The organism is Occallatibacter savannae, assembly GCF_003131205.1.
Lineage (GTDB): Bacteria > Acidobacteriota > Terriglobia > Terriglobales > Acidobacteriaceae > Telmatobacter > Telmatobacter savannae.
In genome coordinates this window covers 230,687-288,227 of the sequence record NZ_QFFY01000005.1, presented here as the reverse complement: position 1 = coordinate 288,227, position 57,541 = coordinate 230,687, and the positions used below count along the sequence as shown (strand labels likewise).

The following is a 57,541-nucleotide window of genomic DNA, read 5'->3' as shown; positions in this document are numbered from 1 at the left end:
CACCACCGGCATGCCCACCAGCCAGCACGTCGTACTCGTGATGGAAGAAAACCAGGCCTACCCCACCGTCGCAGCCAACCCTGCATGGCCGCACCTCAACGCCATGATCAAGGCCGGCGCTCTCGCCAATAACTACTTCGCCGACGCGCACCCCTCCATCCCCAACTACTTCATGCTGACCACCGGCCAGCCCGTCACCTTCGACGACAGCTCGCTTCAGGTACAGAACGTCGACAGCATCGCCCGTCGCATGCTCGCTCAAAAGATGAGCTTCAAGGTCTACGCCGAAGGCATCACCGCCGGCTACCTCGGCGGCAACACCGGTCTCTATGTGATCCGCCACAACCCGTTCGCGCTGCTGTCTGACGTCGCCTCCAACCAGCAGGTCGCCAACCAGGTCATCCAGCCGTTCACCCAGTTCACCTCGGACGTCAACAACAAAACCCTGCCTGCATTCTCCTTCGTCGTCCCCAACCTCAACGACGACGCGCACAACGGCACCCCCCAGGCCGCCGACACCTGGCTCCAGTCCAACATCATCGGTCCGCTCGCGGCCAATCCCGCCTTCCAGACCGGCGGCGACGGCCTGCTCATTGTCGTCTTCGACGAGTCTTCAGGCATCGACATCGCCAACGGCGGAGGCCACGTCGTCTGCGCCCTCTGGGGACCCATCGTTAAAGCCGGCTATACCCAGACCACAAAAAACGCATACCAGCACCAGAACCTCCTCCGCACCGTGATGGAAGTCCTCAGCCTCCCCAACCCACCCGCTACCGCAGCCATCTCCTCGGACATGGGCGAATTCTTCAACCTCAAGTGACCCGTGAGGGAACATAGTCCCCACTCCCTTTTCCCTAGTCCCTTAGTCCCTAGTCCCTTCTCCCCGTCCACTCATCCCAAATCACACAGCTTCTCTGCTGGCCTGATGTAGCATTCCGTTGGTTCACCTCATCGTGGAGTCCTCTTGAAAGCCATCCGTAGCGCAATCCAATTCCTCCTCTGCTCCGCCGCAATTCTTCTAGCCACCTCCGCCCTCCCCCAAGCGCCCCCCGCCCACGGCCCCGCCGTTGTTCCCTCCTATATGGACAAGTCCGTCCGCCCCGGCGATGAGTTTTACCTTTATGCCAACGGCGCCTGGGAAAAGAACGCGGAGATCCGTCCCGATCGCGCCGGCGAGAGCCCCGCTTCCGACATCTACGACCAGCACGAGCAAAGCCTTCAAGATTTGATCCTCGCCGCCGCCAAAGCGCAGGATTCCAACTCCCGCCGAATCGCCGATCTCTACCACTCCTACATGGACGAGACCGCCATCGAAGCTGTCGGCCTCAAGCCGCTCGAGCCGCGCCTCAAAGCCATCGCTGCTATCTCCGACAAGCGCCAGCTCGCCCGCTCCCTCGGCGAAACTCTTCGCGCCGACGTCGATGCGCTCAACATGACCAACTTCCACACCGACAATCTCTTCGGCATGTGGGTCGCCCCCGGCTTCGACGACTCCGACCACTACCACGCCTACCTCATGCAGGGCGGCATCGTCCTTCCCGACCGCGAATACTATCTATCCGACAGCGAGTCGATGCGCGAGATCCGCACCAAATACGAACAGCACATCGCCACTCTCCTCAAGCTCGCCGGCCTCGATAACCCTGAAGACCGCGCAAAGCGCATCGTAGCTCTCGAGCACGCCATCGCGCAGACCCACTGGACTCTCGCCGAAGACAATGACGTCCATAAGGCCAACAACATCTGGAAGGCCGCCGACTTCGCCTCCAAAGCCCCGGGCCTCGACTGGTCCGAGTACTTCCGCGGCGCTGGTCTCGACAAGCAGCCCGACTTCTACGTCTGGCAGCCCAGCGCCTTCACCGGAGAGTCCGCGCTCGTCGCCTCCACGCCGCTCCAGGACTGGAAAGACTGGCTCGCCTTCCATGCCATCGACGAGTTCGCGTCGGTTCTCCCCAAACCCTTCGCCGAAGAGCAATTCGCCTTCTGGGGCAAGACCCTGAACGGAGTTTCCGTGCAGCAGCCACGCTGGAAGCGCGCCGTCGCCGTCACCGACGCCCACCTTCCCAGCGAACTCGGCCGCCTCTACGTCCAGCGCTACTTCCCGCCCCAGACCAAGGCCCAGGTGCAGGCGATGGTTTCAAACCTCATCGCCGTGTACCGCCAGCGCCTCGAAGGAATCACCTGGATGGCGCCCGCAACCAAGGCCCAGGCCATCGCCAAGCTCGAAGCTCTCTACGTCGGCATCGGTTATCCGGATAAATGGGACGAGGAGAACTTCGAAGTAAAACCCGACGACATCATCGGCAACCTCTCGCGCAGCCGCATTGCACAGTACCAGCGCGAACGCGCCCTCATCGGCACCATGGTCGACCGCAAACGCTGGTGCATGGCGCCGCAAACCATCAACGCCGTGAACCTGCCTCTGCAGAACTCGCTCAACTTCCCCGCTGCCATCCTCCAAATCCCGTCCTTCGACGCGAAAGCCCCAGCAGCAGCGAACTACGGAGCCATTGGCGCAGTCATCGGGCACGAAATCAGCCACACCTTTGACAGCGAAGGCAGCGCGTTCGACTCCAAGGGCCGCCTCCGCAACTGGTGGACGAAGGACGATTTCGCGCACTTCAACGCGGTCACCGACCGCCTCGCGAAGCAGTACGACGCCTACAAGCCCTTCCCCGATCTCGCGCTCAACGGCAAACAGACCCTCGCCGAAAACATAGCCGACGATGCCGGCCTCGCCGCAGCCTACGACGCCTACAAAGCCTCATTGAAAGGTCAGACCGCTCCCGAAGAGAACGGCTTCACCGGCGATCAGCAGTTCTATCTCGCGTTCGCCCAGTCGTGGGCAGAGAAGCTGCGCCCCTCAGCGCTGCGCAACGAAGTCCTCACCGACACGCACTCCCCCGACCACTGGCGCGTCTTCGAAGTCCGCAATCAAAACGAGTGGTACAAAGCCTTCGACATCAAACCCGACGAAAAGCTCTACCTCGCCCCCAACGCCCGCGTCCAAATCTGGTGAGAGAGCCGGTAGCCTTTAGCTCGTAGCCGGTAGTTCCGGCTCTGCCACCTGAAGTCCGTCGGCTACAAGCTACCGGCTCCTGGCTACCGGCTGCCTTTCCTGACCACTGACCGCTGTGACATCAGATACAGCCCCCACGCCCCCACCGTCGACGCATCCCGAATCCGCCCGTCCACCATCATCTGCTCGAACTCCGCAACCGGAACCGTGTGGATGATCATGTCGTGTTCTTCTTCATCCGGATCGCGCTCCTGCATCGTCAATCCGGTCGCCAGAAACACATGCTGCTTCTGCTGGGCGAAGCCATACGCGATCCACAGAAACCCAAGGTAGGTCATCTCCGCCGCGTGCAGTCCCGTCTCTTCCTTCAGTTCGCCGCGCGCCAGTTCCTCAGGATCATGGATCTCCCGCTCCCATCCGCCCTGCGGAATCTCCAGCGCTCGCTCCTGAATGGTGTAGCGAAACTGCTCTACCAGCCACACCGTCCCATCCTGCAGTGGAATGATCGCCGCGCAGTCGTCCTTATCCACGACGCTGTAGATCCCTTCCTTCCCATTCGAGCGCAGAATCCGGTCCTCGCGCAGCCGCAGCCACTGGTTGCGATAGATCTCACGGCTTTCGAGCCTAGCGATCGAGTGGGTTTGATTCACCGGACTTCTCCTCGGATCCGAAAACGTCATTTCAGTTTCACCTTGCCCTTCAGCACGTCTGGAACGCTCGCAAGCACCGAAGCATTCCATGTGCCGAGCACAACCAAATCTTGATTCGGCAGGAAACAAATACTGCTTGGATAACGGCACGGCAGATCGGCAATCATCTCGAGTTCAGATGCTTGATAGAAAACAAAACGTTCCTTCTGAACTACGCCGATCAGGGTGCTGTCTGCCGACCATGCGATTTCGCTTCCAGTTCCGCCAGTTTCATAATCGGCCACGTGCGAGAGAAACGTGCCGTCGGAGATCTGCAGGATGCGGACCTTCTTTTTCTCTCCACGGCTCCAGCAGATCAGACAAATACGCGTTCCGTCTGGCGAGATGGTGGCAGATTCCATGTAAAGCTTCATTGCGAACAATTTTGGTTCGTGGCTGAACAGAGGCCATTTATATAGAGCCAAATAGTCCCAGTCCCGCAGCTCTTGTTCCGACCGGAGGATACTTCGATGTTCGATCAACCAGAGACGCTTGAGAGAATCCGTTGAGAGACGGTCAATCATCTCCCCTGGAAACTGCCGTGTGTCGACTCCTTTGCCCTGCACTTCCCTCTTCGCCACCAAACCTTTCCGGATACCATGAATAAGCTGCGTGCCATCAGGAGAGAAGAATATCTCCGTTCCTTCCCCTTCTTTCTGCTTCTTGAGATCACGCATGACGTTGCCTTCTGGAAGGTCGACGATCAGCACGCGCCCGTCAGTAAAGGCGAGCGCAAGTTCCCTGTTGGTGGGAGAGAAGGCCGCATATGAGGGATCTGGAAATGGGCGACTAGAAAGCACTCGCTCACCTGAGGCCGCGCTGAAGACGTTCACCCTCCGCCCGATGCACGCGAACATGCTGCCGTCATCAGAGCTGACGGTTTTGAAACTCATCGGAAGTCGGAGGCGCGATCCGGGCACGAAGCAAGCCTATCGCATGAAACCATCAGCCAAGTTAAGCACCAGCTTCCGCAGGTCCTACATCCCGCGTCCGATACTTCCGCAACCGCCCCACCAGCGACGCCGGCCCGCTCACCTTCAGCCACACTAAGTTCCCCTCGTACTTCCGCTCATGCACCACCATCCCCGCATCGATCGCCGCCAGCGCCGACCCATCGCTCTGCGGAACACGCATCTCCGTCTCAATCAGCGGATCGGAATACAGCACCTTGTCAATCGCCTCGAGCAGCGCATCCAGCCCCTCACCCGTCTGCGCAGACACCATCACCTCGGGATGCCGATTCTGCTCCCGTTCCGCTAATCCCTCGCGCTCATGCGCATCCAGCAAGTCCACTTTGTTCAGAACCTCGATGTGCGGCTTGCTCAGCGCCTCAAGCTCATCGAGAACCTTCTCCACCTGCGCCTTCTGCTCTTCGCCATAGCCTGACGAAGCATCGCGCACATGCAGCAGAATCTCTGCCTGCTCTACTTCTTCGAGAGTCGCCCGAAAACTCGTCACTAGCGTGTGCGGCAGATTGCGAATGAATCCCACCGTGTCGCTCAACAGCACTTTGCGCTTGCTCGGCAACTCTACAGCCCGCAACTTCGGATCGAGCGTCGCGAACATCCGCGACGACTGCAGTACGTGCGCCCCCGTCAGCCGGTTGAACAGCGTGCTCTTGCCCGCGTTCGTGTAACCCACCAGCGCCACCGTGGGCACCGGAACCGCCTCGCGCCGCTGCCGCTGCTGCCGCCTGACGCGCCGCACCGCCTCCAGATCCGACTTCAGCTGATCGATTCTTCGCTGAATTTTTCGCCGATCCGTCTCCAGCTGCGTTTCGCCCGGTCCGCGCGTTCCGATGCCGCCGCCAAGCTGCGACATGGCCTTGCCCCGCCCTGCGAGCCGCGGCAGCATGTACTCAAGCTGCGCCAGCTCCACCTGCAACTGGCCCTCGCGCGTTCGCGCATGCCGCGCAAAAATGTCGAGGATCAGCTGCGTCCTGTCCAGCACACGGCAAGGCAGCGCCGCCTCCAGATTTCGCAACTGCGTCGGGCTCAAATCATGATCGAACAGCACCAGGTCGGCATTCGTCGAAGCCGCAACACCCGCGATCTCCTCTACCTTGCCCTGCCCCACCAGGGTCGCCGGATCGAGCCGCGATCTCCGCTGCATCAGCTCGGCCGCAATCTCCCCGCCCGCGCTCCGCACCAGCTCCCGAAACTCCGCCAGCGACTCCTCGGCATCGAGCCCCGGAGACTCCACCGCTTCCCGGCGCTCGCCGTCCGCGCCGCTCAGCGCCTCAATATCTTCTTCCTTGGGACGCACTGCCGCCCGGCGCGCGCCATTAAGAGCCGGCCGGCTCTTGCGTCCGCTCGTCGTCAGGTCTACCCCGACCAGAACGGCGCGCTCCGCCCTTCCCTCCCAACGGCCCGTATCCGCCATCGAGGGGTTCCGGCCTTGAATACCGGTACCGCCTTCAACTGCCAAAACTACGGCGCTCCCTGTCTTATCGCTGCTCGGCGTTCGCTGCCGGCGGTGCGGGCGCCGGAACTGCGGCGGGGCCCATGCCGGTCATCGCAGGGCGATGCTCAGCGTGCATCACACTCCGATTGCTCACTACGGTCGAAATGGCGTGTTTGAAAATCAACTGCTCCTGACTGTTGTTCTCCAGCAGTACGGAGTACTTGTCGAAGGAGCGGATCTTTCCGGTTAGCTTCACGCCGCTGACCAGATAAATCGTGATGGGGGTCTTGTCCTTGCGAACTGTATTCAGGAAGGTGTCCTGAATGTTCTGTGCCGGCTTGTTATCCATATGCCGATCTCCTGCTTCTTTACTTAGATTTTGTTGGATGCAAACGCGCTGCGCCCTTTGTTAGAAGACAAAACGACGGGGACGGCATCGGAAGCCCCACTGCCGCCAATTCCCGCAATGTGACCACAATATAGAGGTTCCCTTCCCTTTTCAACCTCTCCCCGGCCAATCTTTCCCGCCAGTCACGCCTCTCGTCACAATCCGGCACGCGGCTGCCCCGGGTGCCCCAGGTCCCTCGCACTTGGGGACCTGGGAGAGATCGCCACGCCTGTCCCAATCCGACAGCCCTGCCTGACCGATCTGATACGGAACCTGCTGTTACCATGATCTGTGCCAGACCATCCGCAATCAGCACCATCCCACAACAAGACGGCCATTGCCGTCCCCATGCTCGACCTCAAACGGCAATACGAGCCCCTGCACAAGGAACTCCTCGCCGCCCTCGAGCATGTCCTAGAGACGCAGCAATTCATTCTTGGCGAGCAGGTTGCCTCCTTTGAACACGCCGCCGCCGCCCAGCTCGGCGTAAGTCACGCCATCGGCTGCTCTTCAGGCACGGACGCCCTCTGGCTCGCTCTCGCCGCTGCTCACATCGGACCCGGCGACTCCGTCATCACCACCCCCTTCAGCTTCTTCGCCTCCGTCAGCGCCATCCTCCGCGCCGGAGCCGAAGCCATCCTCGCCGACATCGATCCTGCCACCTTCAACCTCGATGCCGCTGCCATCCGCACCGCCCTCGACTCGCCCTCCGCCTCCAACGTCAAGGCCATCCTCCCCGTCCACCTCTACGGCCAGTGCGCCGACTGGGACGCCCTCACCAAAGCCGCCGACGACCACGGCCTCAAACTCATCGAAGACGCCGCTCAGGCCTGGGGCGCCCGCTGGAACAAGAAACCCGCCGGCACCCTCGGCGATGCCGCCGCCTTCAGCTTCTACCCCACGAAGAACCTCAGTGCTGCCGGAGACGCCGGCATGGTCACGACCAATAACGACGAGGTCGCCGAGCGCGCCCGCATGCTCCGCCAGCACGGAATGCGCCGCCGCTATCACCACGACGAACTCGGCTGGAACGCCCGCCTCGACGGCTTTCAGGGCGCCATTCTCGAAATCAAGCTCAAATACATCGCCGGCTGGAACGACGCCCGCCGCACCATAGCCCATCGCTACGACGATCTCTTCCGGAAAGCCGGCATCGCCAACCCCGGCCCCTATCCCGCCAGAGGACTCGTCCTGCCCACCGAGGTCCCCGGCGCTCACCACGTCTGGCATCAGTATGTGGTCCGCTGCGCTCGCCGCGACCAGCTCCGCGACTTCCTGTCCGCCCGCAACATCGGCTCAGAGATCTACTACCCCGTCCCGCTCCACCTGCAGACGGCACTCAAAAGCCTCGGCTATGCCGAAGGCGACTTCCCCGAAGCCGAACGCGCCGCCCGCGAAGTCCTCGCCCTCCCCATCTTCCCCGAACTCCGCGAAGACGAACAGCAAACGGTGGTCACCGCCATCGCCGACTTCCTCTCCTGAAACCAGCAGCTAACAGCTAATAGCTAATAGCTAACAGCTTTGATCTGACTCTCCCGTGAGCGGCTTCCGGCTGCTTGCTCCAACCCATTTAGAATCCCCTTAGCATGAAGTGCCCCTACTGCGGATTTCTTCAGGATCGCGTGGTCGACTCGCGCGAAAGCAAAGAAGCTGACTCCATTCGCCGACGCCGCGAGTGCGAGAAGTGCAATCGCCGCTTCACCACCTACGAACGCATCGACGAAATCCCCTACATGGTCGTCAAAAAAGACGGCCGCCGCGAGCGCTTCGATCGCCAGAAAATTCTCAGCGGCCTCCTCCGCGCCTGCGAAAAACGCCCCGTCTCCTCCACCCAACTCGAAAAAGTCGTCGACGCCACCGAGACCTACCTCATGGACGCTCCCGAGCGCGAGCGCACCACCTCCGAAATCGGCGAGCTCATCATGCAACACCTCAAAGGCCTCGACACCGTCGCCTACATCCGCTTCGCCTCCGTCTACCGCGACTTCAAAGACGTCCGCGAGTTCAAGGAAGAACTCGAAGGCCTCCTCGAAAGCCACCGCACCGGCAAAACAAAGAAGTAATGGTCGTACACAACCTCGACTACGTTCTCAAGTGACCTGTCATTCTGAGCGCACGGGGCCCCAAGCGTTTTATCCAGCTTGGGGGTGGTAAGCGAAGAATCTGCTTTGTTCCTCCGGTAGGTCTCAAAGCAGAGTGCTTGAAACAAGCAAGCCGCGCTAGAAGTGCCGCCGACGCTTGGCTTGGGCAAGAATTCGGGTGCAAAGTAACAGCATCAACTCCGCCCCCATCACTCCGCCAGCCTGACCACCATCTTCCCGATATTCCCCGCCCCCGGCCGCAGAAGCTCCAGAAACGCCTCCGGCGCCCGATCCAGCCCATCCACAAACGTCTCGCGGTTGATCAGCTTCCCGGCAGCCAGCGCCGGCACCGCCTCAGCCAGCAGCGCGGGCATCTCCTTGAAGTGATCCGAAACGATGAATCCCTCCAGCCGCAGACGCTTCCCCACCGCCTGAATCAAATTGCGCGGCCCCGGCACCGGCACGTTGTAGCCCGCAATCCCGCCGCACATCGCTACCCGCCCATAAGGCAGCAGCGCATACAGAGCAGCCTCCAGTTGCGTTCCCTGCGTGTTGTCGAAGTAAACGTGAATGCCATCCGGAGCAGCCTTGCTCAAATGCTCCCTTGCATCGCCATTGCGATAGTTGAACGCGTAGTCCACCTTCAGTTCATTGCGCAGAAAAAGGAGCTTGTCCTCTGAACCCGCGCTCGCAATCACCCGGCATCCGTGCATCTTTGCAAATTGGCATGCAGCGCTCCCCACAGCTCCCGCACCTGCGGAGATGAAAACCGTCTCCCCGTCCTTCAGCTTCGCAATCGTAAACAGCCCAACCCACGCCGTGAGCCCCGTAACACCCAGAATTCCCAGGTAAGCCGACGCGGGAGCCGCCGTCGCATCCACCACCCGCAAATGAGCCGCAGGCGCAACATACGCATCGCGCCATCCATACATGCTCAGCACCAGCGTGCCCACCGGTAGCTTCTCATCGCGCGACGCAATCACGCGCCCCACCGCCGTGCCTTCCAGCGGCTTGCCAATCTCAAACTGGGGCACATACGACTTGCCCTCATTCATTCGCCCCCGCATGTACGGATCCACCGACATGCAGAGATTTCGCACCAGCACCTCGCCCTGCCCCGGATCCGGAAGAGTCACGCTTGCGAATGAAAAACAGTCCAGCCCGGGTTCTCCCTGTGGACGCTTGGCGAGACGAACTTCACGACTTTCAGTAGCCACAACGCCAGCATACTGCCCCTTGCCTCCTGACCGTGCAGCCCCGGAACCACACCCGCTTCCCGCGCGGTATTTAAGCATTCGGTCGCCGCATCGATTTGTTTTGTATCAATGCACGACCTCCCCACCGCTTCGACTAGTTTTGTATCAACGCACGACTTCACAGCTTGCTGCAGAAGTCCGAAACGGCTTTGTTTTGAAAGGGCACAGATTTATCTGTGCCGATAAGGGGTACAAATAGAGCGCGGCTTTAGCCGCCGCGGGACGGCTTCGACGAGTCCCACCAAGACCGGTGTATTTTTCAGCAACCTGTTCAGTCGTGCCGCCAACCGCCCAAAAACACGTGGGCTTCAGCCCCTGAGGCCCACCTCAATGTGAGTATTCGATTTCCTGGTACCCGCTTAGGGAACCCAGTTCAGACGGAGGCGCACCTTTCAGGTAGACATCGAAGAAACTGCGCAGGCAATTTCGGCTGAGTTCTATCTGGCGCTTATTGCTCATCGGCACAATCTTCAAGACGTGAGCAATATCCATCAGCAAGACGGTCAAATCCGTGAAGCCAAAGTGCCCGGCGCCTCTCAGCCCGATCCACAGCCTTCGATCAGCCGGTAACCGGTCGTAAATTGAATGCAGATCCGTCAACACTGGAGCAGTTTCAGATTTCGCCTCGCGACTGTGATCGCTCAGCAGAAACAAGAACGGCTGCTTTACACCCTCATCTACTACGCTGCCCAGCGGAGCACCGTCCACGTCAGCACCGGCTTTGCATTGGCTGTCATCGTGACAGAATTGCAGTGCGGTAGCCCCACCGAGCGAGTGTCCGAAGACGCCAACTTTCGCCAGATCAAGCCGCCCCTTGAGACGGTTTGACGGATCAGACGCGTTCAGTTCCTTCAGCTCATCGAGCGCAAACCGCATATCAGAACTCCACGCCTGCACCAGCCTGATTCCCAATTGCTTCTGCTGTTCTCCACTCACCAGGTCCGCATTGTTCTGCGAAGTTCGAACAATGCTCCTTCCATCAGGAAAAACAACCATCGTGCTGCGATACGGAGCGTCGAATCCCACCACGATGTAACCATGGCTGGCCAGATCCTCCGCAAGACTCGAATAATTGGCAATCTCCGCCCCCGCGCCGGCACGCATGAGCACAACTGGATAGCTCTGCTGCGATGGCGCGATAGCCGGCGCATCCAGGCTGTGTGCGCGGACCCGCGAAAAGTCTCTCCACAAGAAGGTTGTCAAAAACCATCCGCGCTGCTGGTCGAGCGCATTCCGCCACGAACGCGGAAAGTAGTCTGCAGGCTTCGCCCCAGTTTGCGTCGACGCTGGATACCAGATCCACCCGAAAATCTCTCGATGGATCCCAGCGCGTGGCGCCAACAGTTCCTGCTGAGTGGCATCGCGCCAGTCGTAGGTGATGCGCCCCACGGCATACGGGCCCGTAGGCATGAGCAGGGTTGTTTCTTGCCGATGATCAGCCCACAACCCGCACAGCACAAAAGCGAGCGCGGCCAAAGCGCAAATTCCGATTACAGTCAGAATTTTCGCAACTCTTCTCAGTGGCCGCATCTTCTCTCCTGAACTACCACTTGAGAAGGAACACAGGAGCCATTGAAGCCCCGATGGCAGCGGCCTGCAAAGCAAGCACAACAAGCGCCAGCCTTGGCGCCTTGGGCAACCATTTGATTGCGAAAAAGAGAAGCACAGGAATCTGCCCGGCCATGAGCATCTGCCAGATGTGTGCGGCTGCGCCCTCGTCCGCCTGGCGAGCAATTCCCGAAGCTGCTAAATGCACGAGTACAACGATGAATGCCGACAACGACATCATCATCGGAATCGCTGCGCTCGGCATCCTCACAACTGAGCCAAAGCGTGGACATAGCTGATTCTCGGCGGCCACAGTTCCATGAGCGATGTGCTCTCGGAACGCAGACCACACCACATTGAAGATGTTGCGCAGCGAGCCAGGCTGGACAGTGAGGAGCTCTTCAAACTCCTCACCATATCGATCTCTCCACAGCCGCGGGTACAGACGCGTTATCCAGTGGGCGACTCGCTCTTTCACAAAGCCTCCAGGCGTTTCAGTCCCGTTTTCGCGAATCGTTGCAGGGTCGCGAGTTTTGTCTGCAATACCGCCACGCCTTCCGTCGTTATGCGATAAGGACGGCGGCGATCCTCTGGAGGAAGCGGCTCGATCCAGCCTTGCTCTTCAAGACGAGCGATGGCGCCATAAAGCGTTCCGGGGCCCAAGCGCGAGCCGCAAAGACTCTCGATGTCATCGATCATGGCGTGTCCATGCTTGGGTCCACTCGCCAGACTTGCCAGAACCAGAAGCGGAGGATCGGAATAATGGCCATGTTCCGGCCGTAATTTCGCGTCTACTACGTGTCGCGTACTACTTCGCATCACGTAGTTATAGCACAACTCAGCATGAGCGCAACGATCATTCCGCCCGCAATAAGTTTGTGCCGGTCACTGACAGGGACAGCCATCATCAGTTTTGTGCGATGCTGGACGCACAGGGCGCACTCCTCATTGAAAACGAAAAGCGTCAGGGCACGACTTCAGTCGTGCCGAAGGATATCCGAAGCCAGCTTTGCATTACCTCCATGTACGCGGTCATTTGCCCGCAATGGCGTTTCAGTCCTGCTTCGAATGTGTACCGGTTCGGTGTTTGTTCAAGGGCGGCGCATATTTCCTGTGGATTGCTCTCAGTCCCCGCGAATACCGCCACAAGCCGAACGACAGAGCAGCACTGAACATGAACACTGGAAGTAGCCCCATCGCGAGCATCACGAGATACCGCCCGATGTCCTCCCAACGACTATGAAGCGAGTGACCCGCAAGGAATGGAACTATGGTTACGATCGTCAGAATCAGCAGAACACCTGACACCACCGCAGCGATGTAGAACTTCTTCAACTTGGCTGCGGCTCGAGCTTCCGCCTCCTCGTTCATGCGAGATTCTTCGATGGCATCCTCGCGTACTTGCTTGCGCGTATAAGCGTCGAACAACGTGGTCCTCCGTTCGATCCATCGAAATCGATTCTATTTTTTGAAAAGGGCCTGATGTCGCTAATCCGGAAGTCTCTTCCGAATGGACTGTCAACCGCGGCTACTAGGCTCAGCTTCCCTTTTCGGTCTCGAGTTTCTTGATTTCGGATCTCTTCAGGCGAAGCAACCCACAATGTCGGCAACGACGACCAAACGGATTGTTGACAAAAGCCGAAGTGAAGAAACGATCTGCGCATCTCGGACAGGGCCAAGCTCTGAACTCCCAAACAAATTTGAACCACTGCAGGGGCAAGACGATTAGAAGCAAACCGAAGGGGAGAACGAGTAGGGCCTGCGCAATGCGCGGGTATTTGTCTACTCGAGTAGTCAAGAGCAAGAACACACAAGTGCCAAGCCCGCCAGCCATCAAGGTCAGGCGGGTTAAGAGCCGCCGCCTCTCTGCATAGTAAAAGGCCCACTCTTCACGGTAGTTCGTTTGGTCTCGTCCCCGAGAATCCGACAACCGCAACGTGTCCATGGCTCAAATGTTAGCTGGTCCGATCTCGATCATATTTCTGATCGCGGACGTGTGGTCCCCCACCTTCAATAACCAACCAGTAAAATACACGCGAGCGGTGGCTCGAGCATCATCGCCGCCCCTACCGCTCGCTCAGCATTCGCTGACGCAGAACTTCCAACTCCGCCCCATTCGCCCGAAGCAATCCCGCAGCCTGGCAGCCCGCCTCGCGCAAAATCCCGATGAGCAAATGCCCCGGCTGAACCGTTTTGAGACCTGTATCTGATTCCTCGATCGCGTACTCAAAAACGCGTTTCAGCTCCTGCGGAACAGGAACGTCCACACTCAGGGAGATTTGGTTTCCCCGCGGGATCTCCGCTTCAATCTGCTCTCGCATTCTGTCGAGACCATCTTCGTCCATCTCGTGGATGAGACGGATCAGTTCCAGCGCAGGCCGCTGCAGCATGCCCAGCAGAAGGAGTTCGGGCGTAATCTCCTCCGCGCCAAACGCGCTTGCTTGCGCCCTCGCGAAGAAGACTGCTCGCCGCGCATTTTCGCTGAATCTCTCGAACATGGCTCGTTCCAAACGCGATCGGTCAAGCTCGGTCCATTTTGAATGGTCCTAACCTCCTCATTCTAAACGGAAAAACCTTCAGCCCGTTTTGCAGTCTATTTCACCTTTTTCGTCATACTGGATATGTGAATCGCACACGCAGCACTCTCAGCCTCGCCTTCGCGCACCGTTCCACACGCCCGCTCAGGTCTGAGCACCCTGGTGCGCTCGTCCGCTTTCGCCGTCGCCTTGTCGTTCCAAGTCCTTTGTTATCACACAGCTTGCGAATAAGTCCTTCCGAATGACATAGTTACGGATATCTGCCGCATCGCAAGCTATTGAAAAGAGGATACTTGTTTACAAGGAGTACCGGGGGGGGGAGGGGGATGTCCCGTCGTCACGACGTGACCGGGCTCACATTGAAACGAAGTCCTTTCTGCATCCGACCGCTGGCTTCCCGCCTGGATTCTGATCCGAACACGAACTGGCCCCGTTCGACCTTGCTTATCCGATCGCAGGCTCCAAGCGGCATCTCCCGCATCTCTCCGGCATGCGCTCGGCGCCGCGAAGCTGAAACAGCAGCTGTTCGCCCGCAGTGAAAACGAAGCTTTCTCCACATCTTCTGCACGCCAGCAGCCGGTCAGCGAGCATGTTCGCGATAGGCTTCATCATCTCGTTCGAGTCGCTCAGTTGTTTCGCTCTCTCGATCTCCAGCCTCGTTTTTTCGATGACCCTTGCGGACGCCTCTCTGAGTTCCACGGATCTTGCAACGATTCTCTTCGTGGCGCGCCGAAGCCTGCGCCCGCGAGCCACCAGATCATCAAGTTCGCTGATCCAGATGCCCGCCGGTTCGTCCGGAAGAAACTCCATGTCGTAGTCAGAACCCCGCGAAGCACTTCCAGCTTCCGCGCCCTCGATGCTCGTGCGAAAGAGAATGGCTGGAACCAGCAAGCGCTCTCTGGCTTCCGTTGCCGCACCCAACAGCCGCTCGCTCGCAGCCTCTGCCAGCGACACCAGATCGTACTCAACCGCCGACTTCCGGATTGCGCGAAAGTCGATCGAGTGCTGGAAGAAGTCGATGGTATAGCCTCTGGACCTTAGAAAAGGGAAGCATTCCACCTCCCGTCCAAAGTGAAGAATCGCAGTCATTTCTATTCAATCGTTTTAAACATCAGGGACTGTTCCTCAAATAGGGCCTTTGGTAACAGAGTACTGACAAGCTAGATTCCGCATCGGCCGTTCTCCGTCGGATCAGCCCACCCGGATAAGCTAATAGCGAGGAGCTCGCACTTCACAAATGCCTGAAACCAAATCCCACAAAGTCACGCTCATCCCCGGCGACGGCATCGGCCCGGAAGTCACTCACGCTGTCGTTCGCATCCTCGAGGCCACCGGCATCAAGTGGGACTGGGAGCGCTTCGCCGCCGGCGCTGAAGCCTTCGAGATCTTCGGCGAATACATCCCTGCCGACCTCAGCGACTCCATCGCCCGCAACAAGGTCGCGCTCAAAGGCCCCGTGACCACGCCCATCGGTGGCGGATTCAAGAGCATCAACGTCACGCTCCGCAAGCAATTCGATCTCTTCGCCAACTTCCGCCCTATCCGTAACCTCCCCGGCCTTGAAACCAAATGGCCCGGCGTCGACCTCATCATCGTTCGTGAGAACACTGAAGGCGAGTACGTCGGCCTCGAGCATGAAGTCGTTCCCGGCGTCGTCGAAAGCATCAAGGTCATCACCGAAAAAGGCTCCACCCGCATCGCTAAGTTCGCCTTCGACTACGCGCGCAAGCACGGCCGCAAAAAGATCCACTCCATCCACAAGGCCAACATCATGAAGCTCTCTGACGGCCTGTTTCTTCGCTGCGCGCGCAAAATCTCCGAAAGCTACCCCGAGGTCTTCTACGGCGAGCACATCATCGACAACACCTGCATGCAACTCGTCATGAATCCATACCAGTACGACACCCTGTTGCTCGAGAATCTCTATGGCGACATTGTCAGCGATCTCTGCGCTGCCTTCGTCGGCGGACTCGGCCTCGTACCCGGTGCGAACCTCGGCCACGAGTGCGCCATCTTCGAGGCCGTCCACGGCTCCGCCCCCGACATCGCCGGCAAAGACCTCGCCAACCCCACCGCGCTGCTTCAGTCTGCGATTCTGATGCTTCATCACCTCGACGAATCCGCAGCCGCCGCCAAAGTTCAGAAAGCGCTCGAAACCGTCTACTCCGAGCGCAAATGCCTAACCCGCGACGTCGGCGGCACCTGCGGCACCACCCAGTTCGCCGACGCCATCCTCGCCGCCATGGAAACCGCCTGAGCCCCCGGACTCTCACCCAGGCAAAACCCCGGCACCCCCACAGTCCCGGTTTCCTCCGGCGGCACGCGGCAGTGTTTTGTTGCAGCTGTGTTACCTCAGAGTGACCAGCCTATCGCCTTGATCTGCCGAGAGTTCGGTACAGTTCTTGGCGTTTTCCGGCCTCAACCGCACAGGGTGTTGCAAAATTACCACACTATCATCTCGCTATTCCGCGTCTAATCTTGCGGTTACGACCCCAGGTTTGTTGTAGCCGGTTCTTTTGGAGTTATAGGCCTTGGTTCAATCCGACCATCTGGAGCAGACGATTGCCGCCCCGCTGGAGTTCACAGGCGTAGGCCTCCACTCCGGCGCTCCCGTCACCATGCGGCTGCTGCCCGCCCCCGCCGGTTCCGGAATTGTCTTCCGCCGCACCGATCTCGACAATTTCGAAATCCCGGCAACCGGCCGCAACGTCGCCAAGGTCAGCTACGCCACCAGCCTCATGCGACAGGGCGTTCTGATCTCGACAACCGAACACCTGCTCAGCTCCCTCATCGGAATGGGCATTGATAACGTCATCGTTGAGCTCGATAACCTCGAACTCCCTATCCTGGACGGCAGCGCTCTACCCTACGTGCAGGCCTTCCGCGACGCCGGCATCAAGACGCAACGGCGAAAGCGCGAGTCCATCAAGGTCCTCAAGTCGATTGAAGTCCGCGACGGCGACAAATTTATAGGCCTCTACCCCGGCACCGGGTACCGGATCCAGTACACCATCGACTTCCCCGCTCCAATCGGCCGACAGGAAACCAGCATCGATCTCGCCGCCGAAACGTACGGCACCTTCATCGCTCCCGCCCGCACCTTCGGATACAAGGCTGACGAAAAGAAGCTCCGCGACATGGGCCTTATTCGTGGAGCCAGCGAAGAGAACGCTATCGTCCTCGGACCGAAAGGTCCTGAAAACGGCCCGCTGCGCTTCAGCGATGAGTATGTGCGCCACAAGGTGCTTGACCTCATCGGCGATCTCGCTCTCGCAGGCCGCCGCATTGAAGGCCTCGTAGTCGCCGAGCGCGCCGGCCATGCCATGCACACGGCCCTCGTAGCAAAACTGATGAAAGACCGCTCCACCTGGGAGATGGTGCACGTCCCGGCTAAGCCTGCAACAGAACCGTCAGACGAACACCTCTCCGTCGCGGCTATGAGCCGCCCCGCACTCCTCGGTGCCTAATTACTCAAACGCGAACGTCTCGGCTCAGAAAAGGATGCACATCGGCGTAGGGCAATCCACCTTCCTGGCCTCTTTCGCCAACTTTCCTGTTGCTGCATCCCGCGCGAAGATTGCCAGATTATTCGAGTTCTGATCGGCAACCAGCATCCAGCGCTCCGACGGATCAAGCGTGAAGTTACGCGGCGTCTTACCGCCCGTGCCTGTCTTCTCCATCGGCGTCAGAGCGCCAGTCGCCGGGTCGACCTTGAAGCTGAACAGAAAGTCCGTCCCGCGATTCGCGAAGTAGACGAAACGTCCATCCTTCGTGATCACGGTGTCGCAGCCGGTGTTTCCCTGCGGCGCATCTTTCTTGTCCGGCAGTGGCGCATTCTGCGGAAGCAGATGCACGGTATTGACGCGCGTTAAGCTGCCGTCCGCCTTGTTCCACTTCAGCACGTCCACTGACGAAGCCATCTCGTTCATCGAGTAGGCAGTGTGCCCGTTCGGATGGAAGTGCAGCGTGCGCGGCCCCGCTCCGGGCGCCGAGTGATACGCACCTGCGCGCTTCAACTCGGCTGTTTCTGTCGAGAACGTATAGATGTGAATCATGTCCCCGCCCAGATCGTTGACATAGGCAAACCGATTGTCCGGCGAGAACGAAGCGAAGTGCGCATGCGCCGACTCCTGCCGGTCGGGATTCGGTCCGTGCACGGTGTAGTGCTCGCTCCACGCAAGCGGGCTCAACTTGCCGTCGGTCACCTTGAAGCTCGCAGCGCTTCCGCCGTCGTAGTCAGCCGAGATGAGGACATTGCCCGTGTGGTCGATCGCGCAGTGGCACGTGCCCTTGCTCGCCGAGTTCACTCCCGAGAGCTGCTCCAGCTTCCCATCTACAACGTGAAAGCTTGCCAGCTCTCCCGTTGGCTTTCCATTGAAGCTGTCCACCTCGCACGCCGCATAGATGTATCTGCGGTCCGGCGAGAAGCAGATCCAGTCCACCATATCGACTTTCGCAGCGACTCCGGCATCAACCAACGTCCCGTCTGCCGGATCCCAATTGAAGGCCCGAATCCCTTCCGCTGTATTCGAGGCTACGAAGATTCGTTGCGGCCGGAAGGTAGCAAGACCGGTTGCGGCAGCGAGTGTAGCGGCTGAAGAGGACATCAGAAATTCGCGGCGATTCAGTTTTCGCATGGCATAAGCGATTGTCGCCGATGGCACGCGCTCAGCGCCACTTCAAGCAAGATCAAGAACAGGCGCATCTGGTTGGATGCGCCTGCTCCTGAAGTGGAGACCTGATCGACCTTCTGCTCTCGCTCATTGCAGTTTGAAGATCACGTTCACGGTCGTCTCCACTTCGACAGCCTGTCCGTTGAGCATGTAGGGCTTGTAGCGCCACGTCTTCACCGCGTCGATCGCAGCCTGCTGCAGCATCTGCGGCCCGCTGATCACATGCAGGCCTTCGATGGTTCCAGTCTTCGAGATCATTGCTTGTAGAACTATCGTTCCCTCCGTGTGCGTTGCCTTAGCAATCACCGGATATTGCGGAACGCTCTTGTAGATCAGATTTCCTTCCACCAACCTCGACGAGAGGTGAATGGATGCGGACACCGGATGGATAACCGTCACATGTTGGCCCTCTCCAAATGGACTCTTGCCGTCTGCTCCCGGCTCTCCCGGCGAGAAGTTTGCCGCAAAGTCGCTTTGCAAAGGACGCTCCGGAGTGTCGATCATTCTGATGATTGTCGGAATCGTCGGTGGCGCAGTGATTCGACCGTCTACGAACTCGCGATTGGGTGTCGCAATTCTCCGATCCGCGATTGGTTCCGGCGGCAACTGCTTTGGAGCATCCGGCGCCACCAGCAGTATCGTAAGAATATGCCGCGGCAGCGCGTCCGGATAGATCAGCGGCATCAGAACCAGGATCGCAAGGATCGTCCCATTCAGCGCGAGTGTTGCCATCATCCAGCGACGGCTGCGTGTCTTGATCTTCCCCGTTGATTCAAACGTCGAATCCTCAAACATGATCAGCCTCCCATCAGCAGCCTTGCCGATGGGAAGCGCGGATCATCTCAGGACGCAACCGCCCGAGCCGCTTCGGCCGCCCCTCTACGGCGGCGCGTGAGCGGAGTTCCTGCTCGCTCCGATCAATCCCATCAGAACCACTGTGCTCAATGTAGACACCGCGTGTTCTAGGAATGTTCCTGAAGAACGAAGGGAGTCTTCGCAAAAAGCAAGGGCGCCTCTCATCGAAGCGCCCTTGCGAAGAAGACTGATCCGGCTCACTCCGGAAGATTCTTCGTCCCGCTGATGTGGAACTTCGCGTTCACCGTCTGTGCTGAAGTATCCGGCTGCCCGCCGCCGACGAACATCGAGTAATCGCCTTCAGCAATCACCGGTTCGCCGGCTTCGGTCACCATGCTCAGATCGCGGTCCTTCAGTTCGAAGTGAACCTTCTGCGACGCGCCTTTCGCGATATGCACACGCTGGAATCCGCGCAGTGCCTTAAGCGGCGCACCGGGCGCATTCGGGAACTTCAGATAGAGCTGCACCACCTCATCCCCATCGCGATCCCCGCTGTTCGTGACTGTCACATCCGCCGTCACCGAATCCCCAGCCTTCACGCTCGCCTTCCCAACCTCCAAGCCGCTATAGCTGAACTTCGTATAGCTGAGCCCGTAGCCGAATGGATAGAGCGGCGTTCCCGTGTAGTAGCGATACGTCCGCCCCTTCATCGCGTAATCCTCAAATGGCGGCAGATCGTCCACGCTCTTGTAGAACGTCACCGCGAGCCGTCCCGCCGGATTGTTCTTCCCCGAAAGCGTCTCCGCAACTGCCGTGCCGCCCTCTTCGCCCGGATAGAACGCATCGAGAATCGCATTGGCATGTTCGTTGGCCCAGTTCACTGCCAGCGCGCTTCCGTTCGTCAGCACCAGCACCACCGGCTTGCCCGCAGCCGCAACCGACTTCAGCAGATCCTCTTCGGCCTTCGGCATATCGATGCTGGTGCGATCACCGCCCTTGAACCCAGGCACGCTCACCTGCATCTCTTCGCCTTCCAGTTCGCTTGTGATTCCCAGAACTGCCACGACAACGTCAGCCTTCTTCGCTGCTTCGACCGCCTCCGGCCTGGGTGTCCAGTCAACTTTGTTCCACATCAGAACTGCATTCGGGCCGCCCTTCTCCGGCGCCGTGTACTCTACCTGCAGCTTCGCAGGCCTGCCAGCTTCCAGGTGCACCTGCCCTAGCTTCGGCTCCGAAGGATCAGCATCGTAAGCCGACGTCACATTCTTGCCATCAACCTGGATCCGGAAAAAGCCGCTCGCCTTCAGTCCTAGCGCATAGTCACCTGTTTCCTGCGCCGTCAACATTCCCTCATAGCGCATCACCAGCGGCCGCACATTCTCCGTCTCCGTCGGCAGCGGCTTTGCACCGGCATCGACCGTTTCATCAACCCGCGTCGCCACCGGCTTCATCGCTTCAGGATTGTTGATGTTGCTCATGTCGAGCTTCGAGAAGCTCACCTTAATGCCTGGCTTCCCGTCCACGCTCAGCGCGGACGCAGGCACCGGCGAGGCATCATGACCCAGGAACTGCGTTCCCGCAACGTATGTGACCGTATCGCCTGCAAACTCCTTCTTCAGCCCCTCAAGGATCGAAACCGTGTGCGTTGGCTGTCCGTTGTAGTTCCCCAGCAGCACCTTCGTCTGATCCGCCAGCGGACCGATGACGGCTATCTTCGTGCCCTTTTTCAGCGGCAGAATCCCATCGTTCTTCAGTAACACCATCGACTCGTTCGCAATCTTACGCGCCAGTTCGCGATTCGCCGAGCTGTTCAGTTCGCTCTCGCTGATCTTCGAGTAGGGCACCATCTCAGGCGGATCGAACATGCCAAGCTTGATGCGCGCCTCGTAGAGCCGCACCAGAGTCTTGTCGATGTCAGATTCTTTGAGATATCCCTGCTTCACCGCATCCACGTAGGCCTTGTAATCGCTGTCGTCTTTCACAAGGAAGCCGCCATCGACGCACTCGTTATCCATTCCGCGCTGCAGGCTGATCGCCGAAGCCTCTGGCTGCGATGGCTTGAAATGATGATTGCGGAAGATGTCCACCACCGCGCCGCAATCCGACACCACATAGCCTTGGAAATTCCACTTTCCCCGTAGCTGGTCCTCCAGCAGGAACTGGCTGGCACACGCGGGCTCGCCGTTGATGTCGTTGTAAGCGCACATCACTGATCCGGCCTTCGCCTCGGTCACCGTCGCGCGAAACGCCGGTAGGTATGTGTCCAGCTCATCGTGCTTGCTCACCTTCACATCGGCCGTATGGCGCGTCGACTCCGGCCCGCTATGTACCGCATAGTGCTTCGGCGTGGCAATCGTCTTGTAATACTTTGGGTCCGTCCCTTGCATGCCGGTCACGAAAGCCACACCCATCCGCCCCGTCAAGAACGGATCTTCTCCGTAGGTCTCCTGCCCGCGACCCCAGCGCGGATCGCGAAAGATGTTGATGTTCGGCGCCCAGAAGTCCAGCCCCTGGAAAAACATGTTCTCCCGCTTCTCGCGCACCGCCTGCGCATTCTTGATGCGCCCCTCTGTGCTGATCACCTCGGCCATCTGGTGAATCGCCGCTGGGTCGAACGTCGCCGCCAGCCCCACCGGCTCCGGGAACTCCGTCGTGCCCTGGTTGATCACGCCGTGCAGCGCCTCACTCCACCAGTCATAGTGCGGAATCCCGAGCCGCGGAATCGCCCGAGACTGATTCACAAGCTGTGAGGCCTTCTCCTCCAGTGTCATGCGGTGAACGATGTCCTGCGCGCGCTGCTCCGGCGAGAGACTCGTATTCAAAAAGGGCGTCTTCTGGCTGTCCTGCGCACCGGCGGTTATCACTGCTGCGCAAATGAAAAGAGAAGCAATGCGAAGAGTCTTCATGGAGTTCCTCTGGGGCCAGGAGCCTTCTTCTGATTCAAATCGAGAAAACGTTCTCTACTCCCGCCGGGAGCCAACGGTAACCGCCGCCACCCGGCTTGGTCAAGTGGATTGCATCTCTTGAAACTGTCTGGAAAATCGCTTTTCTCGGAATCCAAGCTCCGCGGGTGTAACCTTTCCGCGACGCGCTACGCAATCAGTATCAGAAAGGAAAAGCCCCAGGGATGCGGGACGATGCCAGCAGCGTCCTGTCGAAGTTCAGGCATGGCGATATCGACGCCTTCGAGACCCTGTTCCGCACGCACCAGCGTTCCGTTCAGGGCTGGGTGCTGCGCATCGTGCGTGATCTCTCGGCAGCCGAGGACGTCACCATCGAAGCCTTCTGGCGCATGCATCAGGCTCACGCTCGCTTTGATCCTGAACGCGGGTTTGAGCCCTGGGCACGGCGCATCGCTACTCATGCAGCGATCGACTGGCTGCGCCGGCAGAAACCGGAGAGTGGGTTATGTCCCGAGCAATGGGACATCGTTCCGGCGCGACCCGCCAGCGATCCGGCCATCACCTCCGAGCTGCGGGCCAAGACAGTTCAGGCTTTCGCGCGGCTCCCGGCAAAACTTCGAGTTGCCGCACTGCTCGGCGTGGTCGAAGAGCAGCCGCACAAGGAAGTCGCCGAGGCGCTGGGCATTTCGGTTGGAGCAGTGAAGTTGCGGATCTTCCGCGCGCTTCGCTTACTACGGAAAGACCTGACTCAACAGGGGATCACGCCATGAATGACAAAGAACAGGAATCAAATAACAGAGATCTGGCAACAGATCGCCTCAGTCAGCTCCTGAAGAATGCTTTGCCGTCCGTCGGCACCGAACCGGAACTGTCTCGAGATCTATGGCCCGCGATGCTCCGCCACATGGACGAACAGGCCTCGCGGGGTGTCGCCCGCGTGCCCTGGTTCGACTGGGCTCTTGGCGGCACGCTGCTCGCTCTCGCGGCCATTGCTCCGCGCACCATTCCGGTCATCCTCTATTACCTCTAACGCAAGCGAGGATCACAATGAACACCCATCCTTACCTCCGGGCCTTCATGGCAGGAACACTCGTTCCCACGCTGGTTCTGCCGTTGCTGCTCACAGCCTTCCTCGTGCTTCGGGTTGGCATGCAGGTCTCCTTCCCCATCGAACGCGGACTCATCTTTCCGATGGCTCTTGTTCCCGCCCTATGGGGCCTCTGGAACATCCTCTGGCAGCTTTCACGCGAGCGAACCCACCTTGCGCTTGGAGCGCACGGTGCCTTGCTCCCGCCCCTCATGATTCCGGTCGGAGCAGCTATCGGCATTCATGGCGGCGTACTGACCCTCGGAACAGCGTCGGTAACATGGTTCAGCGCGGTCACCGTACCCTACGCTCTGATCGCTCTGTTCCTGGGCGTCGGAATGACTGCCTACTATCTCGCATGGAAGTACGTGGTCGGCTTCGTCAACCGCCTACTCGGAATCGCGTAAAGGCGGCTCCGCGCGCAGAGTGAAAAGCGCAATCGAATAGGCTCAGGGCCTACTTCAGAAATCGTGCATAACCTGCATAACCTACATAATCCTTGCACTTTCATTGCATTGCGGGCAGTGCAGGCTTCCTTCGCTGAGATCTAGACTTGCACCTCCATGCATGCGCGCGAGTTCATGGACGCGCTTGATGGTCGCAAGGTCCATCACGAGCCCTCTGCCTTCTCTTCCGAGCCGGCGTGTGAAGAGGCCAAGCTTCTTCAAGGTATGGCCGACTTTTTCCGGGGTGTAGCTGAGGCGCTCGCCGTAGGTTTTCTGCATGCGATTGAACTCCTCGGCGATCTCACGCGCGAAGGATTGGGATTTGCCCTTGTGGATGAGCGCGAGGACCGCCTCCAGCAGCACGGCGTCGGTGCTGCTGGAAAGATCGGAGAGACGCTGTTCGTCGTGAGCCTTCAGCAAGGTCACCAGTTTCTCCCGAAGCTCGGGCGCATCAACGATGCACCTGCCAAGTTCGGTAGCAACCGCCTCAATCTCCGCACGCAGGCCCGAAGGTCTCCAGGCGGAGTTCTTGACAACTTCCAGATTCCTCTCACGATACTCATTCAAATGGCCGGGCAGCCGCTCCATAATGGCCTGTACCGTCGTTGAGGGAGAGGTGAAATTTCGACTGCTCCTGCTCATGTGAATGTGGAGGCAGTTCCAGATTTCAGGAGTTTCCGGATCCTCGCCGGCGTAGACGGCGATGGCTCTGGAGCAATAAAGAAAACTGGAGCCGGCCACGACCCGCGACGACGGCTCCGTTAGAGCGCTTAGCAGATCGGCAGTCCGCCTGCTCAAGCTCGGCTCGAGAATCAGAAACGTCATGCAGCAGCGAAGTGCTTCAAGGTCGCCGCGCCGAAAGCCTGGTACCAGCACCGGCACATAGCAGAGGTTGTTCAGCACCTGCATGACCCGCATTGCCTGGTGGGCGGGGCCGTTGATCACCAGGCAAGGAAGCACCTTGAGAGCGTCTTGAGACCAGGTTGACATCATCCAGAAGGTGACTAGCTCGGCTTCCTCTTCTGACAGATGTGTTTGCGATAAGAGGAGCGCTTTGGTCCAGTTGAATATCTCAGCCGCCGTGCTTGCCGCACGTGGGCGTTCTTTGGCCGGCGTTGGCGTGGCGTCCTCGGTGGCGAGCACCGGGGCGGAGAGCTTCTCATCGAGGATGCTGGGCATTGTCCCTCCTTTGCGGGGAGGAAGTGGCCTATCGCTGCGCACTTCCTCTCCTGCATAGGAACCTGGAAGTTGGTTTGTGCAAGAACACAGAATTTCGTGCTCGTTGGAGGTAGTCGGTGATGCCGAACACTAGATCGTAGCGGCCGAAGTACTTCAAGAGCGGGTCGTACCGCCCCAGGTGCAGTAAATTGCGCCTGAGACGGCGACGGGTTAGTCTCTCCAGGAGAGAGAGGCGCAAAGCTCAAACAAGATCCGATGGATATTCTGTGAGGCGTCATGAGCTTGCACGCAGACCACCGGCACTTCAGGATGGCCAGCAAGACGGCGCAGAATACGGTATGCCGCCCTCAGCGTTTCCTGTTCGCGGATCGAGGTGGTCAGGTCAGTATCCACGTCGTGCTTTGCGATCCACTCCGCAAGGAGTTTGATCCCGTTCTGCTTGTCTGGATCGAACGGCACCGGGGTGGGCGGCGCGTATACGATGAGGCGATCTGCATCGCTGAAAGGATCGCGGGAGTTCTCTGAAACGGTCTTAGCCATTGATTGGCTCCTTGTGTTGAGATATCCGATTGCACCAGCGCCGGACAGTGTTTCTCGTACTTCACCGGGAAAGTCGGATTTGGGACTCGGTTCCGTGAGGCGCCAGATGTAAGCCGTCGTCTCATAACCTCGTCACAGTGGCAAATACGCCGCAAACCGGAAATTTCCCCCCTAACTTCTCGATTTTTTTTGCCTGGCCAGGGCTGGCCATCCTTAAATTGATCGACGCAGGTGCGGCCTTGGGACTTGTGCGGGCAATCCAGGCGAGAGCAGAGCTCGCCTTCTACGTAGTCGAGGGATTCTCCACCTCACCACCGGAGGCTCCGAAGAGATCTCCGGCCGGCAACTGCCTTGCATTGGATACAGTCTCGGTGGATCGCCCGCCCCAAAACACGCTGCTGCAAGGGGGACCTGCCCTGGCACCAAAACCCAAAAGCGCCCCTTGAACACGAGGTCAGAGAAGTAGCGCGAATTGTCTTTCGTGTATGTCGTTGGGGTTTCTATTCAAGGTCCAGTCGCTCATGACTAGATGAGGTCGCAAGTCGTCCTTCGCCCCCAGCCGGCTTCTGATTCGCTCGGCTCCATTTCGGTGCGCTTAGACCCAAAGATTCATGCAGAGGACTTCCTTTTTCCCCTCTCCAGGTTTAATGACGTGCGAGAGAGAAAGAGAGAGGTATCCAAACGATGTTTGGCTTCACTCCATTTTGAACTTGGTTCCGACCAAGAGTAGATCAGGAGAGATCTTTCAATGCTCAAGACACAATTCATCCGGGATGGCCAGAACCAGATCATTGCCAACGAGACACAGTTTGACAACGGCGACGTCGTCGCTCGTGACCGGGACGGCAGGATTCTTGGACGTACAAGCAGCACGTTTGGCAACACACGCAACGGCGAGGGCCAACTGGTGAGCAGGAACACCGATGATGCCGGCCTGCTGCTTCGCAACTAGGGGATGCTGCTTAGCGCCACTCATCAAGAAAGCGAGACGATCCAATGAACTACCAACTTCACAATTTCGCTGTTCGACCCACGCTCATTCGAGATGCCGTCGAAGCCTGGGGCCCGTGGATCGAGTCGCAGATCGGCTGCCGTCTGTCCGATGCCGTGATTCTTGAGATCAAGCATAACGTCGCCCAAATTGCTGTCGAAACCGTTCTCGGTGTCGAGCAGAGCCGCGCGGGAGCTTCCAGAATCACTCGACGCCTGAAGACGTTTCTCGTTGGCGCGCAGATTCCGTCGGCATTGCCCCCAGTGCTTGGCTACAGCAAGCGTCCAACTCAGCTTCGCTTTGACGCTGTATTTGGCTCTGACCCGAAACCGGTACGCTCGCGAGTAGAGTGGCAAGACGTGCCTGTCTGTCTCTCCCTTCGTTCGATACCCGATCCGATCGTGGCACTCAACCTCTTCTATCAGCCCGGCCCCGATGCCAATGCCGAAACCGAGGCCAGGCTGCTGATCGTCAGCAGACGCTCGCTCGAACACGTAATCCGATTGTTAGAGCTGCTCGATGCACGCGACACCACTCCTACCCTGACTCCCCTTCGTTCCGAGCCGCGCAAGATCATCCCTTGCGATTGGGAGGACCTTGTCCTTAACGAATCCGTGCGCTCGTTGTTGCAGAAAGACTTCGAGAGTTTCTGGGGCAGAGAGGCCTTCTTCCGCGAACGGCATCTGCCCTTCCGCCGCGGTTACCTCCTACACGGGCCACCCGGCAATGGCAAGTCGACGGCGATTAGAGCCATGATGACGAGCCGTGGCCTGAGCGCCTTTACGATGAGTCTGTTCGTGCCGCACGTGACCGATGCCGATCTGCAAGAACTCTTTGAAGACGCTCTCAGCCAGCGCCCCGCACTCGTCATCTTCGAAGATCTCGATCGCGCCTTCCCACGTACCGGCGAGTCGAAATGCCCGATCAGCCTGCAGTCTCTGCTCAATGCGCTTGATGGCGTTGCCACAGGCGAGGGTCTGGTTGTTGTGGCGACCGCGAACGAGCCTGCCGCTCTCGATCCGGCGATTCTGCGACGCCCCGGCCGCTTTGACAGAGTAGTTCGCTTCGGCAACCCGCACCGCAGTCTGAGAGAACAGTTCTTCCTGAAAATGAACCTCAGCCTTGATTACCAGGCTCTCGGTGACGCTGTCGCAAATTCGAAGGGGTTCTCGTTCGCCCAATTGCGGGAAGCCGTGGTGCTCTCAGCGCAGTTCGCCGACGAGCGCAACAACGAAATTGAAGGAGCCGATCTCCTCCGCGCTCTTGACGTGTTGCGCGAGACGATGGTCCACAGCTCCGCCCACAGTAACCGCGCAGGCTTCACACCCGAAGCCTCTGAAGATGAAGAAGCGGCGTGAGGCTCGAAGACAGATCTGTCTCATCAGGCTCTCCCGTGCATCCTAGCGTGGCATTCATGACACAACGTGATGAGGTTTTCCTCGGCGTCATCTCCAGAGTGGCTACGCAGCTCCCGATGATGTACCTCGAGATGCGAGAGCGCGCCGCAACTCTGGCACCTCCACCTGTCCCGGCGCAACACTCGGTGGCGCAGGTCTTCGTACGCTTGGGGATCGAGGCGGAGGCGTGGATTCTTCAGCGGAATCGGGTTCATGCGCATTCTCCGTAATCTGTTCAATAAATGCCTGCCGCTGTTCGCCGCGCAAGAACCGGAAGAACCGGAACATGGAGAGCAGAAGCACATCGGGATCTCCGCCTTCGAGGTTCGCACCCGCAAGGAAATCCGCGCAGATCATCTCCAGACAATAACCGCGGGATTTGTCCGAACCGAGCATCAAAGCCGCCGTCTCAATAGCCTGCTCAATGACCGGAACCTGGCTTTTGTAGAACTTGAAGTAGATGATTTCGGTCGGCTCGCTGGCCTTGCCGGTGAGGTGCTGATCAACCTGACGCTTGAATTGATCTCGCGGCAGCGTGCGAGCCTTGTGCATCCATGCTGCACAATCGAAGTGCTTTCCATCCGAGCGCGCAACCTTCGTTAGTTCTGCAGCCTTCGTCCAGCCGACTTGTTTCAAGTCCTTCCGAACGTGGGGCGGCAGTTGTTCGTGAATGGACATTAGGTAGTAGGCGGTGCGGCGGGAATCGGGAAAGCGTCTTTGCAGGAATTCATCGAAAGACCCCAAGTTCTCGAGCCTCCAATACTGTCCCGCACGGACCTCGCAAAGATACCTACCCAGATCCACGAAACGCGTGTCGTGCTCCTGTTCTTTCTGCTTCTCCCAGGCAAGGATTTCGTCAATCTTGGTCAGGACAAAGAGCGCACGCTTCGGATTGAGTTTGGGCGTCATCGGCATCGGCTTAGAAAGCAAGTTCGTCAAACATACCAAGGTCCACTCCAGGTTTATGCACCAGTGCGGTTTCGACCAGCTCGGACTGGTCGAGGCAAAGCCCGATGAAGGGGCAGGTTGTGCACGGATTTTGCGGAAAGCGGATCCCACTGTGCGGCAAGAACAGTCCGGACTCGATCCGCAGGACGGTGTTCTGGACAAGGCTTGCAAACTCCCGCTGATGTTGTTCAGAGATCGTGGCTCTCAGGTACTGAACCTCCACCTGCCGCTTGCGCACGAAGACGACCTGAGCGACTTCGTTGATCCCGGTCATCCACGAGTAGCAGACCAGCTGCGGATCGAGCGAGCAGATGCCGGCCGGCTCTTCCGGATACCGCGCTGAACTGGTCTTCCATTCGAGAACACATCTCGTGCCATCGAGCTCACCGATCGCGTCGACGTAGGCGACGAAGTCATTTCCGGGGCCGAGCACCCGCCGGAACTGGACTTGCTGATCGAGACGAGGATGCGGAATCCGAACCCGGCCGTCCTGAACAAAGCGCTCGAGCAACTGAATGCCTTGCTGCAACATGCCGTCCCAGGTATCGTTCGCGGAGTAGCTCAGGCCCGCATCCTTCGACTGGCTCCACTGCTCGTACAAAACGACTGCTGGATCTTCCTGACGAAACAGAGCCGCAATGGCCTGTTCGAAGGCTCGACCGAAGAGCATGGCAGCACGGGTGTCCTTCTCTTGCCAACCGTCGAGGTAGCGATGCCGGTAGCGACGCGGGCAGCTCAGATATTGGCTTATCTGGGTATAGGAGTACGTCATGAGACTGCCTCGAGGTTCGAACTCGATAACGGATTTGCGCCCAGCTCTTCCCACTCGCTCGCCGGGGCAAAGCCCTCTAAGTCGGTCAGCGAGATCCCGTTAACTACGGTGTGGCTTATCTTGATCACGCCGCCAAGTCCAACTAACGCCTTCTCATCGATCTGTTCGTGCGCCAGCAGTTCCGGGTCGTAGAGAAAGTCCCGGAGGAACCAGCCCAGTTTCCACATTGCTTTCTCAGTGCAGTAGAGCCGTCCGACAATGGGATGATCGGCCATCGTGAGGGGCTCCAGTATGGAAAAACGAAGAATATAAAACGCCTTTTGGGCATGCCAGCGGAATCGGGCGCCCGCGACTCGTACAAGATAGACACCATCGGGAATCTGGGGATCAGTATCGCGAGCCGTCTCAGCCAAACCGGAGATCTTGCGTTTCATGCGGCACCGTCCTCGCGCGGTTGCGCGTAACTATTCAGCTGACAGAGCAGCGCGCTGCGGTCTTTTGCCGCGGAGTCGGCCAATTGCTGGACAAAGTTCTCGACCTGTTCCCGATTGGCTTCTTTGAGCGACTTCGTACCGCAGAAGTCGACCGCGTAGGCCTTGACCAGTTCGGGGTCGAGCTTGTGCTGGCGGATGATCTGGCACAACCGGTCGCGGACCTTGGCCCCGGCATGATGCCCGTTCCCGTTTGAGTTTTGTGGAGGAAACTTCTCACTCCCATTCGGAGTTGCTCCGATCTCCTCGACCGAGCAGACACCGATACCGTACGCCTTGCGCAGTGCCCGATTTACCGCTCGAGTCTCGGCCACGCGCATCTCAGCGCCGCGAACCACCGAGGAAACATTGGAGGGATCGGCGTCGCCGTAGCCCACAAAGCCCGATGAATCCTTTGACGGGAATACCGTTGCCTTCAAGACGAACCGATTTGCTGACGAATCGCATAGCGAGTCGACGGCTTCAACCTGTATGCCCCGGCATCTCTTCCGACGCGCGAGGCGCAAGAGTCCGATGTGGGTTACGTACCAGTTGCCGTCGATGACCTGGAGTTCCCCGGCTTTCAGAGAGAACTCAAATTCGTTTGTCATCAAGGTGAGAAGGTCGGTGGCTCGGAAGGAGAAGAGCGCCATTTTTCTGGCAATTCGAAGATTTTCCCGGAGCAACCGCTTCCTCCTTGAAGCCGGATTGGCGCCAGAAGCGCTTGAAGGAGCTTTCATGGAATCCTCTGTGATTAATAGATAACATAGATAACATCGTAATCATTGTCAAATGATATTGCGCGTCGATTACGTCAGCATCTATATTTCTGGTGTGGCCAAGACTGAATTTATTGCCTTTCGCGTTGCTCCAAACCTCAAACGGGAACTGGAACGCATAGCCAACGATGAACAGAGGGCTCTCTCTCAGATTTGTGAGATGTTCCTGTACGAAGGCGTTGAGGGGTTGAAAAAGGACGGGGCCCGGTACATCCAACGATTGGTTGCCAAGCAGAGGGCAAGGGTTAAAGAAGCCTAGCGGGCCCGCCTTCTGGCTAAGTTGTGCGATACGCCTGATGTGCGATCTCTTCCATTCGACAAGCAACCTGACATTTATGAGATGACCGTCTTCAGCGGTGTCTTCCCAAAACTCGGGCCGGCTCTTCTCGCGACAAGGCTCTCGGGCCAGCTTAAGCCGAAGGTCAAGTCCTGCGGTTGCAAGTTGAGAGAGCGAAGGGATTGGCAAACGGGGTTATGCGAACGAGTACACCTGCGAGGGCTTCGCAGCTTCCGAGCCGAACATTCGGCGGATCGCCGGAATGGCGCCGAGCCTGAGTTGTCTTCTGGTCGGAAGTCTCGGTACTAATCCGTCGAGAAAACGAACGCGGGCCTGGGGAGTCGGGGTTGCCGCAGAGGAGAATTAATGCGGCAGCAGAAAGCCGTGGGGCCTTTCGAATGCCGCGTCTCCTAGATCGCGCGCCGCACGAAAGGGGCGCAAGAGTGAAGTTCTTCTGGTCGCTGCTTATCGATCCCATCATCGCTGGCGTACCGTGGCCGATTGCCGCAGCAACCTAATGGCACTATAGGCTGCCACCGTCACTTCGTAGGATTTGACCTCGGGAGCGTCGAATAGAACACATCTACACATGGCCTAGGTGATTAAGATCCGCAAACTAGGGCACCTAAGTGAGCCTGCAGCAGTGATATTCTTGATCGACATGTCGCGGTTTAGAACGCGTTTTGGCCATCTCCCTCCGATTTTCATTGCCCTTGTGGTCTGCTGTTCTATATCCGCCTCCTGCCAGGTCGCATCAGGCGAGTTTTCGGGGAAAGGGAGGATTGTCCCTGCTCCTGTGCAGCCAATGCCCTTCGCTGCGGATACGGTTGTACGGGACGGTTCATACAGCGTCAGAATCGGTATGTTTGACGCGCTATCGCCACAGGATCGGCTACTGGTGGACAACGCAGAGTCAGCCATAACTGAGTTAGCTAGATCCGCCGGATTAGAGTACGGCGGAGGTGGCGGTTGGAGGTATCGCAAAATCGATTGTTCAAGCTTCCCCAACCACCTGTTTTTGCAATTCAGCCGGAACCAGGCAACGAGTGACCGAAGTGCATTCACAGCATCGGTCCCTCGCACTGGGGGCAAAGTGCGTGTCATACCGCTTCTGAAACGAGGCTATTCCCTTTTCTCTCCCGCTCCGATCAATGCCATCACGATCTCCGCGTTCAATCACATTAGAGAAGAGGAGGGCTCAGTGGCCAACCGCGATTGGCTTGGCAACGCGCTTTGCTATGCCGCTCTATCTGGTGCTCAGCCTGAGATCTCCCCTTCGGACGCTTGGCCAACTGCGCAGAAGCCGGTACCCTCGCTAGGGGCGACGATCGCTATTCAGCTGAACAATGCGGCGGGTCGGGAAGTGATCACGTTCGATGACATCGCGGCACGCCCGCATCCGATGGAGTGGTCTATGACCTTTACACGGCGAGGGAGGCTGATCAAGGCCACACACAGACCAGCGGATATGTTGCACGGGCGGCCGATCCCAAAGGAGTCGGGTGTCGCAAAGAGTAGGCAGGTACCGTAAGAATCCAACTTTCAATCCGAAAGTTCGGATTCGGTATCATTCCGAAAAGCCAGCAGAACCAACTGGGCGGCAACCATCCTCAGATAGACAAGAATTTTGGCCGGTGTGCTGTTTGCAGCACCAAAATGCCCCACTTGGGAGCATCTTAGCGCATGCAGTCCAGACGTATGGGTAGAGGGAACCGGACGAGGTTGACCTGCCCCGGAGACCAACTACTGGCGCGGTCTTGGCTGATTCAACCCAGCATCCGCTTCAATGGGCAGTGCCTAGCCCCAACTTACAGAGGTGCCCCGGGCCGCGCCGCTGATCCCTTTTTGTTTAAAGTGTGCTGAAATAGCACCCTCTTGGCATCTTACAAACCCAAATTACCCCTGGGTCGGAGTGATCCTTACAGCATTTCTTTGATATATTGAGCGGAGCGCAAGTTTAAAAAAGCCGTCCTGTCTCGTTCTCAACGGCCGTAAGATTCCTCCTGCTGAGGACACTCGAAACCGAGCCCGAGGTCTTTATTTCGCAGGTACTTTTCTGAACGCCGGAGTTTCATGCTCCCTCGCTGAAAAGCTGTGCGACAAGGTGCGGTCATTGCGCTTCCAGACGCCGCTTGGTACGCTCATGCGGAATTGAGAATCGCTCAACATTCGAACGAGCCGAGCATTCCTCTGATTTTTGGACTCGACTCAAAGAAGGAAAATGAACCTCAGGAACACGGTACTTCTCATTTCTGGAATTCTGGTTCTGCAGTCTGTCCTCTTACATGGACAGGAACAGCGTCCAGCGCTGATGCCTATGGCGCAGGGTGGTGGAGCATCACCCAACGCCATATCCTCATCCAGCGCCTCTATAGGAGGGCTCTCTGAAGGGCCAATCACGCCCGGAGAGATGGTTCATATCAATGTGTTCGACGCTCCGGACTTTTCATTGGTCACAAGGGTTTCTGAGAACGGTTACGTCCCGTACCCGATTCTTGGGTCATTTCATATCGCTGGCCTTAACAGCGCAGCAGCTGCAAATGAACTGACGAAGATCTTGAGGGACCGAAAACTGATGATTGACCCGGAGGTCACGGTGACCGTTGATTCCGCGAACACCGGGATCACCGTACTGGGCGAGGTGCACAGCCCTGGTGTATATCCACCGCCCGGCAAGCATCAACTTTCCGACATGCTGGCCACCGCTGGAGGATTGACCGCAAATACCGGTCGCGTGATTGAGATCACGAATGATCTCAACCCGGGTAAAAAAGAGTTTGTTACCTGGGATCCGACCATGCACAACACCGAGAACTTCGACAGAGTGGTGCACCCGGGCGATAGGGTGCTTGTTCGGGCTTGCGGAATTGCGTATGTCGGCGGAAATGTTGTCAAGCCAGGGGCTTACTCCCTCTGCGGTTCGCCAAATGTGACCTTATCTGAAGTAATGGCGCTAGCGGGCGGAATTGCTCCGAATGCTGCGACGAACAAAACGTATCTCGTACGTGCGTTTCCGGACGGCACGAAAGCGGTGGAACAAATTGATGTGAAAAGAGTGCTGACCGCGCGTGCTTCTGACCCGATCATCCGCGAAGATGACATAATCTATGTCTCTCCCAGCCCAATCAAATCGGTGCTGAAAAACGCCGCCTCTTTTGCTCTTGCCATTACTCCATCGCTTCTATACGTCTATCACCCGTAGACCGCAACTCGCAGCCCTTGATTATCTCCTCGACCTCTACGGAGCGGCATGAAGATCAGCATCGTTACTATTTCGTTCAATCAGGCAAAGTTTTTGACACGAACGATCGAATCCGTCCTTCAACAAGAGTCCTGCGATATCGAATACATCATCGTCGATCCCGGATCTACGGACGGCAGCAGAGCGATCATTGATGGCTACCGATCGCATCTCCATAGAGCGATTTTTGAGCCCGATAACGGTCCAGCAGATGGGCTAAATAAAGGGTTCACAACCGCTACAGGTGAGGTCTTCGCTTTCCTCAATTCTGATGACATCCTTTACCCGGGCGCCGTGTCGGCGGCAAAACACTATTTATCTCAGCACCCGAAAATAGATGTTGTTTCGGGGAATGCAAACGTAATTGGACCTGACGACCGCGTTTATAGAGTCGTGTATTCAGATCGTTTCACCCCTTATAAGTATGTCTATGGAGGCGCGGTATTAATCCAGCCGTCGACTTTTTTCAGACGTTCGGCATTTGAAAGAGCGGGGGGCTTTAACTCAGCGAATCGGGCAACTTGGGACGGAGAACTTTTCTTCGATATGGCAAGAGCCGGTTGCAAGTTCGGGCGCTGTAATCAAATCTGGAGTGGCTACCGGCTTCATCGTGACAGCGTCACTGCCTCCAAACGATTGCAGGAGGGGAGAAACTTGGTGCAGAAGAGGAACTTCAGAGAACTGATGAACCGTGATCCAAACAGATGGGATCGAACTCTGAACCGAGTGTTTCAATTCTGGAAACATTTGTCGAATCCTCGCGATACGATCGAGAGAGTACTTCGAGGCCCGGTCTTTGGGCGGTCCATCGATGATATTCAGTTATGATCAACTCCAATTCGCATATCGAACATGCCTACGAGCCAATGAAAAACCTGTTTGCGATACTGATCGTATTCCTGCCCTGGTCGCTTCGACGAATTGTGCTGATCAAGATATTTCGCTACAAACTACATCCCACTGCTCGCATCGGCTTCTCGTTCGTCTTTCCGGAGCAGCTCGAAATGGGTGCCCACTCCTCTATTGGACACTTGACGGTGTCCAAAGGGTTATGGCGAATACAAATGGGAGTCGAAGCGATTATTGGCAATCTGAATTGGATAACGGGATTCCCGATGGACGACGAAAGCTTCTTCAAGGCTGACGTGGGTAGGAGACCTGAGTTGATCCTTGGCGCACATTCGGCAGTCACCAATAGGCACATGCTGGACTGCACAAACAGCGTCCGTATTGGGAACTTCACTACGGTTGCGGGCACTCGTTCACAGATTCTGACCCACAGCATCGATTTGCATCAGTCTCGTCAGACTTCTAAACCGATAGTCATAGGTGAGTACTGCTTTGTGGGCACTGCGTGCGTACTTCTTGGAGGATGTGCATTGCCCGACTACTCCGTCCTAGGCGCATGTTCGCTGCTAAACAAACAATATTCTGAGTCGTACGTGCTTTATGCGGGCAATCCTGCCAAGCCCGTCAAACCGCTATCGACGAAAATGGGGTACTTCACGCGCTCCACTGGATTCGTCCATTAAAAAAGCGATTGGCATTCCCAAGTTCGCCACGCTTCAGGCAAACAAAGACGAGGATGTATAGTCCGTGCAACAGGAACCTAGGCAAATATCTGACACTTTCTCATCTACGAATAGAGATCCATCTTCCTTTCCGGGCAATGCGCTTGGAGTTGACGACGATCCGATCCAGGCTCTCCTAAGATTTCTGAAAAAGCGGGGTTGGGTCATCCTTGGGGTGGTGGCTCTCGGATTCATAGCAGCGATTGCAACGAACCACTTTCAACGCAAACTGTACACAGCGCAGGCAAGTATTGAGATCAGAGCGCAGGACATGTCCTCCCAATTTCGCCTGGAGCAAGTGCCAGATATAGCAGCTTCCGTCGACACAAGCGAACGCCTCGATACTGAAATTGAGATCTTGCGAAGTAGAGATCTTGCGTTCGAAACGATCCGAGCGTTGCATCTGGAGTCCAATCCCGATTTCCTGCCTCTGGAGAATGGGCATCCTTGGGATCTTTCCAAAGCGTATTATCGTCACGTTCTCGTATCGGTATTCTTGGGGCAAATTCAGGTGTCCCGGCTCGGCCACACTAGCATCATTGACATTGCGGTTACATCAAAGAGTCCAGAACTGGCGAGCTTGATTGCCAATACGCTTGTCGATCGTTACATCGAGCATTCGTTTCGTGACAACTACGCTGCCACCGTCAAAGTATCCGGCTGGCTTGATTCGAAGTTGAACAGTATCAAAACTAATCTGGAGAATAGCCAAAAAAGAATTCTTGATTTGCAGCGAGACATCGGTGTTTATGGAATCGATCAATCGCACAGCATTATTTCTGCCAATTTAGAGGAATTGAACAAGCAGTACGCCGACGCTGAAGTGGATCGGTTGCTAAAGGAATCTCGACTCCAGCAGATGAGGTCTTCGTCGCCGGATGTGATCGACGCAGCCTTAGGGAATGCCGACCCGGCCCTGCAAGCGGTAAAGCAGAGGTTGGTTCAAGCCCAAGCAGAATACAATTCCCTGATCCAAACTTATGGTCCTGAGTATCCCAGAGTCAAGACCTTGAACGCTCAAATGAACCAGTTGCAGACCGCACTTGCCAGCGAGGAGAAAGCGCAGGTCACACGCTTCCAAAAAGAGTTCGAAGCTTCCCAGAACCATGAGAAGCAGCTTCGTGCAGCGCTCGAGCAGCAGGAGCAACAAGTGTTCGGAGTTGGCCAGAAGGCAATGCAGTACGAGCTTGCGAAGCAGGACTATGAGACAAATCGTCTCCTTTATGACGGTCTGCAGCAACGTCTGCAGGAGGCCGGTATTGTGTCGGGGCTCCATTCGACCGCTGTTCACATAGTGGATAATGCCGATACTCCCGTTGCGCCGAGCTGGCCCAGGAAAAGGTTCAATGTTGCTCTGGGCCTCGGAGGAGGCTTTTTCATCGGTCTCTGTCTCGCGATCCTGCTTGAGGTAATGGACACAAACCTCAAGACCATAACAGACGTTGAGCAGAACCTCAATCTGCCGCTTATTGCCGCAATCCCGCGGGTCGATTCCGAACATCTCTTGGCGGAGAGTTTCAGAGACCACGCAGCATCGAAAGGAGTATCATCCTGGTCGAGAATCGCAGAGGCCCTCCGCGGCATGCGGACCTCGATCCTCCTTTCAAGTCCGGGATCTGCTCCCAAGGTCATCTTGATCGTGAGTACCAGGCCCGCGGAGGGCAAGAGTTCGGTCGCGAGCCTCGCAGCGATCACGTTCGCCTTGAACGGCTCAAAAGTGCTCCTCCTGGATGCCGACTTGCGCCGCCCGTCCGTGCACCTTCGGTTCAGAATATCGAAAGCAGTGGGCCTCTCCTCCGTTCTCTCCGGCAAGGCCCGTTTCGAGGAAGCTATAGTTGATTGGCCCCCTCTTCCAAATCTCCACATACTGCCCTCAGGCCCAGTTCCGCCACTTCCATCTGAACTACTTGGCTCGAGAGAGATGCAGAGCCTACTTTCAAGGGCTCGAGAGGAATATGACATTGTCATCGTCGATACACCTCCTGTTCTGGCCGTAACGGATGCTTCCCTGCTCGCCCGTCTGGCGGACGCGACGATCCTAATTGTCCGCTATGATATGACCCGAAAACAGGTCGTGCTTCGGGGAGCCGAGATGCTAGAACGTGCCGGAGCCCACCTGCTTGGGGTCGCGATCAATGCAGTCGACCTGGCTTCTCCCGATTACACGGAATATTACGGAAGCAAGTATTACCAGTACTACGGCGAGCGCGACCCGAACGAGCGCGCTTGATTCACACCCCAAATCGCACAAAGGTATCAGAAGCGCAGCCATCGATGAACAATAGCCTGATTTACCGCCAGAACGTAAATCGCGCGCCCCGCAGAGATCTATTGACTGGGCTGCTCAGTCGCGGCATCGTCTCGAACTTGGCGGATCTCGTCACGCTCGCGATCGGGCTGACTTCAACGCTCACAGTCAAGTTTATTGGCGACCTGCCCGTCTCCGAAATCATTCTCTTGACTTTGTTGCCCATCATAGTCGCTATGCGGGGCAGAAGATTAAGGAGCCCGCAATTCAAGATCGTCTACTCTCTTCTCGCGCTTTGGCTGTTTGGACAGGTCATTTCCGACCTCTACCGTCATTCCCAGTTCATTGATTGGGCACGTGGTGACGCTGCCATCATCTTTTTTGGACTAGATCTGCTCGGCCTCATCGTCATTCTCAGTGGAAATGATCGACGCAAACTCATCTTTGTCGCAGGAGCGGCAATCGGCTCGATCGTGGTCACCATAGCTCGTCCTTCTGAACTCGCTCAGGATGATCCCTGGAAGTTTGGCTATGCATTTGGCGTTGTCAATTTGGTACTCCTGGTAAGTTGCTATTTCTACGAGCGAAGGCTGTACATCATCTCGGCTTTGCTGATCCTCTTTGTCGCAAGTATCAACCTGATTGAGAATTACCGGCATGAGGTAGGCCAGCTTCTCCTATTGATAGCACTTGTGTTTCCGTTGATACCAGAGAGGGTTGGCAGGCTACGCTTCCTCTCGCGCGCCGGTGCCAAGATGCGCTTGATTCTGTCCTTCGGGCTTGCACTCTGCGCGGTCTTGCTCGCTGGTAGCCTCATCGATGCAATTACCTCTTCAGGACTGCTCAGCGAAGACGCTGCTGCCAAGAACAAATCTCAAAGAAAGGGAGGATCGTTGTTACTTGGAGGCAGACCCGAGATTCTTGTCTCTTCCGTCGCGGTGATGCAGAGTCCGATCGTCGGGTATGGATCCTGGCCGAAAAATTCGAATTATGTGGAGATGTTGTTTGATATCCAGGTGAGAAGTGGCGTTTCGGATCCCACGGCCACAGATGAACTGAGAACAGATCTCATCCCAACTCACTCGCACTTGATGGGAGCGTGGGTATGGGCAGGCATTCTCGGAGCTGTGTTTTGGTTCTATGTTATCGGAATTGTGTGTAGAGGAATATTTCAGATCGCTTTGGAGCGCTCAGCCTCTGCTCCTCTGTATGCATTTTTGCTATTAGATGCACTCTGGAACATCTTTTTCTCTCCTTTCGGTCTCAATGCGCGGATATTGGATTCCCTCGCCATCGTGTTCGTCTGTGATCTGCTTCACTCTGCCCCAAGCTTGGTCGGCACAACTCTTCCGCGGATCAAAAATCCTAGGAGACGGTTGAACCGTTATTCAGAAAATATCCTGAAATCACCTTAGGTGTATGAGCAGCCCAGGCATTTTGGGTTGGCCGCATTCATCCCCTATTGCCTATCAATGGTCTGATTTCTAGAGTGATCAGAGGCACCAACAACCGAATTACCATGCATATGGGTCAAGCTCGACCGGAGTTGCATCCTGAACTGGGACGAATGCAAGAGCTTTGTTTTGTTTGCTCAAATTCGCCACTGACCACAATGCAGAAACGAACATAAGCCCGCGATTCGAGAACAGAATGTTCAGCAGAGCGATTTCTATTTTGCGATACCGGCCCGCGTCATTGGCGTCTGCAGAGGGTCGCTCCCACGAACGCTATCGGCGTGCTGCCCTTTCAGGCCTCGCCTCCCTTGCGGGTAAGGCGATCTCAATCGGCACCTCACTGCTCACGGTACGCCTCACCTTCCAATATCTTGGTGCGGAACGGTACGGGATGTGGATGACGATTACGTCCATCGTGATGATGTTCACATTTGCTGATCTTGGTATGAGCAACGGACTTGTAAACCAGATCGCAGATGCTGTGGGGCATAATGATATCGCATCGGCGAAGCAAGCCTCTGCGAGCGCATTCTGGATGCTTAGCACGATGGCCGCCGTTCTTCTAATCCTGGTGTTCTGCACTTATCCATTTATCAATGCAAGCCGCATCTTCAACGTCCGAAGCGCTCTGGCGACCAGCGAGGCAGGACCAGCGTTCCTGGCATTCTTTGTTTGCTTCGCACTGAATCTCCCGTTAGGGACGGTGCGAGGCATTCACACCGGCCTGCAGGAATCTTACGTCAACAGCATTTGGACTTCAGTCGGGTCCATAGCTTCTCTAGTCGCTCTTATGGTTGCGATCGAGATGAGGGCAGGCCTGCCATTGCTCGTCGCATGCCTTTCCGGCCCGGCAGTTCTGGCATCTATCATTAACGCTCTGGATCTGTTTGGTCGGTTGCATCCACAGCTTGCACCGGCAACAAGGGCGTTCTCCAAGGGACCAGCTCTAAGGCTATTCCGCACCGGTATGATGTTCTTTCTGCTCCAACTAGCCTACACTGTTGGCTTGCAGACGGATAACATAGTGATTGCACAAATTCTGGGGCCAAAATCTGTCGCAGATTATGCCGTCCCTGCAAAGTTGTTCAATGTTGTCACATCGCTGCTCGTCATGCTTTCCGGAGCTATGTGGCCTGCCTATGCCGACGCGTTTGCGCGGCGCGATTCAAATTGGATTCGAAAGACGTTTCTTCGCGTCACCTGTATTGGAACAGCCGGAACTCTTTTAGCCACTTTGGCGATCATTTTCTTTGGGAAGTCAATTCTCCGGATCTGGGTGGGACGACAGATGACGGCCTCAACGCCCTTGTTGACCACGTTTGGCGTTCAGTGCGTCCTCTTTGCCTATCTTCAGCCCGTGACGTTTTTACTGAACGGAATCGGCAAGTTCCGAGTGCAGGTCATAGCTGCGATTTCGATGGCGGCCCTTAATCTCGCCCTATCCATCCTCTTGGTGAAGCACTATGGAATTATCGGCGCGGTCTTGGGCACAGTGATTTCGCTGGCACTTGTCGGAGTATTGCCCCTTACGTGGGTGACTCAGCGAACGCTCAAGGAACTGGCCGCCTCATGCAACTGAGAGACAAACACTCATCTCGTTAGAGGTGGAACTGAATTGAACATAGGCGAGACAGCAAATCCTCACTATGATTTCACGTAACTGAACATGGAAACGCTACTTAGAAAAGGAGGATGTTGAATGACTGGAGGTTCAGAGACGCCGCCCTATATACCAGTGGCATCAGCTGATCTATCGGGAAGCGAAGAGAGGTACGTAGTCGAGGCGATACGAAGTTCGTGGATATCGTCCACAGGTAAATTCATCTCCCGATTTGAAGAGGAATTTGCAATACTTTGTGGAGCAAAATGCGCGATCGCTGCATGCAATGGTACTGTAGCACTGCACCTTGCTCTTCTAGCGCTGGACGTGCGTCCTGGGGATGAGGTGCTCGTCCCTTCTCTTACATACATCGCGACAGCGAACGCCGTTCGGTATGTTGGTGCTGAGCCCGTTTTCGTGGATGTAGACCCGGATACCTGGTGTATTGATCCAAAGCTTCTGGAGGCGAGCATCAGTCGCCGCACTAAAGGCATCATTGCGGTCCACCTGTACGGACATCCGGCTGATATGGATTCGATCAATCATGTGGCTGCAGTTCATGGCCTGTGGGTAGTTGAAGATGCCGCGGAAGCTCACCTCGCAACCTACAAAGGGCGCCCCGTAGGGAGCTTGGCAAAGATCGCTACTTTCTCCTTCTACGGCAACAAGATGATTACATGTGGCGAGGGAGGAGCACTTACCCTTGATGATTCGCAGCTCGAGTTGAGGCTTAGAACCCTGAGGGGACAAGGAATGGACCCTGAGAGACGATACTATTTCCCGGTCACAGGATATAACTTCCGACTCACAAACGTGGCATGCGCGATTCTCTGCGCGCAATTGGAAAGAAAAACGCACATTCTGGAGAGTCGGCAGAGAGTGTTCAGCCGTTACACGGAATTATTGCAGGGCATTGATGGCATTCACTTTCAACCGATCGCAAATTGGGCTCGGACATCTCCGTGGCTGTTTTGTATCACAGTTGATGCGCAAGCCTATGGAAGGTCGCGAGATGAGTTGATGACCCTTCTCGACGAACAGCAGATCGAGACGCGTCCGTTCTTCCTCTCACTCCATCGCCTTCCGCCATTTCGAGAGAGTTCAAGAGTACGTGGGGAGTTCTTGCCTGTTACCGATCATCTTTCGAGTACGGGGATGAACTTACCTACGTTCACTAATCTCGACGATACCCATATCGAGCGGATTTGCAAGATTATCAGGTCAGGCCGAAGATGACGGGACCAGAGGCTAGATTGGTTCCGGCACTTGAGTTTCGTCATATAGAAGACGGCATGCACCATGCACTCGCTGAGTTCTTTGTCGATTTGAGCGAAGGGGCAGATGAAGAGTTCTTCCATCCCCATCCTTTGACGAGAGAACATGCCGCGACGATTGCGAGCTACGCGGGTATGGATTTGTACTACGCGCTAACTGTCGGCAAACTTGTGATAGCCTATGGGATGCTTCGCGGCTGGGATGAAGGATTCGATACGCCAAGCCTCGGAATCGCGGTTGCTAAGAGATGGCGAGGGATCGGAATCGGAAGGGCGATGATCACGATGCTGCATGTTGCGGCCCGTTTCAACGGCGCGAGCAGAATCAGGCTCAAGGTTCACAAGAGGAACACGTCCGCCATTGAACTTTATAAGGCGCTCGGCTACAAGTTCCAAGACACGGACGGAGAGCAGCTGATCGGATTCTTAACCCTATGACACGGCCTCTCAGAGTTTGCCTAGATGCACGAGTAAACCCGGGAAAATCGGGCGGGCTTGAGCAGTTTGTCATCGGAATGGCGGCCGGGCTTTCATCTCTGTGCGACGGTGATGAAGAGTACCACTTTCTCGTAGACAGAGAGTCTTCGTCATGGCTTACACCCTTCCTTGGAGGTCGATGTCGGCTCTTGGAAACGAGAAGGCCCGAGAGCCAAAATCTGAAGCGTTCTATTGCTTCGATCCGATCCGTTCGTCTAGTTTGGGACTGGGTTAGTCCCGCTCTGGGCGATGTCACAGTTACGGTTCCGGTCTCTGATGGGACTATCGAGCGCGCTCAAATAGACGTAATGCACATGACACTGCAACTCGGGTTCATAACGGATATACCCAGCATCTACCATCCACACGATCTTCAGTACCTACATCTCCCTCGATATTTCAGCCGCCGCCAGCGCTTAGCGTCGCGCGTCTATCAGAGAACCCTGTCGAACCGGGCCAAACTGGTCGCTGTCTCTTCAACGTGGTGCAAGCAAGACGTAGTACACCAGTATGGGATCTCGGATGAAAAGGTGAAGGTGGTACCACTTGCTCCTGCGTCCAGTGCATATGCGGTGCCAACTGCTCTCGAAATTCGAGATACGCAGACCCGCTTCTCTCTTCCTCCCGCATTCGCATTTTACCCTGCACAGACATGGCCGCATAAGAATCATACTGCTTTGCTAAAGTCCTTAGCTTGGCTTCGCGACCGGCGCGGGCTCCGGATTCCATTCGTTTCGTCCGGATTCAAGAACAGTTTCTTTCCCAGTATCGAAAAGGTAATTCACGATTTGAAGCTTGAATCACAGGTAAGGTTCTTGGGGTTCGTTTCACCACTCGAGTTGAAATGCCTGTATGCGAGCTGTAGGTGTGTTTTGGTTCCTACGAAGTTTGAAGCTGCAAGTTTTCCGCTCTGGGAGGCATTCTTAGCGGGGGCACCAGCGGCGTGCTCTAATGTTACTTCGTTGCCGCAGCAGGCCGGCGATGCTGCACTCATCTTCGATCCGGACAACGTAGAAGAAATGGCGGACGCTATCGAGCGACTCTGGACAGATGAATCATTGCGCACCAACCTAGTGGCCTTGGCTCGCGCCAAGGTAGCGCAGTTCAGTTGGAAAGCAACAGCGACAACTTTTCGAGCGTACTATCGGCAACTTGGGAACCGCAACATGACTCCAGAGGATCACTCTATTCTGGCCGCAAGAACAAGCTTGATTTGACTATGGTGAAACTGCACTCGCGTGCTACTGAGAACCCGGCTACTCCCTTGGGGGGTGCGCGCAGAAACTACTAGCGCGGCGGGAACTCTGACACTTAAGCTGAGGAAGCTTCTGCGGATTGTTATATGAGATTACTTCGCGTAATTCATAGCTCAAGTTTGGAGACGGGCGGCCCTGTGGAGGGACTGCTGCGCACCTCCGAATACCTTCTTCGGGCTGGGCACGAGGTTGAACTCGTCTGCCTTGAAGCAAGGGAAGCAGTAGTACTGAGAGACTATCCTTTCCCTGTGATTGGCGTGGGGAACGGACTTGGGGGTTACGGCTTCAATCCGCGCCTGAAATCGTGGGTGAGGGAGAACGCAGGCCGATATGACGCAGTCGTTTTGCATGGCCTCTGGAACTACTCTTCTGTAGGCGCTTGGAAAGGCCTCAGGGGAGGATCTACTCCCTTCTACATCTACCCTCATGGAATGATGGATCCGTGGTTCAGCCAGGAGTCTCCGCTCAAGCACATCGCCAAGCAGGTGTACTGGTGGCTGCTAGAAGGCCGGGTTCTGCACGAGGCGCAAGCCGTACTGTTTACCAGCGAGGAGGAACGTCTACGTGCGCGCGGAGTGTTCCGTGGCCACACATATAAAGAGAGAGTGGTCCGATATGGATCAGGAGGCCCTCCCGGAGAAGCCGGAGAAGAACTTGGTGCATTTTACCAAGACTTTCCCGTTCTGAGCGAAAAGCCATTCTTGCTGTTTCTCGGCAGGATTCACCCTAAAAAGGGCTGTGACATTTTGATCCATGCTTTCCAAAGGGCTTTGAAGGGATCCCTACCTGACCTGCAGTTGGCTGTGGCTGGGCCCGACCAGGTTGGTTGGACGCAGCAGTTGCAGTCAATGGCAGAAACGCTCGGGGTCTCACACCGGATACACTGGCTCGGCATGCTGAAGGGGGACCGCAAATGGGGAGCACTGCGTGCAGCTCAGGCGATGATCTTGCCTTCGCACCAAGAAAATTTTGGGATTGCCGTCGCGGAGGCGATGGCATGTTCAACGCCGGTTCTGATCAGCCGGGCAGTCAATATCTGGCAGGAGGTTGAGTGGAGCGAAGGGGGTTTCACGGCACCGGACACCGAAGTGGGTACTATTGAACTGATCGAGCGTTTCTGCAGTCTCGACGATGAACAGCGAAGATCAATGGGCTCGGCTGCTCGAGCGGGATTCTTAAAATTCTTTGATGTGGAGACCGCTTCTCGGGACTTCATGCGAACCATCGGATTCAGATAAGTCTCTGACTCGATTGCCTTCTCACGCCCTCATGTGCTTGATCCTCGAGATTGCGCCATCAGCAGAGCTGAGTAGAATTACAATCATCTCACTGTGGTATGTTTACACTTGAGCCCAAAACTCTGCCTGATCGAATGTTTCCGAGCTCCTCCAGATCGCAGCGGTATGCCACAGGTCAGGATTCGAAACGGTGATCGCTAAACCTGCAGGACTCTCACGAGCATGAGGGACGGTTTTGATTCATAGTCATGAATGAAAGCGTCGATATCGCAGTAGTTATTTTGACACTTAACGAATCCGTTCATCTTCCTCGCGCTCTCGACCATATCAAGGGATTTGCAAGAGAAATCTTCGTCATCGATTCATTTTCGACGGACAACACGGCTGAGCTAGCCAAAGTCGGTGGAGCTCAGGTGATACTGCATCCCTTCCAGAGCCACGCTCAGCAGTTTCAGTGGGCCCTTGAGAATGCTCCTATCACGGCGCAGTGGGTAATGAAACTCGATGCCGATGAGGTAGTCGAACCCGACTTGGCGGACGAGATCAGGAAAAGGCTGCCGAACTTACCCGAACACGTAACCGGAATAAATCTGAATCGAAAGACCATCTTTCGAGGCAAATTTATTCGGCATGGGGGAAGATATCCGTTGACGTTGCTGCGAATTTGGAGAAGAGGTAAAGCTCGGGTGGAAGATCGCTGGATGGACGAGCACATCTACCTCACTGAGGGCAGCGCAGTGGGCTTCAAAGGTGGATTTGCAGATCATAATCTGAATGACCTCACATTTTTTACGGCGAAGCACAATGTGTATGCGAGCCGGGAGGCGCTCCAGGTTCTCAGTCGACGGTTGTACCTTCTCGATTCCCAGAGATCTCTCGTCGCTGGGGTCACATCTCAGCAAGCAAAGGTCAAGCGAATTCTCAAAGAATCGGTTTATGACCGAGTCCCGTTTGAGATCTCGTCCGTCCTGTATTTCTTATATCGCTATATCCTGCGACTTGGTTTTTTGGACGGTAGGGATGGGCTCACATACCACGTTCTTCAGGCATTCTGGTACCGCTTTCTTGTAGGCTCCAAACTGAGAGAACTTGAAGAAGCTGTAAGAATGGCCAAATCGAAGGACGAATGGCTCTCAATCATCGAGCGGCTCTCCCATCAGCATCTGAATTGACCCACGTTTAACAGTAAGCGTCCGCCTTGCCTTCCAGCTACGCAAAGGTCCGGGCCCTACGATCGGCATGATCGAGACCGAGAACGGCGCCGCCGAACGGGAGCTCAGAGCTGTTGCTCTTGGGAGGAAGGACGTCTTAATCACGGGATCGGATCACGCAGGGGAACGCGGGTACACTCTGATCAGCTCGGCAAAGCTAGACGGACTCCCTGAGAACGCTGCGGAACTGAGATTGGAAGAAGGACTTGGTGCGTCGAATACCCTCTTCAAGGCTCACTTGGGGCTTCCAGCCAAGTGCGCACATCCTGCTCACATCCAGCAGCTTCTGAGGTGTTCCATCTTGCATGCTGGCGTCAAAGACTAGTTCGCAATCCAACTCTACTACTCGTGCAATCAATTGCGCGAGTTCCCTGATCGTAAGATCCACACCGGATCCGATATTGAGCAGTGGAGGTTCGTCTACCCTTAGCAGTCCGTCATACTTTTCTTCCGGGAGTTCCAGCAGATGAAGGCAAGCGTCAGCCAGATCATCGCTATAAAGAAATTCACGGCGTGGTCGACCAGTGCCCCATACAATGATCTTTTTCTCGCCAGCTGCTTTCGCCTCAATGGTTTTTCGAAGGAGCGCGGGAAGCACGTGTGATCCGTTTAGGTCGAAGTTATCGTAAGGTCCATACAAATTCGTCGGCATGACGGCGAGGTACTTCGTCCCGTATTGCTTGTTGTATGACCAGCACATCTCAATCCCGGCGATTTTTGCCAGAGCATAGGCACGATTCGTGCTCTCCAAGGGCCCAGTAAGCAGGTACTCTTCTTTGATCGGTTGTGGTGCAAGCTTCGGGTATATGCAACTGGACCCCAAGAAAAGCAATCTTTTCACTCCGCTGCGATAGCTCGCATCGATAATGTTTGTCTGGATCTCCAGGTTCTCCCGAATGAAATCTGCCGGATATTTATCGTTGGCCAGAATTCCGCCTACCCTCGCGGCGGCTAGAAACACATACTCCGGCTTCTCTCGCTCGCAGAATTCTCTGACCGCGGCTCGGTCGACCAGCTCTAGTTCTGCATGCGTGCGCAGAACTAGGTTTTCGTACCCTGCACGTTCCAGCGCACGTAAAATCGCAGATCCTACCAGCCCTCGATGCCCCGCAACGTAGATGCGGCTGCTCTTCTCCATTGCTAGGTATCTCCCAGGTCTAGCTCTCGTGGTGATTGAAGACCGAATAGCCGTGGTTCTTAATCAGTGCATCTCTCTCCGCAACCTTGAGATCTTCCTCCGTCATTTCCTTCACAAGTTCCTCGAAGGTGACCGTTGGCTGCCATCCAAGTTCGCGCCGCGCCTTGGAAGCATCGCCCAACAGCGTCTGTACCTCCGTTGGACGATAGTATCTTGGATCAACCGCAATCACTACTCTGCCGTGTTGATCTATGCCCTTCTCCTCAGCACCAGAACCATTCCAGGTGATTTTCATTTCAAGACAGCTCGCTGAAAGCTCAATAAATTCACGTACGCTGTGTTGTTCGCCGGTCGCAATCACGTAATCCTTTGGTTCGTTCTGTTGAAGCATGAGCCACTGCATCTCCACATAGTCTCGCGCGTGCCCCCAATCTCGCAGTGCGTCCAAGTTCCCCATATACAGACGCTCCTGCAACCCAGCCTTGATCCTCGACAAACCTCGGGTAATCTTCCGCGTCACAAACGTTTCGCCTCGCGTGGGGGACTCATGATTGAAGAGAATACCGTTACACGCGTATAATCCGTACGCTTCGCGGTAATTCACAGTGATCCAGTACGCATACAACTTTGCCACTGCATAAGGAGATCTGGGATAAAAGGGCGTAGTCTCTTTCTGCGGAATCTCTTGGACCAGTCCGTACATCTCTGAGGTCGACGCTTGATAGAAACGAGTCGCAGTTTCAAGCCCGATGATCCGGATAGCTTCAAGAAGTCTCAGTGTCCCGAGGGCGTCAGAGTTTGCCGTGTATTCAGGTTCTTCAAATGAGACCTTCACATGACTCTGGGCCCCCAAGTTGTAGATCTCATCAGGCTTGATCTCCTGTACGATTTGTATGAGGCTGCTCGAATCGGTGAGATCGCCGTAATGGAGCACGAGATGTCGGCCGTGATTGTGAGGATCCTCATAGATATGGTCAATCCTATTTGTATTAAATGAGGATGCCCGGCGCTTGATTCCATGCACCTCATAGCCTTTCGAGAGCAGAAGCTGCGCCAAGTATGCGCCGTCTTGCCCAGTGATTCCGGTGATTAGCGCTTTCTTCACAAGTGTACTCCCGTTTCGTTTTGAAAATTTTCAGACATAATGCGAGGACCTCAAGCCCTTCGATTGGATTGTAATTCGGAACAGCTCGGCTGTCCCAATTCGAATTCGCGCTGCAATCTTGAGAGATTTCGAGTCCGCCAGCTACTGAACCATCGGAGAAGTGGAGAGGCTCTTCGCGTGTTCGCAGAGCTTCTAGCAGATCGTGAATACCACGTTCGAAAGTAGCTCGACTCCATTCACTTCCATCCGTCGGATAATTTTCACTGTGACGTCAAAGAGCAGCCTCCTTCGCGGTGCCAATTAGCTGGTGAAGTTTTGGATATCTCAAGGCCCTGCACTCTAAGCCGAGGACACATTGCAGAAAAGAAGTTCGATTCACCAAGTTGACAAGGCCTGGCTCCGATCGCCTCGACTCGGGCAAGCGTTCGGTCCGCGGCGGCCGCTCCTCGCTCCATGAAGTCCTTTTCGTCATTGCGAGGATGGATCTCGTTGCGAACCGCCTTCATCCCTTCCAAAAATGACTCCCGGGACACAGTCGATGCAAAAGTCTGCCACGACCGAAGCAATCTTAGAAACAAACATGCTCGCCAATCGGCTCCGCTGAACCTTGTCCAAATCAGCAATTTCTTCCAGCACCTCAGCTGTTGACAGCGAAGATAATCGCTGCTCCCGCGAGATCGGTAAAGCGTATTCATCCCTCTCATCTATAATGGGTGATCGCGACGCATTCTTCTCCCCTGCGCTGATCAACGCCGTCACGATCTCCGCCTCAATCACTGCCGCGCTGAAGAAGGCCAGATCGCGAAAGACGACTGGCTCAGCAACGCCCTCTGTTACGCCGTTATGGCGGGATAATATTCCCAGATCGCGTCTTCCATGCCAAGCCGTCATCTTACAGTAATGATCCGCCGCTCACGGCCGCGTCGGCTGTCCAGTTGAATAACAAAGGTGAGGAAGTGATCAGCTTTCGATGCCATCGCCACTCCTGCTCAATCAATGGAATGGACCATGGCATTCACCCGCCAGGGTCATTTGATCAAAGCTACCCACAAACGCAGCCGGCGTGCTTCGCGCACAGCTCGTTGCAGAGCATCTGGTTTCTCAAAGAGCCGTCAAGTACCGCAGCCGCCCTCTGCACCAGGAACTTAGGCCCGGCATGCTAAGACAGCCCCTGGGAGACGTGGTCTTCGCCCTCAATCTTAATCCGATACAATCGGACTTGAAAGTTGGACCGCGAACGGTGTGTGTGCAGCCTTCCCGGATCGGATTGCGCCAATGACTCGATTTGGACATACATATGACGTAATCGAGGTCTGAAAATCATTGGCTAGCGCTCACGACAACGCGACTCCAAGGACGCAACCCAGCGAGCAGCCCATTACTTCCACCGTCGTCATTTGTACTCGTAAGCGTCCAGAGTTTCTTCGAAGGTGCCTCGCGGCGGTTCGCAATCTCAATCCTCGCCCCACCGATATCCTCATCGTTGATAACACAGACGGAGATGATGCAACCCGCCGTGTTGCGCAGGATAATGGTGCGCGCTACTCCGTCGAGCCGGTCCGCGGACTGAGTCGCGCTCGCAATCGCGGTATACGAGAATGCCATTCCGACATCATCGCCTTCCTCGACGACGATGTAACTCCAGAGCCGGATTGGCTCGCTCATCTGCTCGCTCCGTTCTCAGACGCGAAGACCGGAGCAACATCAGGAAACGTAATTGCAGAAGACTCACAGCTCTCCGCCGAACCAGCAGAGATACGATCTGTCAGTAATCGGAATCCACAGTGGGTTGAAATCGCCGCATTTGGTGGGCTCGGCTTTGGCGCCAACATGGCATTCCTAAAATCCGCTCTCCCCACCCAACCCTTCTTTGACGAGCGCCTCGGTCGCGGAGCTCCTCTTGAGATCGGCGAGGAGAGTTATGCCTTCGTGTGGCTGCTCTCACGCGGCTATCGCGTCGTCTACACCCCATCAGCGATCGTTCATCACCCGCCGCTCCGCCGCACACCGGTCGACCGCGAAGCTCGAAACTCGTTCGCCTACCTGCTCCTGCTTCTGACTGAGTTTCCCGGCCTGTCCATCAGTCTAGTCCGCTTCCTCTTTCGCCGCCTTCGTGGCAAACCGCTCGACTGGCCCAGAGACTCCCCTGAACCCGGTGAAATTGTCTCCAGCAGTTGGCGTGTCCTGATCCCCGCAGCAATCCAGGGTCTGATGCTCTTTCTCTGCACCCGGAAGACCAGGACCTAGCCTAAGCCGGCCCTCGATCCCCACTCCGAATCGAGCCCTCTTTGGGAACGAATCCCGTGGGGCATCCTGACGCGATATCTTGAAGAGGTCCGACGTGAAGTACGTAACCAGCGTTTCGGAAAGGACCGAGCCAAAATGTTCAAAAAGATAAGTTCACGGGCAAGGGGTTACTTCATCCGACCGATGATGAAACATGCGCTGAAATCCTTGTTGCTGCAAGGCAAGCTGGCTAGTCTGTCTGTTCGCGAGCGCAAATCGATCTCATCGCTGGTCGAGGTAGAGTTCACGGTCTTTTCCCAATGGGGTGAAGACGGCATTATCGACTGGTTAATCGAACGGCTGGATTTGCCTTCACATCTGCAGACTTTCATCGAGTTCGGTGTTGAACTTTATGAGGAAGCAAATACACGTTTTTTGCTCGAGAATCGTAACTGGCGCGGGCTTGTAATGGATGGGGATCCGAGACTCCGAGAAAGTTTGATACACCAAGGCATTTTCTGGAGGCACGACATCCGTGCGACAACGGCCTTCATCACGAGAGAGAACATTAATCAGCTAATTCAGGAGGCTGGCCTTGATGGAGATATCGGACTGCTCAGTATTGATATTGACGGGAATGACTATTGGGTTTGGGAAGCCATTACTGCTGTAAATCCAGTGATAATCGTATGTGAATATAACGCGGTATTCGGTGACATCTGGCCGATTTCGATCCCCTATGATTCACAATTCTCTAGAACGGCGAAACACTTCAGCAATCTGTACTTCGGTGCCTCTATCCGAGCTTTGGAGAGTCTTGCTAAACGCAAGGGTTTTGAGTTCCTTGGCAGTAACAATTCAGGTGGTAACGCATTCTTTGTTCGCCATGACTATGCCGCCCGCCTCAAAGGCGCAATCGCGAATCGAAACGGCCGGCTATCGTACCTCCGAGAATCTCGGAATGAGACAGGATGCCTTACCTTCCTGACCGGTGAACAGCGGCTGAAAATGATCAGCGAGTTGCCAGTCATTAACGTCGAGACAGGCGAAACGGTGCTACTGTGCGAGTTGCCGAAACTTTATAGTGACGCTTGGACGGTTTAGTGTAAAGACGGCACCGGCTGACAGCCGCCCCTTTCGAATCTAAGTCGCTGTTTCCCTTTTGTACGATTCCCGTTTGTCCCGAACACGTGCGATCTACTTCCCAAGCGCTAAATCCAAATCCTGGGGTGCCAGCTCGGCACCCAGTTCAGTTGGCCGAGGTGCCGGACCTTCCGGCACTGGGGGAGTCGCACCCGAGAAACCTCTCCACGGTCTCTGTGGCAATGTGGCGGATTTCTTGGACTACAGGTACTGCGCTACACCCGAATTGCGGTCACGGATCAAGCGCGCAGAATAGCTCGAAGGTGTCTCTGCTCGTTGCAACCGTTGATTGAAAATGCGGAAGCGGACTGGAGATGTCGGCGTTGGAGACTCCCAGTAGTATGTGCACACATTCGCCGCCCATGCCGTGTTAGACACTGCTCCTGCTTCGAAATCTAGCCACGGCGAGTCGACATTGTCGAGAGTCAGGCAAAATATCGCCGCTCTAGATTCCGCCAATTCCTTGGCGATTGCCGGACTCCATCGCGTTCCCTTCTTGATGTCCTCGGACGACATCCACGGCTTAACCGTTTGGATCACGTATGCCCTCGCGCTGTCTATCTTTGATTAGCGCCCGCTCCAACTCTGCGAAGGCTCCCATCACTGAGAGCAACAGCTTAGACATCGCGTTATTTTCGCTGGTGAACGTCAGATGCTCCTTTACGAACTCGACCACAACACCGCGTCCGGTTAGATCAGTGACGATCTTGCGGAGGTCGTCCAGGTTTCTCGCCAGCCGATCCATTGAATGGACCACCAGGACATCTCCGTCGCGAAGGTAGTCCAATGCGGCCTTGAGTTGGGGACGGTTCATGTCCTTACCGCTGGCCTTGTCCGTGAACTTCTTGTCTACATCGATCCCTTCGAGCTGACGCTGTTCGTTCTGATCCAGACTCGAAACCCGAACGTATCCGATACGTTTTACGCCCCGTCTTGCTGACATCATCGACCGACACACCCCTGATTGTCAGGATGAACTCCATGACCTCTGCGGGATAGTGTCAAGCTAATTCGAATCGGACCCTATTCTGACGCAAATAGTGTCAGGCGCTAATGGGTCGCGATTCGCTACTGACTACAGTTCACATTGCATCGACCGCGCCAGGCACTCCGGACATCGGTAGTGCGCATCCCGCTCCAGCTCCGTCGTCTGCTGCGGAATGTGTCTTTGCATGATCCGCTGGACTAGCTGCCGACGTTGTCGCACTTAGCGCAGCACCTTCCATACGGTCAATGCGACGATGAGTTGATCGACGTTTTCGGGCGCAAGCTGTGCCCTGCAGTGGCCACCGTGGGGCTCTGCGGTGAGCAGATCGATCACGCAGACTGGGCAATCTCTATTCTCATTGATGATTGAGCGAATCTCGATATTCACGTTGGACTCGACCATCTCCAGGGTTGACCGGACCTATGTGATCTGAGTCACTCCACGAAATGCCCTACGGGTAGCAGAATTGTGAACAAGGGTTCCGCTAATGCTCAATGCGTTGCCTACACACCAACAGGACTTTGCGGCAATGTTCTCGCCTAATGTTCTAAGGATTCTCGCTGCGGAGACGAGAGCAGCGAGAGTGGCCACTGTCGAGACTAGTGCGAAGCGTCGGGAGGCGAAATGCCTGTAAAGCCCAGACCCCATCGCGATGCTCTCCTTGCGTCGTACTCAATCGGGCTGAAGCTGAAAGCGCTCCGAAGCGAGAAGCGATTCACTCTCCATAGGCTAGGGACTGAAACTGGCTTGTCAACTGCATTGCTATCCAAACTCGAATGCGATCTGATGGTCCCCACGCTTCCGACACTCGCCAAGATTTGCAGCGTTTACGGTGTAGGTCTCGGATACTTCTTCAATGATGCAGACCATCACTCTAGCTCGATCACACGCGCAGCACACTTGGCGCAGGATCGCAGAGAAAAGGCTAGCATCGGGACAATGCCCTTACACGTCCCAACCGCATCCGGCAAGCAGGTCTCTAGAGTGTTCGAAATTCCGTCCGGCTCCACCTTAGCGATGAGCGAACAGGGCAAAAGAACCGAAATCACCGCCTACGTGCTAGAGGGAAATCTCGGAGTGAACAGCGCGGGCAGCGACGAGGTTCTTTCGCCAGGAGATTGCATCGTCCTCAATACAGATGCAGTGGTGTTCTGCACTGCAGGTGACGCCGCCTGTCGGGTGCTCGCGGTGATCGCACGATGAGCACCTCCTCAGCAAATCGGGCTGTAGAAGGCACTTGACGGGGATCAATGATGTCCAATTATGATCCCGACGCATGACAATAAAGTGCGTCTCTCCTTTGCGATCCGTCTCGTCTGGAACTTCGACACCTTTTACGTGTCTGCCGCAAAGCCGGACGATCGACTCCGTTTTCCAAATCGACACCCTTCGTGAGCAGCATCAAAGCGCGCCATTGCTGCGCGAACGTGAGAAGTATCTGAACTACTTGTTCCAGATAGGTACACGTCGAGAGCGGGTTCGAAACGTCGCCACTATGCTCCTACACGTCATGAGGCTGCTTGAGTTTGAAGAACCTCGGTCGGTTGACGAATTCGAAATAAGACAAGCTTGCGATCGTTGGGTTTGCGATCCAGAAGCGCGTAGACACCGCAGACCTGGTGCGGCATCTCAGTACCACTTCAAGCTGGTCGCCACGAATTGGCTGCGTTTTCAGGGGATGTTTGTGACACCGCCGCCGCCTTGCCTTCCGTTTGGGGCACTCCTGTCTGAGTTCATCAGGGACACGACTTCTCAGCACGGCGTTGCAAAAGCGACTCTGAAAGGCTATCGCAAACAACTATCAACCTTCTTGAAGTGGCTCCAACCTCGTTGTGCAGACTTCTCGAAGGTGCGAGCCGTAGATTTAGAGGAATATATCGATGAGAAGCAACGCACTTGGTCCCGAAACTCGGTTGCTGTTCACTGCCGAACCCTGAAAAGGTTTCTCGGATATTGCGAGAAGCGAGGCTTGTGCTCCTACGGAATAAAGGGTGTCATCCGCTGCCCGCGACTACCGCGCATTGCAGAAAATCTTATCGGTCCACCTTGGGAGACGGTGCGTACCGCAATCTCGTTGATTGATGGGACCAAGCCCTCTGACCTGCGAGCAAAGGCGATGCTTCTCCTCTTTTCGGTTTATGGACTAAGGTCCGCCGAGGTTGTCAATTTGAAGCTTGAAGACATCGATTGGCGTAAGGGAATGATTACGGTGTACAGAGCCAAGCGAGGAAAGACTCAACAGTTTCCTTTGCAGAATGAGGTGGGAGACGCAATCGCGCTTTATTTGGAAAAGGTACGGCCGAGATGCGAGTGTCGGAATTTGTTTCTGACTTTGAATCCACCCTACCGTCCCGTGGGGGGCAATTCGATGTCTGTCATCGTAAACCCCCGTATAAAGCGGACAGGCATCGTTGTTGAGCGATACGGGGCACACATGTTACGCCGAACTTGCGCCACACAGCTATTGAGAAACGGAACGTCCCTCCGAGAGATTGCGGACTTCTTGGGGCATAGTGACTTGCGATCTGTAGGTATCTATGCCAAATTTGACCCCGCCAGCTTGAGGTCCGTCGCTGCGATTAGCTTACGGGGGATTTTATGACACTCGAGGAAGCGATCAAAAAGTACGTTCGGCGGAAGCAAGCAACCGGCGTGACCTTTTCGAAGGGAACAGATACCTATGGAGCCTTCCTGAAGGCGGTCGGCAACATAGAGCTGCGTCGGATCACTCCAGACGACGTTTCTGATTTCCTCAATCGGACTTACTGTTCTCCGACCGTCTTTCGAGTGAAGCATAGCCTTCTCCGAAATCTCTTTGAATACTGGGCTGGTCATGGCGAGCTTCTAGAACCGCCAATGCCGGACAACAGACCTGCACAGAGATCAAAGTTCCTGGCCTACATCTATTCAAAGGAGGAATTGCGACGCCTATTGAGAATCGCTCCCACATGCACAACCTCAAACGACAAAATGCACCCCAGAACTTTTCGCGTCATACTTGTGATGTTGTATGCGACCGGAGCTACAGTGGGCGAGATTACGAGGCTTGTGAGCGACAGCATCGACCTCGATAACAACATCGTGAAGCTTCCCGGTACCAGACTCAAAACCAAGCGTTCTATTCCCATCGGCAAGGACCTTGCCCGGGTGCTGCGTCAGTATTTGGCATGGCGTAAGCGAAGCGGAACGGTCGGTGATAATTTGTTTACACGAATCGACGGGACCGTCGTTACGTCAGAAGCGGTTGAGCGGAACTTTGTACGGCTTCGACAAAAGGCAGGCTTTGCAGGAGTCCGCGTGAGCAGTCAAACACCTTGCGTGAGGGACTTGAGAGCAACATTCGCGGTCCATCAGATTACCTCATGGATAAAGAAGAAGAAGGATTTGGATGTCATGCTGCCCGCCTTATCCGCATACATGGGAAACGCAGGGATAGAGTCTGCTGAACGCTACTTGCGCTTGACTCCTCAGCGATTCCAGAAAGCCTTGAACATCTTGTGTCCCGCGACCACACCTGCACGTTGGCAACGCGATCCCGCTCTGATACAGTTCCTCCTCAACTTCTGACGTATGTCCAAACAAGCGAAGTATAATGAGCGGTTTTGTGCCAATTCCTGGATTGATCAAGCCGATGGAGTGTCTCCCCGTGAAGAAGCTCCCTTCTGTCGAGCGCTGGACGTATGAGTTCAAGCTCGGATGGAAGCAGTTCGCACAGCCGATACCGTTATCGTCCATTCAAAGCAGGGCAAGCTCCTCACAAGCCAGTTGATTTAGGTTGCTCTTGAACTGGATACGCTCCCAGAAGGGACCGTACTCGATGTTGAACTTTTCGCGTTGGATAAGAGCGGAGCGCCACGGTTGCACCTCCTCCAGAATTATCGAAAGTGGATCAGCACACCTGACGTACTTTGCGTTCGGCATCCCTACGCATAAAGGCAAGCACGTTATTGTCCCCGGCACAAGAGGCATGTGATGTGATCTGCTGTCGGATATGCTTTGGGAGTGGACAGCGCTTCAAAGTCGGGAAACCGACTCTTGTAGGTGCCGACTGCTGTTGTTATCGCCGACGCCGAACTGAGCTGCGCGACCTACTTGTTTGGCCATGGCCTCAAGATCATCAAACCAGCCCGAGACAGTCAGCCGTTTGTTCTTATCAAAGATTCTGACCTCGGCGCATTCACCCATTCCGAACT

At 56.1% G+C, this 57,541-nt stretch carries 56 protein-coding genes and 1 pseudogene (2 of these 57 cut by a window edge); 29 read left to right on the top strand and 28 right to left on the bottom strand.

Annotation, left to right across the window (positions count from 1 at the left end; translation table 11 throughout):
- On the top strand, positions 1–820 hold the 3' portion of the coding sequence (locus DHV10_RS19205; RefSeq protein WP_162601682.1) for an alkaline phosphatase family protein. It extends 149 nt beyond the left edge of the window; the window shows 820 of its 969 coding nt (coding positions 150–969); its start codon lies off the left edge, out of view; its stop codon occupies positions 818–820.
- Between the two features lie 144 nt (positions 821–964).
- Positions 965–3,019 carry a M13 family metallopeptidase gene (locus DHV10_RS19200; protein ID WP_239461935.1) on the top strand — a complete coding sequence of 685 codons (2,055 nt, stop codon included), beginning with the start codon at positions 965–967 and terminating at the stop codon, positions 3,017–3,019.
- Between the two features lie 83 nt (positions 3,020–3,102).
- On the opposite strand, the gene DHV10_RS19195 is transcribed toward DHV10_RS19200, so the two are convergent.
- From DHV10_RS19195 to hfq, 4 genes are all read right to left on the bottom strand, one after another.
- Positions 3,103–3,669: an NUDIX domain-containing protein gene (locus DHV10_RS19195; RefSeq protein ID WP_239461934.1), complete on the bottom strand. Its 567-nt coding sequence runs from the start codon at positions 3,667–3,669 to the stop codon at positions 3,103–3,105.
- Positions 3,670–3,695: 26 nt separating this feature from the next.
- Positions 3,696–4,601: a WD40 repeat domain-containing protein gene (locus DHV10_RS19190; RefSeq protein ID WP_109488008.1), complete on the bottom strand. Its 906-nt coding sequence runs from the start codon at positions 4,599–4,601 to the stop codon at positions 3,696–3,698.
- A gap of 61 nt (positions 4,602–4,662) precedes the next feature.
- Positions 4,663–6,090, bottom strand: a complete 1,428-nt coding sequence (hflX, locus tag DHV10_RS19185) for a GTPase HflX (RefSeq protein ID WP_109488007.1) — start codon at positions 6,088–6,090, stop codon at positions 4,663–4,665.
- Between the two features lie 64 nt (positions 6,091–6,154).
- Entirely contained in the window at positions 6,155–6,460 is a 306-nt protein-coding gene (gene hfq, locus DHV10_RS19180) for an RNA chaperone Hfq (RefSeq protein WP_109488006.1), read from the bottom strand.
- Between the two features lie 330 nt (positions 6,461–6,790).
- On the opposite strand from hfq, the gene DHV10_RS19175 reads away from it, so the two are divergent.
- Both DHV10_RS19175 and nrdR read left to right on the top strand, forming a co-directional pair.
- Positions 6,791–7,981, top strand: a complete 1,191-nt coding sequence (locus tag DHV10_RS19175; RefSeq protein WP_338042629.1) for a DegT/DnrJ/EryC1/StrS family aminotransferase — start codon at positions 6,791–6,793, stop codon at positions 7,979–7,981.
- Between the two features lie 104 nt (positions 7,982–8,085).
- The gene (nrdR, locus tag DHV10_RS19170; protein ID WP_109488004.1) at positions 8,086–8,562 is read left to right on the top strand and encodes a transcriptional regulator NrdR; all 477 of its coding nucleotides are present in this window, start codon (positions 8,086–8,088) and stop codon (positions 8,560–8,562) included.
- A 227-nt stretch (positions 8,563–8,789) separates the two neighbouring features.
- Here the strand turns inward: nrdR and DHV10_RS19165 are convergent, their stop codons facing one another.
- From DHV10_RS19165 to DHV10_RS19130, 7 genes are all read right to left on the bottom strand, one after another.
- Positions 8,790–9,875, bottom strand: coding sequence for an NADP-dependent oxidoreductase (locus DHV10_RS19165; RefSeq protein ID WP_109488003.1), 1,086 nt, complete (start codon positions 9,873–9,875; stop codon positions 8,790–8,792).
- 288 nt (positions 9,876–10,163) lie between these two features.
- Complete coding sequence (locus tag DHV10_RS19160) at positions 10,164–11,246, bottom strand: alpha/beta hydrolase family protein (RefSeq protein ID WP_204101470.1); 1,083 nt, start codon at positions 11,244–11,246, stop codon at positions 10,164–10,166.
- A 133-nt stretch (positions 11,247–11,379) separates the two neighbouring features.
- On the bottom strand, positions 11,380–11,862 hold the full coding sequence (locus tag DHV10_RS27830) for a hypothetical protein (RefSeq protein ID WP_239461933.1): 483 nt from the start codon (positions 11,860–11,862) through the stop codon (positions 11,380–11,382).
- A complete protein-coding gene (locus DHV10_RS19150) occupies positions 11,859–12,203 on the bottom strand; it encodes a PadR family transcriptional regulator (protein WP_109488001.1) in 345 nt (114 codons plus the stop codon). The genes DHV10_RS27830 and DHV10_RS19150 overlap by 4 nt, the downstream gene beginning before the upstream one ends.
- Before the next feature lie 234 nt (positions 12,204–12,437).
- Positions 12,438–12,812 carry a hypothetical protein gene (locus tag DHV10_RS19145; protein WP_109488000.1) on the bottom strand — a complete coding sequence of 125 codons (375 nt, stop codon included), beginning with the start codon at positions 12,810–12,812 and terminating at the stop codon, positions 12,438–12,440.
- Positions 12,813–13,450: 638 nt separating this feature from the next.
- Positions 13,451–13,882, bottom strand: a complete 432-nt coding sequence (locus DHV10_RS19135; RefSeq protein WP_109487998.1) for a Clp protease N-terminal domain-containing protein — start codon at positions 13,880–13,882, stop codon at positions 13,451–13,453.
- Positions 13,883–14,365: 483 nt separating this feature from the next.
- On the bottom strand, positions 14,366–15,010 hold the full coding sequence (locus DHV10_RS19130; protein ID WP_109487997.1) for a zinc-ribbon domain containing protein: 645 nt from the start codon (positions 15,008–15,010) through the stop codon (positions 14,366–14,368).
- Between the two features lie 148 nt (positions 15,011–15,158).
- Here DHV10_RS19130 and DHV10_RS19125 point away from each other — a divergent pair, with 148 nt between their 5' ends.
- Together DHV10_RS19125 and lpxC are read left to right on the top strand one after the other, a co-directional pair.
- The gene (locus tag DHV10_RS19125; protein WP_109487996.1) at positions 15,159–16,178 is read left to right on the top strand and encodes an isocitrate/isopropylmalate dehydrogenase family protein; all 1,020 of its coding nucleotides are present in this window, start codon (positions 15,159–15,161) and stop codon (positions 16,176–16,178) included.
- Positions 16,179–16,452: 274 nt separating this feature from the next.
- Positions 16,453–17,388 carry a UDP-3-O-acyl-N-acetylglucosamine deacetylase gene (gene lpxC / locus DHV10_RS19120; RefSeq protein WP_109487995.1) on the top strand — a complete coding sequence of 312 codons (936 nt, stop codon included), beginning with the start codon at positions 16,453–16,455 and terminating at the stop codon, positions 17,386–17,388.
- Positions 17,389–17,412: 24 nt separating this feature from the next.
- Here the strand turns inward: lpxC and DHV10_RS19115 are convergent, their stop codons facing one another.
- The 3 genes from DHV10_RS19115 to DHV10_RS19105 all read right to left on the bottom strand — a co-directional run bounded on the left by DHV10_RS19115 (position 17,413) and on the right by DHV10_RS19105 (position 22,295).
- Entirely contained in the window at positions 17,413–18,558 is a 1,146-nt protein-coding gene (locus DHV10_RS19115) for a lactonase family protein (protein WP_109487994.1), read from the bottom strand.
- Between the two features lie 123 nt (positions 18,559–18,681).
- Positions 18,682–19,389 carry an energy transducer TonB gene (locus tag DHV10_RS19110; RefSeq protein ID WP_109487993.1) on the bottom strand — a complete coding sequence of 236 codons (708 nt, stop codon included), beginning with the start codon at positions 19,387–19,389 and terminating at the stop codon, positions 18,682–18,684.
- Positions 19,390–19,646: 257 nt separating this feature from the next.
- Positions 19,647–22,295 carry a glycoside hydrolase family 3 C-terminal domain-containing protein gene (locus DHV10_RS19105; RefSeq protein ID WP_109487992.1) on the bottom strand — a complete coding sequence of 883 codons (2,649 nt, stop codon included), beginning with the start codon at positions 22,293–22,295 and terminating at the stop codon, positions 19,647–19,649.
- A 221-nt stretch (positions 22,296–22,516) separates the two neighbouring features.
- Between DHV10_RS19105 and DHV10_RS19100 the strand changes: the two genes are divergently transcribed.
- From DHV10_RS19100 to DHV10_RS19090, 3 genes are read left to right on the top strand one after another with little or no spacing between them, the layout of a single operon-like run.
- Positions 22,517–23,062, top strand: coding sequence for an RNA polymerase sigma factor (locus tag DHV10_RS19100; protein WP_109487991.1), 546 nt, complete (start codon positions 22,517–22,519; stop codon positions 23,060–23,062).
- A complete protein-coding gene (locus DHV10_RS19095; RefSeq protein WP_109487990.1) occupies positions 23,059–23,322 on the top strand; it encodes a hypothetical protein in 264 nt (87 codons plus the stop codon). The genes DHV10_RS19100 and DHV10_RS19095 overlap by 4 nt, the downstream gene beginning before the upstream one ends.
- 17 nt (positions 23,323–23,339) lie before the next feature.
- The gene (locus DHV10_RS19090) at positions 23,340–23,786 is read left to right on the top strand and encodes a hypothetical protein (protein WP_109487989.1); all 447 of its coding nucleotides are present in this window, start codon (positions 23,340–23,342) and stop codon (positions 23,784–23,786) included.
- 81 nt (positions 23,787–23,867) lie between these two features.
- Here the strand turns inward: DHV10_RS19090 and DHV10_RS19085 are convergent, their stop codons facing one another.
- Both DHV10_RS19085 and DHV10_RS19080 read right to left on the bottom strand, forming a co-directional pair.
- On the bottom strand, positions 23,868–25,004 hold the full coding sequence (locus tag DHV10_RS19085; protein WP_109487988.1) for a hypothetical protein: 1,137 nt from the start codon (positions 25,002–25,004) through the stop codon (positions 23,868–23,870).
- Positions 25,005–25,214: 210 nt separating this feature from the next.
- Positions 25,215–25,544, bottom strand: a complete 330-nt coding sequence (locus DHV10_RS19080; RefSeq protein ID WP_109487987.1) for a hypothetical protein — start codon at positions 25,542–25,544, stop codon at positions 25,215–25,217.
- A 748-nt stretch (positions 25,545–26,292) separates the two neighbouring features.
- Here DHV10_RS19080 and DHV10_RS19075 point away from each other — a divergent pair.
- On the top strand, positions 26,293–26,496 hold the full coding sequence (locus tag DHV10_RS19075) for a hypothetical protein (RefSeq protein ID WP_109487986.1): 204 nt from the start codon (positions 26,293–26,295) through the stop codon (positions 26,494–26,496).
- A gap of 44 nt (positions 26,497–26,540) precedes the next feature.
- Complete coding sequence (locus DHV10_RS19070; protein ID WP_109487985.1) at positions 26,541–27,893, top strand: AAA family ATPase; 1,353 nt, start codon at positions 26,541–26,543, stop codon at positions 27,891–27,893.
- 23 nt (positions 27,894–27,916) lie between these two features.
- On the opposite strand, the gene DHV10_RS28355 is transcribed toward DHV10_RS19070, so the two are convergent.
- Genes DHV10_RS28355 through DHV10_RS19050 form a run of 5 tightly spaced genes read right to left on the bottom strand, consistent with a single transcriptional unit; the run spans position 27,917 to position 30,775 of the window.
- Entirely contained in the window at positions 27,917–28,003 is an 87-nt protein-coding gene (locus tag DHV10_RS28355; RefSeq protein WP_420818754.1) for an HNH endonuclease, read from the bottom strand.
- Positions 27,996–28,841: a hypothetical protein gene (locus DHV10_RS27825; protein ID WP_239461931.1), complete on the bottom strand. Its 846-nt coding sequence runs from the start codon at positions 28,839–28,841 to the stop codon at positions 27,996–27,998. The genes DHV10_RS28355 and DHV10_RS27825 overlap by 8 nt, the downstream gene beginning before the upstream one ends.
- A 10-nt stretch (positions 28,842–28,851) precedes the next feature.
- Positions 28,852–29,652: a PD-(D/E)XK nuclease family protein gene (locus DHV10_RS19060; protein ID WP_109487983.1), complete on the bottom strand. Its 801-nt coding sequence runs from the start codon at positions 29,650–29,652 to the stop codon at positions 28,852–28,854.
- Positions 29,649–30,086 carry a hypothetical protein gene (locus tag DHV10_RS19055; RefSeq protein ID WP_109487982.1) on the bottom strand — a complete coding sequence of 146 codons (438 nt, stop codon included), beginning with the start codon at positions 30,084–30,086 and terminating at the stop codon, positions 29,649–29,651. Before DHV10_RS19055 ends, DHV10_RS19060 begins: the two co-directional genes overlap by 4 nt.
- Positions 30,083–30,775 (bottom strand): hypothetical protein, encoded by a 693-nt coding sequence (locus DHV10_RS19050; protein ID WP_109487981.1) that lies wholly within the window; start codon positions 30,773–30,775, stop codon positions 30,083–30,085. The genes DHV10_RS19055 and DHV10_RS19050 overlap by 4 nt, the downstream gene beginning before the upstream one ends.
- 139 nt (positions 30,776–30,914) lie before the next feature.
- On the opposite strand from DHV10_RS19050, the gene DHV10_RS19045 reads away from it, so the two are divergent.
- From DHV10_RS19045 to DHV10_RS18985, 12 genes are all read left to right on the top strand, one after another.
- Positions 30,915–31,160, top strand: coding sequence for a hypothetical protein (locus tag DHV10_RS19045; RefSeq protein WP_162601679.1), 246 nt, complete (start codon positions 30,915–30,917; stop codon positions 31,158–31,160).
- A gap of 2,239 nt (positions 31,161–33,399) precedes the next feature.
- Entirely contained in the window at positions 33,400–34,380 is a 981-nt protein-coding gene (locus DHV10_RS19035; RefSeq protein ID WP_109487978.1) for an SLBB domain-containing protein, read from the top strand.
- A gap of 48 nt (positions 34,381–34,428) precedes the next feature.
- Complete coding sequence (locus tag DHV10_RS19030; RefSeq protein WP_109487977.1) at positions 34,429–35,247, top strand: glycosyltransferase family 2 protein; 819 nt, start codon at positions 34,429–34,431, stop codon at positions 35,245–35,247.
- Positions 35,244–35,951 carry an acyltransferase gene (locus tag DHV10_RS19025; RefSeq protein ID WP_204101469.1) on the top strand — a complete coding sequence of 236 codons (708 nt, stop codon included), beginning with the start codon at positions 35,244–35,246 and terminating at the stop codon, positions 35,949–35,951. Before DHV10_RS19030 ends, DHV10_RS19025 begins: the two co-directional genes overlap by 4 nt.
- A gap of 64 nt (positions 35,952–36,015) precedes the next feature.
- On the top strand, positions 36,016–38,220 hold the full coding sequence (locus tag DHV10_RS19020) for a GumC family protein (RefSeq protein WP_109487976.1): 2,205 nt from the start codon (positions 36,016–36,018) through the stop codon (positions 38,218–38,220).
- A gap of 44 nt (positions 38,221–38,264) precedes the next feature.
- Positions 38,265–39,653 (top strand): hypothetical protein, encoded by a 1,389-nt coding sequence (locus tag DHV10_RS19015; protein WP_109487975.1) that lies wholly within the window; start codon positions 38,265–38,267, stop codon positions 39,651–39,653.
- Between the two features lie 172 nt (positions 39,654–39,825).
- Complete coding sequence (locus DHV10_RS19010) at positions 39,826–41,271, top strand: oligosaccharide flippase family protein (RefSeq protein WP_162601677.1); 1,446 nt, start codon at positions 39,826–39,828, stop codon at positions 41,269–41,271.
- 120 nt (positions 41,272–41,391) lie between these two features.
- The gene (locus DHV10_RS19005) at positions 41,392–42,528 is read left to right on the top strand and encodes a DegT/DnrJ/EryC1/StrS family aminotransferase (RefSeq protein ID WP_109487973.1); all 1,137 of its coding nucleotides are present in this window, start codon (positions 41,392–41,394) and stop codon (positions 42,526–42,528) included.
- Between the two features lie 17 nt (positions 42,529–42,545).
- Entirely contained in the window at positions 42,546–43,004 is a 459-nt protein-coding gene (locus tag DHV10_RS19000) for a GNAT family N-acetyltransferase (RefSeq protein WP_162601676.1), read from the top strand.
- A complete protein-coding gene (locus tag DHV10_RS28040) occupies positions 43,001–44,260 on the top strand; it encodes a glycosyltransferase family 4 protein (protein ID WP_109487971.1) in 1,260 nt (419 codons plus the stop codon). The genes DHV10_RS19000 and DHV10_RS28040 overlap by 4 nt, the downstream gene beginning before the upstream one ends.
- A 125-nt stretch (positions 44,261–44,385) precedes the next feature.
- Positions 44,386–45,537 (top strand): glycosyltransferase, encoded by a 1,152-nt coding sequence (locus tag DHV10_RS18990; protein ID WP_109487970.1) that lies wholly within the window; start codon positions 44,386–44,388, stop codon positions 45,535–45,537.
- Positions 45,538–45,785: 248 nt separating this feature from the next.
- Positions 45,786–46,709 (top strand): glycosyltransferase family 2 protein, encoded by a 924-nt coding sequence (locus DHV10_RS18985; RefSeq protein WP_109487969.1) that lies wholly within the window; start codon positions 45,786–45,788, stop codon positions 46,707–46,709.
- Between the two features lie 196 nt (positions 46,710–46,905).
- Here the strand turns inward: DHV10_RS18985 and DHV10_RS18980 are convergent, their stop codons facing one another.
- The 3 genes from DHV10_RS18980 to DHV10_RS18970 form a co-directional block, all read right to left on the bottom strand.
- Positions 46,906–47,886, bottom strand: coding sequence for a GDP-L-fucose synthase family protein (locus DHV10_RS18980; RefSeq protein WP_109487968.1), 981 nt, complete (start codon positions 47,884–47,886; stop codon positions 46,906–46,908).
- A gap of 19 nt (positions 47,887–47,905) precedes the next feature.
- A complete protein-coding gene (gene gmd, locus DHV10_RS18975; RefSeq protein ID WP_109487967.1) occupies positions 47,906–48,991 on the bottom strand; it encodes a GDP-mannose 4,6-dehydratase in 1,086 nt (361 codons plus the stop codon).
- A gap of 468 nt (positions 48,992–49,459) precedes the next feature.
- A complete protein-coding gene (locus tag DHV10_RS18970; RefSeq protein WP_109487966.1) occupies positions 49,460–49,882 on the bottom strand; it encodes a hypothetical protein in 423 nt (140 codons plus the stop codon).
- 432 nt (positions 49,883–50,314) lie between these two features.
- On the opposite strand from DHV10_RS18970, the gene DHV10_RS18965 reads away from it, so the two are divergent.
- Positions 50,315–51,238, top strand: a complete 924-nt coding sequence (locus tag DHV10_RS18965) for a glycosyltransferase family 2 protein (protein WP_109487965.1) — start codon at positions 50,315–50,317, stop codon at positions 51,236–51,238.
- A 135-nt stretch (positions 51,239–51,373) separates the two neighbouring features.
- A complete protein-coding gene (locus DHV10_RS18960; RefSeq protein WP_109487964.1) occupies positions 51,374–52,321 on the top strand; it encodes a hypothetical protein in 948 nt (315 codons plus the stop codon).
- A 240-nt stretch (positions 52,322–52,561) separates the two neighbouring features.
- Here the strand turns inward: DHV10_RS18960 and DHV10_RS28350 are convergent, their stop codons facing one another.
- From DHV10_RS28350 to DHV10_RS18945, 3 genes are all read right to left on the bottom strand, one after another.
- Complete coding sequence (locus tag DHV10_RS28350) at positions 52,562–52,876, bottom strand: hypothetical protein (protein ID WP_109487963.1); 315 nt, start codon at positions 52,874–52,876, stop codon at positions 52,562–52,564.
- A gap of 7 nt (positions 52,877–52,883) precedes the next feature.
- Positions 52,884–53,303, bottom strand: coding sequence for a recombinase family protein (locus DHV10_RS18950; protein ID WP_162601673.1), 420 nt, complete (start codon positions 53,301–53,303; stop codon positions 52,884–52,886).
- A 264-nt stretch (positions 53,304–53,567) separates the two neighbouring features.
- On the bottom strand, positions 53,568–53,735 hold the full coding sequence (locus tag DHV10_RS18945) for a hypothetical protein (RefSeq protein WP_162601672.1): 168 nt from the start codon (positions 53,733–53,735) through the stop codon (positions 53,568–53,570).
- A 237-nt stretch (positions 53,736–53,972) separates the two neighbouring features.
- Between DHV10_RS18945 and DHV10_RS28345 the strand changes: the two are divergent.
- The 4 genes and pseudogenes from DHV10_RS28345 to DHV10_RS18930 form a co-directional block, all read left to right on the top strand.
- A pseudogene (locus DHV10_RS28345) lies at positions 53,973–54,188 on the top strand (helix-turn-helix domain-containing protein); the annotation flags it as partial.
- A 99-nt stretch (positions 54,189–54,287) separates the two neighbouring features.
- On the top strand, positions 54,288–54,551 hold the full coding sequence (locus DHV10_RS27815; protein ID WP_239461929.1) for a cupin domain-containing protein: 264 nt from the start codon (positions 54,288–54,290) through the stop codon (positions 54,549–54,551).
- A 73-nt stretch (positions 54,552–54,624) separates the two neighbouring features.
- Positions 54,625–55,950 (top strand): site-specific integrase, encoded by a 1,326-nt coding sequence (locus tag DHV10_RS28340; protein WP_109487960.1) that lies wholly within the window; start codon positions 54,625–54,627, stop codon positions 55,948–55,950.
- Positions 55,947–56,915 carry a tyrosine-type recombinase/integrase gene (locus DHV10_RS18930; RefSeq protein WP_109487959.1) on the top strand — a complete coding sequence of 323 codons (969 nt, stop codon included), beginning with the start codon at positions 55,947–55,949 and terminating at the stop codon, positions 56,913–56,915. Before DHV10_RS28340 ends, DHV10_RS18930 begins: the two co-directional genes overlap by 4 nt.
- 447 nt (positions 56,916–57,362) lie before the next feature.
- Here DHV10_RS18930 and DHV10_RS18920 read toward each other — a convergent pair whose 3' ends face one another.
- Positions 57,363–57,541 carry the 3' portion of a hypothetical protein gene (locus DHV10_RS18920; RefSeq protein ID WP_162601670.1) on the bottom strand. Its footprint extends 199 nt past the window's final position, so 179 of the gene's 378 nt are visible here — the last part of the coding sequence; its start codon lies off the right edge, out of view; the stop codon is at positions 57,363–57,365.

Coding starts and splice junctions, on each gene's coding strand:
- DHV10_RS19190 (WP_109488008.1), bottom strand. CDS start 4,601: ATGAGTTTCAAAACCGTCAGCTCTGATGACGGCAGCATGTTCGCGTGC.
- hflX (WP_109488007.1), bottom strand. CDS start 6,090: ATGGCGGATACGGGCCGTTGGGAGGGAAGGGCGGAGCGCGCCGTTCTG.
- hfq (WP_109488006.1), bottom strand. CDS start 6,460: ATGGATAACAAGCCGGCACAGAACATTCAGGACACCTTCCTGAATACA.
- nrdR (WP_109488004.1), top strand. CDS start 8,086: ATGAAGTGCCCCTACTGCGGATTTCTTCAGGATCGCGTGGTCGACTCG.
- DHV10_RS19165 (WP_109488003.1), bottom strand. CDS start 9,875: ATGCTTAAATACCGCGCGGGAAGCGGGTGTGGTTCCGGGGCTGCACGG.
- DHV10_RS19160 (WP_204101470.1), bottom strand. CDS start 11,246: ATGCCTACGGGCCCGTATGCCGTGGGGCGCATCACCTACGACTGGCGC.
- DHV10_RS19150 (WP_109488001.1), bottom strand. CDS start 12,203: ATGCGAAGTAGTACGCGACACGTAGTAGACGCGAAATTACGGCCGGAA.
- DHV10_RS19135 (WP_109487998.1), bottom strand. CDS start 13,882: ATGTTCGAGAGATTCAGCGAAAATGCGCGGCGAGCAGTCTTCTTCGCG.
- DHV10_RS19130 (WP_109487997.1), bottom strand. CDS start 15,010: ATGACTGCGATTCTTCACTTTGGACGGGAGGTGGAATGCTTCCCTTTT.
- DHV10_RS19125 (WP_109487996.1), top strand. CDS start 15,159: ATGCCTGAAACCAAATCCCACAAAGTCACGCTCATCCCCGGCGACGGC.
- DHV10_RS19115 (WP_109487994.1), bottom strand. CDS start 18,558: ATGCGAAAACTGAATCGCCGCGAATTTCTGATGTCCTCTTCAGCCGCT.
- DHV10_RS19110 (WP_109487993.1), bottom strand. CDS start 19,389: ATGTTTGAGGATTCGACGTTTGAATCAACGGGGAAGATCAAGACACGC.
- DHV10_RS19105 (WP_109487992.1), bottom strand. CDS start 22,295: ATGAAGACTCTTCGCATTGCTTCTCTTTTCATTTGCGCAGCAGTGATA.
- DHV10_RS19100 (WP_109487991.1), top strand. CDS start 22,517: ATGCGGGACGATGCCAGCAGCGTCCTGTCGAAGTTCAGGCATGGCGAT.
- DHV10_RS19095 (WP_109487990.1), top strand. CDS start 23,059: ATGAATGACAAAGAACAGGAATCAAATAACAGAGATCTGGCAACAGAT.
- DHV10_RS19090 (WP_109487989.1), top strand. CDS start 23,340: ATGAACACCCATCCTTACCTCCGGGCCTTCATGGCAGGAACACTCGTT.
- DHV10_RS19085 (WP_109487988.1), bottom strand. CDS start 25,004: ATGCCCAGCATCCTCGATGAGAAGCTCTCCGCCCCGGTGCTCGCCACC.
- DHV10_RS19080 (WP_109487987.1), bottom strand. CDS start 25,544: ATGGCTAAGACCGTTTCAGAGAACTCCCGCGATCCTTTCAGCGATGCA.
- DHV10_RS19075 (WP_109487986.1), top strand. CDS start 26,293: ATGCTCAAGACACAATTCATCCGGGATGGCCAGAACCAGATCATTGCC.
- DHV10_RS19070 (WP_109487985.1), top strand. CDS start 26,541: ATGAACTACCAACTTCACAATTTCGCTGTTCGACCCACGCTCATTCGA.
- DHV10_RS27825 (WP_239461931.1), bottom strand. CDS start 28,841: ATGACGCCCAAACTCAATCCGAAGCGTGCGCTCTTTGTCCTGACCAAG.
- DHV10_RS19060 (WP_109487983.1), bottom strand. CDS start 29,652: ATGACGTACTCCTATACCCAGATAAGCCAATATCTGAGCTGCCCGCGT.
- DHV10_RS19055 (WP_109487982.1), bottom strand. CDS start 30,086: ATGAAACGCAAGATCTCCGGTTTGGCTGAGACGGCTCGCGATACTGAT.
- DHV10_RS19050 (WP_109487981.1), bottom strand. CDS start 30,775: ATGGCGCTCTTCTCCTTCCGAGCCACCGACCTTCTCACCTTGATGACA.
- DHV10_RS19045 (WP_162601679.1), top strand. CDS start 30,915: ATGATATTGCGCGTCGATTACGTCAGCATCTATATTTCTGGTGTGGCC.
- DHV10_RS19035 (WP_109487978.1), top strand. CDS start 33,400: ATGAACCTCAGGAACACGGTACTTCTCATTTCTGGAATTCTGGTTCTG.
- DHV10_RS19030 (WP_109487977.1), top strand. CDS start 34,429: ATGAAGATCAGCATCGTTACTATTTCGTTCAATCAGGCAAAGTTTTTG.
- DHV10_RS19025 (WP_204101469.1), top strand. CDS start 35,244: ATGATCAACTCCAATTCGCATATCGAACATGCCTACGAGCCAATGAAA.
- DHV10_RS19015 (WP_109487975.1), top strand. CDS start 38,265: ATGAACAATAGCCTGATTTACCGCCAGAACGTAAATCGCGCGCCCCGC.
- DHV10_RS19005 (WP_109487973.1), top strand. CDS start 41,392: ATGACTGGAGGTTCAGAGACGCCGCCCTATATACCAGTGGCATCAGCT.
- DHV10_RS28040 (WP_109487971.1), top strand. CDS start 43,001: ATGACACGGCCTCTCAGAGTTTGCCTAGATGCACGAGTAAACCCGGGA.
- DHV10_RS18990 (WP_109487970.1), top strand. CDS start 44,386: ATGAGATTACTTCGCGTAATTCATAGCTCAAGTTTGGAGACGGGCGGC.
- DHV10_RS18985 (WP_109487969.1), top strand. CDS start 45,786: ATGAATGAAAGCGTCGATATCGCAGTAGTTATTTTGACACTTAACGAA.
- DHV10_RS18980 (WP_109487968.1), bottom strand. CDS start 47,886: ATGGAGAAGAGCAGCCGCATCTACGTTGCGGGGCATCGAGGGCTGGTA.
- DHV10_RS18970 (WP_109487966.1), bottom strand. CDS start 49,882: ATGACGGCTTGGCATGGAAGACGCGATCTGGGAATATTATCCCGCCAT.
- DHV10_RS18960 (WP_109487964.1), top strand. CDS start 51,374: ATGTTCAAAAAGATAAGTTCACGGGCAAGGGGTTACTTCATCCGACCG.
- DHV10_RS28350 (WP_109487963.1), bottom strand. CDS start 52,876: ATGTCGTCCGAGGACATCAAGAAGGGAACGCGATGGAGTCCGGCAATC.
- DHV10_RS18950 (WP_162601673.1), bottom strand. CDS start 53,303: ATGTCAGCAAGACGGGGCGTAAAACGTATCGGATACGTTCGGGTTTCG.
- DHV10_RS27815 (WP_239461929.1), top strand. CDS start 54,288: ATGCCCTTACACGTCCCAACCGCATCCGGCAAGCAGGTCTCTAGAGTG.
- DHV10_RS28340 (WP_109487960.1), top strand. CDS start 54,625: ATGACAATAAAGTGCGTCTCTCCTTTGCGATCCGTCTCGTCTGGAACT.
- DHV10_RS18930 (WP_109487959.1), top strand. CDS start 55,947: ATGACACTCGAGGAAGCGATCAAAAAGTACGTTCGGCGGAAGCAAGCA.